The following is a 56,422-nucleotide window of genomic DNA, read 5'->3' on the forward strand; positions in this document are numbered from 1 at the left end:
AAGGTGAACTCCTATCCGGTTTCGGACGTCTATACCGTCGTGACCAAGGCCTTTGCCGCGAAGGCCGGCATCGCCATGGACTACATGAAGACCCGCAAGTGGGATAACGCCACCGTCGGCAAGGTTCTCGCCTGGATGACCGACAACCAGGGTACCAACGAGGATGGCGCCAAGTACTTCCTCAAGACCTATCCGGACATGTGGACCAAATGGGTTTCCCCGGATGTCGCCACCAAAGTGAAGGCTTCGCTCTAATTCCTGCCGTAGGATCGGCGGCTGGCCAAAGCCTGCCGCCGATTTCCCATTCGCCGGAATCGACAACAACGGCCCTCATTACCGACGGAGTTACGCGGAGCAAGGTCGCAACGAGTGCAGATCAGCGAAGGCGGATGTAGTAAGAATTGAAAGGCAGCCTGAAGAACCGGTCGCAGCGCTGCAATACCATCCGCGCGTGAAAGCCACACGCCGGACCAGGACAGAACCGGACCAAGAAGGGGAAATACATGGCTATCCAGTGTACGATCCTGCCGAATGTGCTCTGCAACTTTCCGGCAATAGATGAAACGCTCATACGTCTTGCGCGCAAGAACATCGATGACGGGTTTCGCGCATCCGTCCGCGCGTACGGCAATCTCATCGATGCCGTCGTGCAGCCTCTGCAATGGTTTCTGAATTATCTGGAATGGGCGTTCACCAATACGCCCTGGTTCATCGTGCTCATCGTCATGATGCTCGTCGTCTATGCCGCCAGCCGCAATCTGAAGATTGTCGCCGGCACCGCGATCTCGATGATCCTCATTGGCGTCTTCGGTCTTTGGACCGACACGATGGTCACGCTTGCCATGGTGACGGTCTGTACGCTCATCGCCATCGTCATCGGCCTGCCGATCGGCATTTTGATGGCGCGCTCCGACCGGCTCCAGTCGATCGTCAACCCGACCCTCGACGTGATGCAGACGATGCCGAGCTTCGTCTATCTCATCCCGGTCGTCGTCATCTTCGGCATCGGCAAGGTTCCGGGTCTTATCGCCGTCGTCATCTATGCCGTCCCGCCGATGATCCGCCTGACCAATCTGGGCATCCGGCTCGTGGACAAGGAGGTTCTGGAAGCCGCCGATGCCTTCGGGTCGTCGCATCGCCAGAAGCTGGTCAACGTGCAGATCCCGCTCGCGCTGCCCACCATCATGGCCGGCATCAACCAGACCATCATGATGTCGCTCGCAATGGTCGTCGTCGCCTCCATGGTCGGCGTCGGCGGACTCGGCAAGAATACGCTGCAGGCGATCAACAACCAGTTCTTCACCGTCGGCTTCCTCAACGGTTTCGCCCTGGTCGCCATCGCCATCATTTTCGACCGGACGAGCCAGGCCTATGGCAGACGGCTCCAGAAGCACTCGGAGGTCATCCATGGCTAGTCACGCGATCCAGATAAAAAGCCTCTACAAGATTTTCGGCCCGCGCGGGCGCGACTATGTAGACCGTGTCAAGAACGGCTTGGGCAAGGCCGAGCTCAACGAGACGCATGGTCACGTGCTCGGCCTGCAGGATATCAGCATCGACATGCCGGCCGGCGCCATCACCGTCGTCATGGGCCTCTCCGGCTCGGGCAAATCGACGCTGATCCGTCATATCAACCGGCTGATCGAGCCGACCGTCGGCGAAGTGCTCTATGACGGCGTCGACGTCTGCAAGATGAACGAAAACGACCTGCGCGAATTCCGTCGCCACAGGACGGCGATGGTGTTCCAGAAATTCGCCCTGTTGCCGCACCGCACGGTGATTGAAAATACCATCTACGGTCTGGACATCCAGGGCGTGCCTCGTTCCGAAAGCGTGAAGAAGGGCCAATACTGGATCGAGCGCGTAGGGCTCAAAGGCTTCGAGAGGCATTATCCGAACCAGCTTTCCGGCGGCATGCAGCAGCGTGTCGGGCTCGCCCGGGCGCTGACGAACGATGCCGATATCCTGCTGATGGACGAAGCCTATTCGGCGCTCGATCCGTTGATCCGCGTGGATATGCAGAGCGTTCTGCTCGATCTGCAGAAGGAACTGAAGAAGACCGTCGTCTTCATTACCCACGATCTCGACGAGGCGCTGCGCCTCGGCGACCAGATCGCGATCCTGCGCGACGGCAAGGTCGTGCAGCAGGGAACCGGTCAGCAGATCGTGCTGCATCCTGCGGACGATTACATCTCCGCCTTCGTCAAGGAGGTGAACCGCGGTCGCGTCATCCAGGCCCAGACGATCATGAAGCCGCTTGGAGGCGAGCCGCTCACCACACGCGTGCCCGGCGACGTGACGCTGGAAATCGCCGCCAAGCAGATAACCGAAGCAGGCCAGACCGGAGCGCTCGTCACCGACGCCGGCGGAAAACCTATCGGTATGATAGACCTGCAAAGCATCATCGCCGCCATGGTCACGCCCACGACCCATGAGACGGCCGAGATGGCGGCGGCCTAAACGCAGAGCACAGCAGCGAAAGCGCCCTTTCCAGGGCGCTTTTTTTCTTGTCTGATTGTCACATCGAGACAAGCGGACGATCTAGTCATTGTGTTCACATAAAGAAATGTTTATATCTGCATCTGACATCCAGGTATTCGACACATCCGAGGACAAACCATGACCGTCGCCATCAATCCCTTGACCAATCTTCTTGCTGAAAAGGGCGTGCTGCTTGCCGATGGCGCGACGGGCACCAATCTTTTCGCCATGGGCCTCGAGGCCGGTGAAGCGCCCGAACTCTGGAACGAACAGCATCCGGAGCGGATCACAAAACTGCACCAGGATTTCGTCGATGCCGGCGCCGACATTATCCTGACCAACACCTTCGGCGGCACCCGTCACCGGCTGAAGCTGCATCACGCTCAGGATCGCGTGCATAGCCTCAACAAGACGGCCGCCGCGATTGCCCGCTCCGTTGCGGACAAGGCCGATCGCAAGGTCATCGTCGCCGGTTCGATAGGCCCGACGGGAGAGCTGCTGATGCCGCTCGGCGCGTTGACCTATGAGGACGCCGTCGCTGCCTTCATCGAACAGATCGAAGGCCTTCAGGCCGGAGGCGCCGATGTCGCCTGGATCGAAACCATGTCCTCGCCGGAGGAAATCCGCGCCGCGGCCGAAGCCGCCGCCAAGGTCGGCCTGCCCTACACCTATACCGGCTCTTTCGATACGGCCGGCAAGACCATGATGGGCCTGCATCCGAAGGACATTCACGCTGTCGCCACGGATATCGGCGAAGGCCCGCTCGCCGTCGGCGCGAATTGCGGCGTCGGCGCCTCGGATATCCTGTCGAGCCTTCTCGACATGACCGAAGCGGATTCCGCCGCTATCGTTATCGTCAAGGGTAATTGCGGCATTCCGGAATATCGCGGCGCCGAGATCCATTATTCGGGCACGCCGCCGCTGATGGCCGATTATGCGCGCCTCGCGCGTGACGCAGGCGCCAAGATCATAGGCGGCTGCTGCGGCACCTCCTGCGGGCATCTCGCTGCCATGCGGCAGGCGCTGGACAGCTACGTCCCCGGCCCTCGCCCGACATTGGAGACGATCGTTGAAAAGATCGGCCCCTTGCGCAACAAGACTGCCAATGAAAGCGGCGCGGCGCCCGCTCGCGAACGCCGCAGACGCTCCTAAGAAATTAGAGGAAAGCCCAGCAACCGGACTTTTCTCTGCAAATCCGACATTTTTGCTATGAAACTTATTCGGCTCGCCCACAGATGCGTGCCGAATATCCACGCGTACCTGGCGATCGCCTATTTTTCGCCGCCGATAGCGCGTCCTTCGGTGAAATGCGGAACAATACGGCTGTCGAAGGCCTTCAAGGCAGCGCCGATAGCCTGATGCATGTCGAGGTATCGATAGGTGCCAAGCCGCCCGCCGAAATGGACATTCGTTTCTGCCTCGGCGCGCTCGCGATATCGCAGGAAGACGTCCTTGTCCTGCCGCGTGTCGATTGGATAATAGGGTTCATCGACGCGCTTCGCCGAGCGTGAATATTCCCGCACCACGACCGTCTTTTCTGTCTGGTAGCTGCGCTCCGGATTGAAATGGCGAAACTCGAGGATACGCGTGTAGGGAATTGTTTCATCGGCATAATTCATGACCGCCATCCCCTGGAAGTCGCCGGTATTCAGGGTTTCCTTTTCGAAGTCGATGGTGCGCCAGCCCAACTCACCCTCGGAATAATCGAAATAGCGGTCGATCGGGCCGGTATAGACGATCGGCAGACCGGCCGGCAGCGTTGATTTCAGCGAGAAGAAATCGACGCCCAGGGCAATCTGGATCCTCGGATGCTTCAGCATCCTCTCGAAGATCGCCGTATAGCCGTCAACAGGCAGGCCTTCGTATCTGTCGTTGAAGTAGCGATTGTCGAAGGTGTAGCGGACCGGCAGACGCGTGATGATGTGCTCGGGCAGGTCACGCGGGTCCGTCTGCCACTGCTTGGCCGTATAGCCGCGGATGAAAGCCTCATACAATGGGCGGCCGATCAGCGAAATCGCCTTCTCTTCCAGGTTTTGCGGATGGCGCCCGGCCATTTCCGCCGCATGGTCCGCAATCAGTGCTCTCGCCTGATCAGGCGAAAGGCGTCGATTGAAGAATTGCGAGATGGTACCGAGGTTGATCGGCATCGAATAGACCTGATCGCGATAGGTCGAATAGACACGATGCCTGTAGTCGGTGAATGCGGTGAACCTGTTGAGATAGGTCCAGACCAGCTCGTTCGGCGTGTGAAAGAGATGCGCGCCGTAACGGTGAACCTCGATGCCGGTCTCGCTGTCGAACTCGCTATAGGCATTGCCGCCGATATGGTCCCGGCGGTCGATCAGAAGCACGTTCTTCTGCAGCTCGTTGGCCAGCCGCTCCGCAATCGTCGCGCCGTAGAACCCCGCACCGACCACGAGCAAGTCAACATCAGCGAAATTGATCATGATCGCGAGACCAATCCTCTTGCCGCCGACCTTCGATCAGACCTGCCCGAATACACTGAAGACCTCCAATTCGAACTTTGTTTCTTCGATGGCAATAGAGCGCCGATAGACGCCGAAATCCTCGAACCTCTCCGAGAAATTCTGGATCACGTCATCGATCGCCCTTGAAATCTCGTGCATTCGCTGGGGATGATTGCCAAACTTGTATTTGGCAGGGATGGGCAAATCCTCAAAATTGTTGGCCGAGCCGTTCCGGCCGGTGATGACGCAGCATCCAAGCAGTGCTGCTTCGCGCGGCATACGGTCCTTGCCGGCATGCGGGCCGAAGTCGACATAGACCTTGGCTTGCGCCATGTTTTGATGGACTTCCGCCGGCGACATGTTGCTCAGGATTTTGAATTCATATTGCGGACACATGGTCGCCAGCTGGCGCCCGAAAGCCTCGGCCTTGTTGTTGAACAGAACCAGATCGCGCCGTTGCTGAATCGGCTGCGGCGCCACGTTGTTTGCCAGCGTGGTGAAATCCGAGATCCGCAAGACGTCGCTAAAGCCCAAAGCGCTGAGCTGTGCCGTGGCATAAGAGGATTGCGACAACATCTCGCAGTCGTTCGCCATAAGGAATGGCACCCCGCCCAACGGTATCAGATGCCGCATGCCGTAATCGAAACTCAGCCACCAATAGGCCTTCGCCGCCCTCTTGAAGAGTGGAATCAGGTGCGGCCATATTTCAGGAAACACCACGATCGCGTTTTCGTTGTCGATGATATAGTCCGAGCTTTCGGTCGCGTAGGCCCGATATTGCGGATGGACGGCGTTCTCGTATTCCCGAAACACCATCGTGGTTTCCCCCGCAGGGGACGACATCAGGGAGTGATCGGAGCCATTGGTATAGACCATTCTGGCGCTGCGCTCGATTTTGGTCAGCCGCGCGCAAAGCTGGTGAAGGGCTTCCGGGCCGCCCGTCATATGATTGGGTGGGCAGAGGATATAGATCGTTTCATTTCCAGTCATAGTCGCAATCCGCCTTCACATGTCGTTTGTCGATCCAGCCGCCGCAGGCAGCCAGTTCGCCGCCAAAATGCTTTGAAAAACCTAGCCGCCTCTCGCCATCAAAGCGGAAAGGATGGCCGCTTGCTGGCGCTCGCACATCAGGCCGAGGCCGCGGCTTGCAATTGCCAACCGCCTCTCGTCGTCGCGGACGAGTTCGATGCAGGCTTCGACAAGCCGATCGTAATCGCAAAACGCCATGCCTTCGGCGAAAGCGGCCACTTCCGGGTCATGGATATTGCCTTCGCTGACGACGCAGGCGCCATTGGCAAGCAGGAAGGAAACGCGGCAAATCTCGAAGATCGCGGCGTCGAAATGATGCACGTTGAGGACGATCTTGGACCGCCCGATGAAGGCGTCGCGCTCGGTGCCGTATACACCGAACAGGTGAACGAGGTTCAGCCCGCTTGCTTGCAGCGCCACCAGCACATTCTTGCGGCGCTCGTTGACCGAGCCGTAAAAGAGAACGTCGATATCCTTCACCGGCGCTTGGGGCACACGCGTCAGATGCCTGTTGTATCCCACATCAAGAATTTCAGCGGGAACGCCGAGCTTGGCTAGTCCCTGGCGATTGCGCTCGCTGTAATCGAGCACGGCGAATTTCTTGAGCAGTCCGAGATACCGACGATTGATCCAGCTGCTTTCAGCCGAGACCTGCTCCATATTCACGATGATGCTCTCCGGCGGCAGCCATTGCGCCGCGACCGACGGCAGCAAATTTGCGCCGTAAACGATCGGCACCCGTCCGTTCCAGTCTCGCGGATCGGTAACCAGGGGCGCACTGCCGCCGAGTTCGGCAAAGGCATAGTGAAGACCGAGGGCAACATCCTCGAAAGCACGGCTGTGAATGTAGCCCTCCGGGCTGACGATCCAAATGCAGTGCCGATCCTTGTGATGCTCCCAACCGAAAGGAAAGGCTGGCAAGGCATGTTCCGCGCCATGCGATGCGACAATCTGTTTCTCCGCCTGCGCGTGCATGTTGATCCTTCTCAAAGACTCGCTGGAACCCCTCGCTTGAAAACTGCGCGATGGGGCTTGCTCAAACCTTGCGAGGCCGAGAGCCGGTGGAGAGCTTCGGGAAAGCGACCCTGCCTGTATATGGAAGCTGCCCTAGCCCGGGAGCATTAGCGTCACCGCAATGATGGGGCCGAGCGGAAACAGGCTGTCGCGCCTTTGCCATTCCGGAATGTCGAGGCTGGAAATGCTGCCGTCGAGAAACAGCGCGTTCTCGCACTTGAGTTCGTCGCGGAAAAGGGTCGCAAAATCGTGAAAGCGGACAGGGCCATCGGAAATCGCGAACACGACGAGCCCATCGACGGTGACGCCGACACCGTTTCGTATCTTCAAGCTGGTGCTGTCGGCCAGAAACGACGGATGAAGCTTGCCGCCGATGACCAGCATCGGGCCGGACTGGGTCGCGTAGAACGGCTTGATGCCGGAAGCGGCAAAGGCCTTGCTTTCCATGATGCCGGCTTTGCCAAAGCCGACATAGAACACCCCGTTCGGCAATAGATGGAAATTGCCCCAGCCCTTGTTGGTGTTGATCGCCTTCACTTCTCGTCCGTTTTCGATGAAGAGACCGACGGGAGATTGGTCGTCGAGATACATGCCGCCGTTCATGGCAAAGCGCACATAGATCCGGTCCTGGCGCAGATCCATTTCCAGCGCCCGGAACGAGCCGTAAGGCTTGCCGCTGCGGTCATTCTGGAAAATCTGGATGTCCTCGCGGGCTGGATCGAAGGTACAGATCGTGTAGCCATCGCCGAGATGCTGGACCTTGCGGCAGGATTCTCCGGCCGATGCCGTGGCGGCACAGGCAAGAACGGCAAGGATAACAATCAATCGAATCAAGCGCATGGCTCCGCATGAATAGCACAAGCTCCAGAACGCATCGCAATGCGGCGAAACAAGGAATGCGTCGAGCCTAAAGCTGGAGCGCCGCCATATGGAATGCAAGCTGCTCGGCCGGATAACGATAGGCAGCCCCGACCGGACAGGCATTGCGGGCAAGACAGCCGCCGGGCATGCAGCCAACCTGCCCTCTCTGCGTGCGCAAATGCGAGCGACAGGCTTGAACATTGAAGCCTGCTGCCGTGACGGCCTCGACTGGACAGGCCGTCAGACAGGGCTTCTCCACGCATAGATCGCATGGATGCGGCGAACATGCTGGCGTCTCGACGTCCTTCAAATCGTCGGCAAACCCCAAGGCACCGCGATATCCGTGCCATGGGCCGTATTCCGGATGGATCAAAATGCCGAGCGGCGATGCCTGCAATCCCTCGGCTTGCATGGCCCATCGCTGGAACGGCTGCCAGGGCGGATCCGAAGGGAAATAGGCCGTCGCCGCCAAGACATCGGCAACCGGTCGGATGATCGCTTTCGACCAATCGTCGAGAGGATCCGGACGTGTCCCGTTGCCGGGCATATTTCGCCACTTCGAAAACGCCGGCCAGATCGAGCCGCCGATATTGCCCAGCAGCACGACGCTGCGCGCATGCGTGCCATCCATCAGAAGCGGTCCATCGCGTTCACCGAAGTGCAAGCTGCCGCGAACGAAAACTCCGTGGACGCCGAGCGCCGCACGGAGCTGTTCGAAGATGGCGGGGCCGCGGTTCACCGCGGTCCCTTATATTGATAGTGCGGCCGCCAGACTTCCTTCTGGACCAGGTCGGCAACGCGTGTCGCACCGCCTTGCTCCCTGGCGGCCTCGGGCTCTCTTCAGGTGAACGCGTCCGGCATGGAGTCCTTGCGCGTCTGGATATAGGCGAGCAAGGCTTCGTCGATCGCCGGATCGAGCGGCGGCGCTTCGTAGTGATCGAGCCAGGAGCGGCAAAGCGCGTTGGCGCGCTCCTCGATGCGCTTCTGGCCTTCGATTTCCCACTGCTCGAAGGAGTTGTTGTCGGCAAGCGCCGAGCGATAGAAGGCGGACTGGAAGTTGGCCTGCGTATGGCCGCAGCCGAGGTAATGGCTTCCGGGTCCAACTTCGCGGATGGCATCCAGCGCCTGGCCGTTGTCGGAGAGATCGATACCTTCCGCCATCTTCTGCATCATGCCGAGCTGGTCCTGGTCGATCATGAACTTCTCGTAGGAGGAGACGAGACCGCCCTCGAGCCAGCCGGCCGCATGAAGCACGAAATTCGTGCCCGCCAGCAGCGTCATGTTCAAGGTGCTGGCGGATTCATGCGCAGCCTGCGCATCCGGCACCTTCGAAGCACAGAGCGAACCGCCGGTACGGAACGGCAGACCGAGACGGCGGGCAAGCTGTGCCGCGCCATAGGAGACGAGCGACGGCTCCGGCGTGCCGAAGGTCGGCGCGCCGGACTGCATCGAAATGGATGCGGCGAAGGTGCCGAACAGGACCGGCGAACCCTTGCGGATCAGCTGCGTGAAGGAAGCGCCGGCCAGCACTTCGGCCAGGATCTGCGTCAGCGTGCCCGCCACCGTCACCGGGCTCATCGCACCCGAAAGGATGAACGGAGAAACGACCGAGGCCTGATTGTGTCGCGCATAAACCTTCAAGGCACCGAGCATGGTCTCGTCGAACACCATCGGCGAATTGGCATTGATGAGGTTCAGCGTCACGCAATTATTCTCGACGAAATCGTCGCCGAAGACGATCTTCGCCATCGCGATGGTGTCTTCGGCACGCTCCGGCGCCGTGACCGACCCCATGAACGGCTTGTCGGAATATTTGATATGGCTGTAGATCATATCGAGATGGCGCTTGTTGACCGGGACATCGACCGGTTCGCAAACCGTGCCGCCGGACGAATGTATCGACGGCGCCATATAGGCAAGCTTCACGAAATTGCGGAAATCCTCGATCGTCGCGTAACGGCGGTTGCCGTCGAGGTCGCGCACGAAGGGCGGACCGTAGACCGGCGCGAAGATCGTCGCCTTGCCGCCGACATGGGCGTTGCGGGCGCTGTTGCGCGCATGCCAGGTGAATTCCTTCGGCGCCGTCTTCAGAAGCTCGCGGCAAAGCCCTTTCGGGAAATGCACGCGTTGGCCGCGCACGTCGGCGCCGGCTTCCTTCCAGAGCGCCAGAGCCTCCGCATCGTCACGAAACTCAATGCCGATTTCCTCCAGAATCTTGTCGGCATTGCGCTCGATGAGCTGAAGACCCTCTTCATCGAGCACTTCGTAAACGCCGATCTTCCTGGTGATATAGGGCAGCGAAGGACCCGGCCCGCCGCCGCTGCGCGAGGCGCGTCGTGCTGCGGCACCCCTGCCCTCACCGCGCGAACGCCGTCCGCCACCATCACCGCCTGCAACGGGCTGCTCGATCAAATCGTCCATGATGTTTCCTCACTCCTGCGCATGAATGCGTCTATCCTGACCTATGCTATCCGATTCCGCCGGCCGGACGTTCCTTAATGCGCCAGCAATTAGCATAGGACAGACATGGATGCGTCAATATCATCGCTTTATATTCGTCGCGAATGATCCGCACGACGTCGCATTCGAAAAGAGTTTTGGCGGGCTTCGGGTCTATCGATAATAGTGGCAGTGTTTTATACAAGTCTCTGATGCATTGCACGAAAACGGGATGGAGCGCATGTCTGACGACGAAATCATTCTCTCGGAACTTTCTGACGAAGAACTCGTGCAGCAGATGCACGATGATCTTTACGATGGGTTGAAGGAGGAGATCGAGGAAGCCACTCAGATCCTTCTCGATCGCGGCTGGACGCCCTATGACGTCCTGACACAGGCGCTCGTCGAAGGGATGCGCATCGTCGGGATAGATTTCCGCGATGGCATTCTTTTCGTGCCGGAAGTGCTGCTTTCCGCCAATGCGATGAAGGCCGGCATGTTTATCCTGCGGCCGCTTCTCGCGCAGACCGGCGCGCCCAAGCTCGGCAAGATGGTGATCGGTACCGTCAAGGGCGACATTCACGATATCGGCAAGAACCTGGTCGGCATGATGATGGAAGGTGCCGGTTTCGACGTCATCGACCTTGGGATCAATAATCCCGTCGAAAACTATCTCGACGCCATCGAACGCGAACAGCCTGACATTCTCGGCATGTCGGCGCTGCTGACGACCACAATGCCCTACATGAAGGTCGTTATCGACACGCTGAAGGAAAAGGGCCTGCGCGACGACTACGTCGTCCTGGTCGGCGGCGCGCCGCTGAACGAGGAATTTGGCAAGGCCGTCGGTGCGGACGCCTATTGCCGCGACGCTGCCGTGGCGGTCGAAACCGCCAAGGAATTCATGAAGCGCAAGCATAACAGCCTGGCTGCGGGCGCCTGATTGCTCTCAGCTTGCTGCCGGCGGCAACCAAAGGGTTGTCGCCGGCCTATCGGCATCCCAAATCAGTTATTGAGCAGCTTTTTTGACGGTATGACCGGCGTCCTCGGTAGCGTTCACTGCATTTGCAGTATCCTTGCCTACGCCGCGAATTGTATTCGCGCATGAAGCAAGGACCATGAGGACTGCGCAGGCCGTGGCAATTTTGCTTATTGTCGATGCGGTCATGATCAGGAGCCCCTTTTTGAATGGATGTTGATCGGCAAAATACGGAGAAAAATCCTCCGTTCGACAAACGCACAACAACCCAAAAAGTTCATGTGATCGCGTGCGGCGCAATCGCGCGCGAAATACTGGCGATCACCAGAATAAACGGGCTCGACCACATCGATCTTCACTGTCTTCCCGCAATCTACCATTCCTATCCGCAGAAGATCGCGCCGGCGCTGGAACAGGCAATTGCGGATGCGCGCTCGCGCGGGTTCGACAAGATCTTCATCGGCTATGCCGATTGCGGCACCGGGGGGGATATCGACAGGATTTGCGAGCGCGAGGGAATAGAGCGCCTATCCGGGCCGCACTGTTACTCCTTCTTTACGGGCAACGAGGCTTTCGCGGCCCGCGACGATGATATCACGTCGTTTTTCCTGACCGACTTCCTGGCCCGTCAGTTCGAATCCTTCGTCATCGTCCCGCTGGGCCTGGATCGTCATCCGGAACTGCGCGACATGTATTTCGGTAACTACCGCAAGGTGGTTTACCTCTCGCAGGAGGAGGATCCCGTGCTGCAGGCGAAGGCGAAGGAAGCCGCCGCCTATCTCGGCCTGGACTACGAATATCGCTTCACCGGCTATGGCGACCTTGCCCGCGAACTGTCGGTCGTCTGATTGCGACGCCCTGTCGGTTTGCTGCTGGCTGCTACTTTGCCGCCACCGACATGCTGGACGAGTGGGGCACATTCAATCACAGTTCGAACCCGGTAATTTCAAAGGATAATGCCCGTTGGGGACGCTCGCGGACAAGCTTTTCATGCGGCGTCGCTTTTCGGCATGTGCCGCGTCGTGGCGAGCGCAGTCCGATGGTCGCCCGGCGTGCATTCTTATGTGAAGAGGAGATTTGTGCATGGCAGATCGCATTGTCGTCTACTGGCGGGACATCCCGGCCCAGGTGATTATCAAGAAGGGCAGGCAGACGGCAAAACGTGAGCTTTCGCTACGCTTTACCGAAGCAATAGACATGTGCGCGATGCGCACGGGTGCTGCCGAAACGGACGACTATCTCGCCGAATGGCGCAAGGCGGATCCCGTGGCCGTATCCGACGAACTCGAAGCCGAGGCGGACAAGGCGGCGAGCGAGCTCGAGGCCACCTATGATCGCGAGCGGCTGGTGGCGCTGGTGAAGGCTGGAGGCCGCGACAATGGCTGATGCCGTCCAGAAGCCCGGCAATGCCGCGGCGGGAGCAAAGGCGGCAAGCGGCGCCTACACGCCTTCAGGCGTCTCGCCCAATCGCCGCGCGCGGCGCAAATATACCGTCCGCCTCTGGGCCGTGCGTCACTCGCGTTTCTTGGAATGGTTCTACCGTCGCTTCGCCGACGCTTTCCTCCTGCTTCATCCGCTGTGGAAAGCATTCGGCTACGACCGCGTGGAGCGCCCGATCACCTTCATCGAACGCAATGTGAAGGGCTTCCTGTTCGATTGCCGCATGTGCGGCCAATGCGCGCTGTCGTCGACGGGCATGTCCTGTCCGATGAACTGTCCCAAGCAGCTGCGCAACGGCCCCTGCGGCGGCGTTCGCGCCAACGGCAATTGCGAGGTAGAGCCAGACATGCCCTGCGTCTGGGTGCAGGCCTGGAACGGCTCGAGGAACATGACCCACGGGGACGCGATCCTCAACGTGCAGAAGCCCGTGAACCAGTCGTTGCGCGAAACGTCTTCGTGGCTTCGCGTCACGGCGGAGGCCGCTGCAGCCCGCGAAGCGGCGAAAAAGGAAGCCTGAGCGATGTCGCATATCGATGAAAACCCGCTTGGCGTCCATCTGCCGCTCGATCCCCTGCCCGGCCATTATTCGCTGGGGCGGCTGGAGCGCGTGCTTCGCCGCGGCGAGTTCGCCGTGACAGCCGAGCTGAACCCGCCCGACAGCGCCAATGCCGAAGATGTTTATGAACGCGCCGCCATCTTCGAGGGCTGGGTCGATGGCATCAACGCCGTCGATGCCTCCGGCGCCAACTGCCATATGTCTTCGGTCGGGATTTGCGCGCTTCTGACGCGCATGGGCCATGCGCCGATCATGCAGATAGCCTGCCGCGACAAGAACCGCATCGCCATTCAGGGCGACGTGCTGGGCGCGGCTGCCATGGGCGTGTGCAACATCATGTGCCTGACCGGCGACGGCGTGCAGGCGGGCGATCAGCCGGGCGCCAAGCCGGTCTTCGACCTCGATTGTATGTCGCTGCTCGAAACCGTGCGTATCATGCGCGACAACGCGAAATTCCTGTCGGGCCGCAAACTGTCATCACCGCCGAAGGTCTTTCTCGGCGCCGCCATCAATCCCTTCGCGCCGCCTTACGACTTCCGCCCCTATCGGCTGGCGAAGAAGATCGAGGCCGGAGCACAGTTCGTCCAGAGCCAGTATTGCTACGACGTGCCGATGTTCCGGGACTATATGAAGAAGGTGCGCGATCTCGGCCTGACCGAAAAATGCTTCATTCTCGTCGGCGTCGGTCCGCTCGCATCGGCAAAGACCGCCCGCTGGATGCGCTCCAACGTGCCGGGCGTCCATATTCCCGATGCCGTCATCAAGCGCATCGAAGGCGCCCAGGATCAGAAGAAGGAAGGCAAGCAGCTCTGCATCGACATCATCAACGAGGTGAAGGAGATCGAGGGCGTTTCCGGCATTCACGTGATGGCCTACCGCCAGGAGGAATATGTCGCCGAGATGGTGCATGATTCCGGCGTGCTGAAGGGCCGCCAGCCGTGGAAGCGCGAGGCAAGCCGCACCGACGCTCTGGTTGCCGAGCGGCTGCATCAGATCAGCGAAGGCCGGGAAGAAAACCAGCAGGCGATGGCGGAAATTGCCGCCCACCATACGCCGCCGCAGGCGCATTGAGTTCGATACGATAGAGGCAGGCCAGGAAGAGGAACCGGCCGGCTTGTAACCCAAATCACCGCGCGATAGACCTGCTATCGAGCCAACTGACCAGAGGATCAGATATGACGCGTACCATCGTTGCCTCCGCCACCCGCGAGATCATCATAGGCTTCGACCAGCCCTTCTGCGTGATCGGCGAGCGCATCAACCCGACGGGGCGCAAGAAGCTCGCCGCCGAGATGATCGAAGGCAATTTCGACACCGTCATCAAGGATGCGCTGGAACAGGTCGCTGCCGGCGCGACCATGCTCGACGTCAACGCAGGCGTCACCTCGGTCAACCCGAACGAGACCGAACCGGGCCTGCTGGTGCAGACACTGGAGATCGTGCAAGGGTTGGTCGACGTGCCGCTCTCGATCGACAGCTCGGTCACCGCAGCCATCGAGGCGGCTCTCAAAGTCGCCAAGGGCCGGCCGCTGGTCAATTCGGTAACGGGCGAAGAGGAAAAGCTCGAAGCCATCCTGCCCCTGATCAAGAAATACGATGTTCCCGTCGTCGCCATCTCGAATGACGAGACCGGCATTTCCATGGACCCGGACGTTCGCTTCGCCGTCGCCAAGAAGATCGTCGAGCGCGCCATGGATCACGGCATCAAGCCGCATGACATCGTCGTCGACCCACTCGTCATGCCGATCGGCGCATTGGGCGACGCCGGCCGCCAGGTTTTCGCGCTGCTGCATCGCCTGCGCAACGAACTCAAGGTCAACACCACCTGCGGCCTTTCCAATATCTCCTTCGGCCTGCCGCACCGCCACGGCATCAATGCCGGCTTCATTCCCATGGTCATCGGCGCCGGCATGACCTCGGCCATCATGAACCCCTGCCGGCCGCAGGAAATGGAGGCCGTGCGCGCCGCCAACGTGCTGAACGGCACGGATGCCAATTGCACCAACTGGATCATGACATACCGTGACTACAAGCCCGCGGAAGGCGGCGCTGCAGCCGTCTCGACAGCGGCGCCCGCCGCCGCCGGCGGACGACGTGGCGGCCGTGCGGCACGCACCGGCGCCGGCGCTGCGAGGGAATAGCATGGCGTCCGGTCGCGGCTTCTCAAACGATCTTGCCACCCTGTGGCTGCAGTCGCCCGTCGTGATGGCGATACGGCTGCAGCAGATGTGGATGGATGCTTTGGCCGGCAATGTGAATGCGGCCGAGATCAATCGGATGGTCTCTGAAAAAATGATGGCGGCGGCCGAAAGCGCCGTTGCCGTCAACGCCGCGATGATGCAACAAGGCATCGCGGTGCTGACGGCAGCGAGCCCCACCACAAGCCAATCGCAGCGCCGCATCGCCGACGCGGTCGCCCACGCCGCGATAAAACCCTATAGCAAGCGCGTTCGCTCGAACGCGCGCCGCCTTACAAAATAGAAAGGCTGACCCGTGGCCGAAGCCGGTGACAGCGCGAATCCCCTCGTCCTCTTCATGCCCTCCGGCAAGCGCGGCCGTTTCCCCGCGGGAACCCCGGTGCTGGAGGCGGCACGCCAGCTCGGCGTCTATGTCGAGAGCGTCTGTGGCGGTCGCGCCACCTGCGGGCGCTGCCAGGTTTCGGTGCAGGAAGGCAACTTCGCCAAGCACAAGATCGTTTCGGCCAACGACCACCTTTCGCCGATCGGGCCGAAGGAGCGGCGCTATGCCGAGGTGCGCGATCTGCCCCAAGGCCGCCGCCTCTCCTGCTCCGCGCTGATCCAGGGCGATCTCGTTATCGACGTGCCGCAAGATACCGTCATCAATGCGCAGGTGGTGCGAAAGGCGGCCGACGAGCGCGTCATCGCCCGCGATGCGGCCGTGCACATGTGCTACGTCGAGGTCGAGGAGCCCGACATGCACAAGCCGCTCGGCGACCTGGATCGCCTGAAAGCGGCAATCGCGGCGGACTGGAAATACGACAACCTCGAAGTGGATTTCGACCTCATTCCGCAGGTGCAGTCGATCCTGCGCAAGGGCGAGTGGAAGGTGACGGCTGCCATTCATCGCGATCAGGAGAGCGAACGCCCCCGCCTGATCGCACTCTATCCCGGCCTGAAGAACGAGGCCTATGGCATCGCCTGCGATATCGGTTCGACGACGATCGCCATGCATCTGTCGTCGCTGCTGTCAGGCAGAACCGTTGCATCGGCGGGCGCCTCCAACCCGCAGATCCGCTTCGGCGAGGATCTGATGAGCCGCGTCTCCTATGTGATGATGAACCCGGACGGCCGCGGGGCCATGACCAACGCCGTCCGCGAAGCCTTGAACGGCTTGATCGATAAGGTCTGCGCCGATGGCGGCATATCGCGCCAGGATATTCTCAACGCCGTCTTCGTCGGCAATCCGATCATGCACCATCTTTTCCTCGGCATCGATCCGACCGAGCTTGGCGGCGCTCCTTTTGCGCTTGCCGTATCGGGGGCTGTGCATCTGAAATCGGCTGAGATCGGCCTGCCGATGAATGCCGGCACGCGCATCTACATGCTGCCCTGCATCGCCGGCCATGTTGGTGCTGATGCCGCTGCCGCGACGCTTGCCGAGGGTCCGCATCGCCAGGACGACATGATGCTGCTGGTCGATATCGGTACTAATGCCGAAATCGTGCTCGGCAATCGTCATCGCGTCGTCGCCGCCTCCTCGCCGACCGGCCCCGCTTTCGAGGGTGCTGAGATTTCCAGCGGCCAGCGGGCGGCGCCTGGCGCCATCGAACGCGTCCGCATCGACCCCATCACGCTGGAGCCGCGCTATCGCGTTATCGGCATCGAGCCATGGTCGGACGAGCCGGGCTTCGAAGAAGCGGCAGCCAAGGTCGGCGTCACCGGCATCTGCGGCTCAGCGATCATCGAGGTCGTGGCCGAAATGTTCCTGACAGGCATCATCTCCGAGGACGGCGTCGTCGATGGCGCGATGGCGGCGCGCTCGCCGCGTATCCTGCAGAACGGCCGCACCTACTCCTATCTGCTGCGCGATGGCGAACCGCGCATCACGGTGACGCAGAACGATATCCGCGCCATCCAGCTTGCCAAGGCGGCGCTTTATGCCGGCGTCAAGCTGCTGATGGACAAGCAGGGCATTGATCATGTCGACCGGATCGGCCTTGCCGGCGCTTTCGGCACCTTCATCGACCCCAAATATGCGATGGTGCTCGGGCTCATTCCTGACTGCGCGCTGGACAACGTGAAGGCCGTCGGCAACGCCGCCGGCACCGGCGCGCGCATGGCGCTGCTCAATCGCGGCCATCGCCGCGAGATCGAGGAAACCGTCAGGAAAATCGAGAAGATAGAGACGGCGCTTGAATCAAAGTTTCAGGAGCATTTCGTCTACGCCATGGCCCTGCCGAACAAGGTCGACGCCTTTCCGGAATTGTCCAAGGTCGTGACCCTGCCCGAGCGCAGGCAGACCTCCGATGATGGCGGAGAAGCCGGCGGCCGCAGGCGTCGCCGCAGCCGCGAATAAAAGGCAATTGGCCGCGGTTCACGCGGCCATTTTGCGCCCGATCTCGACGAAAGCCTGGCGGATGCTGTCGGCCACCGCCTTCATCGGCCCCGTCATTTGCGATGCCGTCAGCAGACGAATGTCGAAGGACGTCAGTTCCGGCAGCCCCTCGTTCGGTCCGAGAATTTCCATATCATCGGTGATGTAGGAGCGCGGGAACGGCGCGACCGCAAGGTCGGAGACGATAGCGGCGCGTTGCGCCATCGTGTGAGCGCTGAGATAGGAGACGCGATAGGCGCGCTTCTGTCGCTCCAGCTGCGCCATGGCTTCGGATCGCCAGATGCATCCCTCTTCCCATATGGAAATCGGCAGCGGATCGCGGCGATAGGCCGTGCCGCACTTGGCACCGGCCCAGACGAGGCGTTCGGTATAGATCACCTCTCCCTCCGTCGGAAAAGGCCGCGTTGCGCAATTGATCAACGCCAGATCCAGCCGCTGCTCCTCGATGCGCTTCTTGAGCTGGAGGCTCATGTCGACGACGACATCCACCATGATGCCTGGATAGCTCTCTGAAAAACTTCTCAGGATAGTCGGCAGCAGACGCTCGCCGATATCGTCGGGAGCGCCAAGCCGCACGACACCACTCAGCTCGGGCATGATGAAGCGCGAGACGGCCTCGTTGGAGAGTGCCAGGATGTTGCGGGCATAGGAAAGCAGCATCTCGCCGTGCTGCGTCATGCTCACCGAGCGCGCGTCGCGCAGGAACAGCGTCACGCCGAGCTGCTCCTCAAGCTTCTTGATCTGCATCGAAACGGCAGACGGCGTACGAAAGACGGCATCGGCAGCCGTGGAGAAATTCCCCGTTTCGGCAATCGCGACGAAGGTGCGCAGAACTTCATTGTCAAGCAACGGTATGGGCCGGCGGAACGGAACGGTCATATCGGTCAACTTTCAATTTTTCTGATTTTAAGCACCATATCATTTCATTTGTCTGAATGTCAACGAAGCACCACATTAGATGTAATGGAAATTCATCCAGACAGCCGCAAGGAGTAAAAGTCATGGCTGACACGGCACTGAGCGAAGCTTCCCGCCTCTTCACGCTCTTGCGCGTCCGGAAAATTCAGCGGATGGCGCAACATACGCTCGATGAGATCGCAACCCGCTTTCCGGCTCATCTGATCGACGATGTCAACGCGCGCGGCCTGCCGCCGGATCGGACGCTGGCAATTCTCGAGCGGAAGCCCGGCAAGGCACGATCGTTCAAGAATACTGATGGCAACCATAAGATCTATTCGCTTGATTGATTGATTTGCCAGATCCATAGTTGCGTTCGATAGGCGTGACATTTTGAGCGGTTGACACTGAAAGGAACCCGGAAATGACAACCATCACCTATAGACAATCCGGCGGGATGCGGAACTCGGTTCCGTCCGGTAACAGTTACATGCCCTTCATCTCACGCATTGCCCATCGCTGGCAGCAATGGCGTTCGCTTCGCGAGCTCGAGTCCATGTCCGACGATCTGCGCAAGGACCTAGGCTGGCCGGCCGCAAGCGAAACGAAGAATCCGAAAGCCATGCGATGATTGCAAGAGTTCGAAAGCATTAAAGGCGACGCTCAACCCAAGAGAGTGTCGCCTTTTGAACATTTAATCATCTGAATGCGCATTCCCGAATAATTCCCCGGATTACGTTCATATACATTCCTTTGCTCCAGGCAGATTGCCTGCCTCCCATTCAATCCCCTCCCTAGAGCGACATTTTTCCCAACAAGCGCAAATATCCCTTTGCAGCCGCGATTATCCATGCCAGTGTCGCTAATAGACCATCGGACCGACGTATTTGACGCAAGGAATACGCAATGGTCCTTGAGCATGGATTTTCACGATATGAGCAAGACTCCGATTAAGACGCGTTCCCTGGTTTTCTTCCTCGTCCCGCATTTCACCATGCTGCCGTTTTCCGCCGCGATCGAGACGCTGCGGATTGCCAACCGCATGCTCGGCTATCCCGCCTATACGTGGCGGCTCGCCTCCGCGGACGGCCAGAAAGTCTATTCCTCCAGCGGCATCGGATTGGAGGTCAACTCCTCCCTCACGGATGAACGCCGCTATCTCGGCGGCGAGAACCGGCCGAACATGGTGCTGGTCTGTTCCGGCATCTATGTCGAGGAATTCCACAACAAGTCGGTCAACGCCTGGCTGCGCGAGACCTATAATCGCGGCGTCGCCGTCGGCAGCCTCTGTACGGGCGCGCATGTGCTTGCCCAGGCAGGATTGCTGAACGGCAAGCGCTGTGCAATCCACTGGGAGAACCTGCCCGGCTTCTCCGAAACCTTCCCGCAGGCGGAAGTCTATGCCGATCTCTACGAGGTCGACAGCAACATCTATACCTGCGCCGGCGGCACGGCTTCGCTCGACATGATGCTGAACCTCATCGGCCAGGACTTTGGCGAAAACCTCGTCAACCGTGTCTGCGAACAGCAGCTGACCGACCGCGTCCGCAGCCCGCACGACCGCCAGCGCCTGCCGCTCCGCGCGCGCCTGGGCGTTCAGAACGCCAAGGTGCTGTCGATCATCGAGCTGATGGAAAGCAATCTCGCCGAGCCGTTGTCGCTCCTGGAAATCGCCGACGATGCCGGCCTGTCGCGCCGCCAGATCGAGCGCCTGTTCCGGCAGGAAATGGGCCGCTCGCCGGCCCGCTACTACCTTGAAATTCGCCTTGATCGCGCCCGGCACCTGCTCGTGCAATCCTCGATGCCGGTCGTCGAAGTGGCTGTTGCCTGCGGTTTCGTCTCCGCCTCGCACTTCTCCAAGTGTTATCGTGAACTCTACAACCGCTCACCGCAGCAGGAGCGCGCCGAGCGCAAGTTGACCATGTCGACGAACCGCACGGGGATCGTCATGTAAAAGGCCTGAGCAATCACGAATATGGGGCGCGGCCTATAGGGCCGCCTCCTGGGCCATCTTGAAGTCCGAGTAGACCTGATTGCGGCCATTGTGTTTCGCCATATAGAGAAACTGGTCGGCGGCATTGAGATAATTGTCGAAGGCTTCGTATCCGGCGATCTCCGCAACACCGATGGAAACGGTCACCGACAATTCCTCGTCATCGGCATGAACCTTCAGATCCGCAAGGCTGAGGCGCACCTCGTCGCAAACCGCCGTCGCCGCGCGTGAATTCATTTCGGTAAAGAGAATGGCGAACTCCTCGCCGCCGAGGCGGGAGAGCAGCTTGTCGGTGCCTTCAAAAAGCGCACCGAGCCGGCCGGCAACAGCCTTCAAGACCTGATCGCCGATCTCGTGACCATAGGTGTCGTTCAGATGCTTGAAATGATCGATATCGAGAATGGCGACCGAGCTCGGACGCTGGCGGCGCAGGCACTCGTTTACGAGACGCGGACCGTGGTCGTAGAAATAACGCCTGTTATAAAGACCCGTCAGATAGTCGCTCGCCGCCGCCGCGCGCAATTGCTTCAATTGCGCCAATGTCTCGACGTTCAACGCGATACGGCATTGCAGTTCCTCGGGAACGAAGGGGCGATAGATGAAGTCGCTCGCGCCGGCCTTCAAGAAGGTCGCGGACAGCAACCGGTCATTCGACGACGAAATGCCGATGATCCGCATCCGGTCTGAACCAAAACGGTGGCGGATGCGGCGGGTCAGTTCATGGCCATTCATATCGGGCATGTTGTAGTCGGTGACGACCACTTCGATATCGTCGAATTCCTCGAGCGCCGCCAGAGCTTCGATACCGGTGCCGGCTTCGGTGACCTTGAATTGCTGGGCATGCAGCAGATCCGTCAGCATCTTTCGGGCCGACGGCAGATCATCCACAACCAAAACGCGTGTCGACCGATTGGCGATGGCACGCCTGACGGACGAGACCAGATTGTCGAGTGCAAACTCGCCGTCCTTGAGCACGTAATCGACGACGCTGCGCTCCATGATGCGGTTGCGCGTCGCCATATCGAAAGACCCGGTGAAGACGATGGTGGGGATATTGTGAGCGACGGCGACGTCCAAAGCTTCGCCATGGGCGGCGTCGGGCAGATTGAGGTCGATCACGGCCATGGTAAAGTCATGGCCCGCATTCGCCAGCGCTTCGTTCAGCATCTTCAACGAAGGGCAATGCGTGACCGCGAGGCCGAGTTCGGTCTCGAACCGGTGCGAAAGCACGGCGGAAAACATGCGGGAATCCTCCACCAGAAGTATCTTCTGGTGGCCGTTGCGATGGCGGCCGCCATCGCCGAGGGATCCCACATCCAGTACCATTTCCCTTCAATTCCTCCCACGCCACCGGCGCATGAATCTCAGTCAATCGCAAGATCTGCCAAACTGTCTTTCACATCATCCTGAACAGGATTCGTGAAAAAATTGGAACCATAGATTGCGGAGATTTATACAAAAATGATTTTTCCTCACATTTTTTTGGAGCGGACTTGCCTGCTTCCCAATGCTTAAACGGTTTCTTCGACTTTACGCGCCGTCTGGATTTGCAACAGCGTGTCGAGGTTCTGATTCACGCGGCAGTAGAATTCCTCGTCGATGAACGGCCGCAGGATGAAGTCGTTGCCGCCGGCCTTGAGGAAACGCGCAGAGAGCAGCCGGTTGTTGGACGACGAAACGCCGATGATGCGCAGCTCGTGCGAGCCGGTGGTGGCGCGGATGCGCCGCGTCAGTTCGAAGCCATCCATGTCGGGCATGTTGTAGTCGGTAACCATAAGGCCGATATCCGGACTGGCCTTCAGGATTTGGAGTGCCTTGGCGCCGCTCTCGGCAATGCTGACACGGAAGTTATAGCGCTTCAGGCGGCTGGACAGCAAAGCGCGCGCCGTCGCACTGTCGTCGACGATGAGCACGTGATGACGGTGGTTGGTGAGAAAACGGCAGATGGATTCCGCCAGCATGTCGACCGCGAACACATTGTCCTTGAGAATGTAATCCACGACATCCCTGGCGATCAGCTCGTCACGCATACCTTCCAGAAAGGTGCCGGTGAAGGCGATGGTGGGAATGCTGAGATCGACCAGATAAGCCAGGGCTTCGCCTTTCTCGGCCCCCGGCAGATTCATATTCGAGATTGCCAGCTTGATCGGTTCCGACGACTTCTCATAGGCAAGCTGCAGCTCCTCGAAATTGCGGCAAATCTCGACATCGATGTCCAGAAGCTCCTTGAGCCTGGCACGGATCATCGCGGTAAAAAGATTGGAATCCTCGACGAGAAGAATGCGCGAGCCTGCAAGAGACCCGCCGGAGTACTGCATCCCCGAAACACCCAGAAATGGCATAATGAAAACCTGTTTTTGAAAATGATCCCCTCTGTGCTTTTTTAGAACAAAGCCTTTGCGGATTTATTAAACCGACTGGTTTCCCGAAGATGAAGAAAGGTGGCATCCGCTGCGGCGGAGGCGCGCGAATGTTCCGGCTCTTGGAACCGGTCGATGATCATCAAGCATGGAGCGTCGAGTGCCGTTAACGCCGGCTACAATTCCGGCCTTGCCCGTTGACATGCGGTTGAACCTTGCCGGAACCCATTTGTCCGGCTCACTCCGCCGCCGTTCTACCCCGGCGACGGCCGGCACCCTTTACCTCGGAAGCGTTCTCCTCGGACGGCGAAGCAAGATCTTCCGCCGCATCTGCCTCCGGCCCATCGGCCGAATCCGTCAATATACTGGCCGCAACGTCCCCCGGCCTGCCTCTCCTGCCATCGCGAACGATATGCAGCTCCTGATGTGGAAAGGGAATGGCAATCCCCTCTTCCTTGAACCGCTTGAGGATTTCGATGCGCAGGTTGTTGCGGATGTCCATGCCGTCGGAAAGATCCGAAAGATAGAAACGCATCTCGAAATCCAGGGATGACGGACCGAAGCGCAGGAATTCCACGTGCGGCTCAGGATTTCTGAGAACCTTCGGAATCGAACGCACCAGTTCCAGCAGAATATCCATGACCTTGCGCGGATCGGCATCATAGCTGACGGATACCGGGATTTCCGAGCGGCCGAGCCTGTTGCGATGCGTCCAGTTGCCGACCGAAGCGTTGATGAGCTCGGAATTCGGCACGATGATCGACTGCTTGCGGAAGGTCTCGATCTCGGTCGCGCGCACCGAGATGCGCTTGACGATACCCTCCGACGTGCCAGACACGATCCAGTCGCCGACCTTGAAAGGCCGTTCGACCAGGAGGATCAGGCCGGACACGAAATTCGACACGATATTCTGCAGGCCGAAACCGATACCGACCGAAAGGGCGCTGGCAACGAGCGCGAGGCTGGACAAATCGATACCGGCAGCGGAAATGGCAAAGATAGCCGCCAAGGCTATGCCGAGATAGCCGATACCGGTCCTCACGGAGTTGCGGACGCCGAGGTCCACCTGCCCGCGCGCCATGACATTACTGTCGAGCCAACGCTGGAACCAGCGTGTGACCAGATAGCCGCCGGCAAACAGCAGAATACCGACGAAGATGCCGAGCAAGGAGATCGACATGTTACCGATCTTGATCTCGGTAAACAGACGATAGGCGAAGACTTCCAGATCCTGGATATGGAAGCCCCAGGACAGCAGAATCAGCGGAAAACCCGTCAGCAGCGCGACGGCATAGGTCGCAAGCCCGGCGGCGAGACCCGCCTGATCGAGCGCCACTTCGCGAAGCTTCAGGCGGTTTTCCAGAAAGCGGCCGATGATCGTTTCGGCAAAAACGCCCTGCTTCGACACGGCCTTGCCGAGCTGGAAACCGAGATACATGGTCGCGATGACGGCGCTCGTCACGATCATCTGCGTTGCCATGAAGCGGGCGAGACCCACATAGCCGATGAACGAGATGAAGATCACCAATATGCCGAGAACGCGAAGGATGATGGCCATGCCATGCGGCCAGCGTCGCCCTGGCGCATCCGGATCGCCATTCTTGGCCAGCATCGGCGAGCCGAACGAGGCGGCAATCAGAATGAGGCCGATCAGCAGCGCCGCCAGGAAGCTCTTCGCCACGGTGACGACGACGGGCGAGCCCATGGACTCGCTGATGCGATCGAAGACGTAATCCAATCCATTGACCACGGCCATCGCCTGCAGGCACCAGGTCAGCGAATGCGCGCCTTTGTTCGACAGCTTGACAAGGCGCCAGTGCGGCCGGAACGGCGCGAAGACGGCATTGCTCAGGCGGCCGACGAAATAGACGAGCCCGATGAAACCGAAGACCGCCGCCAATATCGGCGCGATATCCGGCCGCAGCACGTTGAAATTCGAAAGAAAGAAGAAGGATGTGACGAGAAATGCCGCCAGCGACAGCGTGCGGATCATGGTCGACCAGAAGGCGACGGAGAGCCGGCTGATATAGGGCGGATTCTCGATGGCCTCGTCCTGCACGTAATAACGGCGGAACAGCCTGTAGCCACCGGCGAGAAATAGCAGAGCCGCGCCGATCGACAGACAAACGGCGCCCAGGAACGAGGCGAGCTTGGCTTTCAGCACGAAGCCGATCCAGCTCGTCACGGCGCCGCCGAACTTGATACCCTCATCGACGAGAGCCGCGCCCGCATCGTCGAATGTCGTGCCGGAAATCTCCGTCCGCTTGAACAATGTCTCGGCGAACAGCTTTCGGCGCATCTCCATGAACCGCATGGAAAGCCGATTGCTCTCCGCGGTCAGATTGTCAGCATCGAGGATCACGGCGCTGATCTGGGCGCGCTCGGCATTGAGCCGATCACGCTCCTGCGCGACGATCGGTGCTTCCGGCGGCTGGCCCTCCTTGGGAGCGGCGCCCAGCTGGGTCAGGCGCGTATCGATCTCGGCGGTACGGGGCTTCAGGCGTGCCGGAATTGCGACGACGGCGCGATTGAGTTCGTCGACACGGCCCGACAGCGCCACCAGCGTCTCGTCGTCGGCCCCCGACTGCTTTGCGCTGTCCCGGAGGGTGTCGTATGTCTTCTTTGCCTTGTTGAGATCGGTAACGGCCGCATCCAGCAATCCGTTTGCAAGCTGTGCGGACTGTTGCTGGTCCGTTTGTTGCGGCTGCTGGGCCGGCTGTTGATCCTGCGCAAGGGCATACCCGCCAGCCAGCGGGAGGCTGGCAGTAATGGCGGCCAATCCCAGCAGCAAAAGGGGCAGCAAAAAAAGACGGAATTTCAGCGGGCGCAAGCAAAGCTCCTCGTCGCACATAACTCGCAGGCAGCGGATGACCGAAATCGCCGAAGAAAATCGAGAACCGAGTCGTCCTATAGTGTGATTGCGAATTTCATAGTCTTTACGCGTACGCCTTGTAAGACAAAGAAAGGCGACACAAAGGCATTCCGCACCTTTATCCGGTTCTGAATCGTGCCCGAAGCCGGATATCGCCCGCCTCATCTTGAAGACGACGTATCGGACTGCTCATGCCTGCCCGAAAATAGGCCAGAGGGAAGCCTTGGCAATGGGTGGTCCATGGCCGTCTGCTTCCCGATATCGGGATGAAGGCCGCGCCTTCGGTGGGCCGGGGTCGGCGCACCGAATTGTTTAAGGATAGGCCTGAGAAACCTTAACCAGCCTTGCACTGCGGATGAAAACGCTCAGCCACGTTTTCGGCTGTGGCATAAGCCTGGGTCACGATCTCCGGCACCAGATCGATATCGGGGAGACTTCCGAGCCCCAAGGGACCGATGGCAAAGAGCCCCTCCGTCGTGCGGCCATTGACCTCGAGCGCACCGCTCGCCTCGACGGCCAGACCGAGGCCGAGTTCGTCGGGCACCGCAAGGCCGGTGTCGATCAGGCTGCGCAGCAATGGCGCATTCAGATCGGGCGCCTGGCATCGACAGTCGATCACGTCATCGGCGTAGAGCTGTTCCGGTTCCGATCGGCCCGCAGGCCTCAAAATCATCCCGGTCGGCGTCCGCCGGATGAAATGGCCGCGCAGCAACAAGCTATTCCCCTCGGCTAGTTCCTGCTCCAGGCGGACATGCAGGGCTTCGGGCAGCCGGTTGCGATGGCTGTCGTAGAGCGCCCGCAGATGACGGTTGAACTGTTGTTTCTGACCGGCGGGCAAGGATCGCCAGAGCGACCGCGCATGCTTGCGCAAGCCGTTCATGACAGACTGCCAGCTTTGGCCGCTGGTCTCCGCCTCCTCGCAGGCCTGACGGATAAAGCGAACGATCTCGCTGAGATTGCCGGGCATTTTATCAGCGGGGAATACCGGATCGGCATTGTTGCGCGTGTGGCTTTGCGGCAGGAAGCCCCGCCTTGAAACGATGGTGATCTGCCCGGTATAGCCATTGTCGCGCATCTGCAGCAGCCGGTCGACGACACGCAGGCCGCTGCCGAGCAGGATCGTATGCGGGCGCGACACCAGGCGCCGCGCCCGCACCGTCGTCGGGACATTCACGAGATCGCTGGCCTGCGATTCCTGATCGGTGATGCCGTAGCCGGTCGCCACCACCACCATGTCGAACGGCGCATTGACGGCACCGTCGCTTTCCACGACGAAGCGGCCGCCGCGAACGCGGCGAAGCCCGAAGACCGTCTCGCTGCTGACCTGCACCGTAACATCGCGACGCGACGAGAAGGCCTCGGAAAAGCGCTGATAGACGTAATCGCTGAAAATGCTCTTCGGTACGAAGATCTGCAAAAAGCCGGGTATGGCTGCCGGAACGGCACTGCGGAACGGCGCATTGCCACAAAGCCATTGATTGAAATCATCGGGATCGCCGGCGGAGACCGAAAGATCGCGAACGCGGCTGTTGAGAATTTCGCTGCTATGCCCCGAGGCCAGCGCCTGACCGCCGCTGACGCTGGAATTGGGGTCGAAAAGCTGCAGATGGAACGGAAAGCGCACTGTCTTCATCAGGGCGATCGCCATCATCATGCCGGAAAAGCCGCGCCCGATAACGGCAATGCGCGGCATCTCATAAGACTGTGCCGCCGCGTTCGTCCTGGCGGAAAAAAATCCCTGAACCGTCATATTAACTCCTGGGGCGAGAGGTGGTCGATCATGCCTTTCTTGGGGCTTGCTCACTTTACGGGCCCAGAAACTCAAGCTCCGATATCTGGTACTCGACAGCTGAAGAACAGTGGCTGACAAAACGCACGGAAGCCGCTTCGGTTCTCAAAACTCGTCGCATTCTTTCAATCCGGATTTCTCTTCCGCAAAGAAAGATGCGGTAGCAGGTCCAACTCTGATTTGACACCAGATGCCTGCAATCGGCTGCCATGTATTGCTTCTCGGAAGCCTTCAGGCAGCAGGATTATTGTCATTGTCTACTTATTTAGTCGTATATGAAAGCGCGAAAACGCGCCGCTAGCAAGTGCTTTCTTGCCCGGACAGAATCCGGCTGGCTATGCCGCAACGCAAAAACGCCTTGTGGTCGGGGTGTCGCTTGGTGGTTGACGGTCATTTCCATCGGCGGAAAAGAGAGCATTTCATAGCGCTGGCGGCAGCGCTTTCGATATTGACGGGCGGGACGATGAGAAGCCGCAAGCCCGCTGCCGCAGCAACCACATATCGGCCGGCTCGTTTACAATTTCTGCATTTGCCGCCTATCATGTCGAAGGACGTGGCGCGAACGACGGAAGAAAATCCGTTGTAGGCTACCTCCATGGAAATTGAGATCCTGGTGATTTGCCGCGCCTGAAAGACTGACCTGGCGCTAGCCGAGGAGTGGTGAATGGGAACTGTTTCGCAGTTGCACGAACGCGTCAAACCACCCGCGCATCGCATTCAAAGCGAAGAGGAAGCGCTCGACATCGCACGCTCGCTCGCGGCTGGTTTCGCGCAGCAAGCAAGCGATCGAGATATCAACCGCATCCTGCCCTATGACGAGATCGAAGCCCTGTCCCAGTCGGGCCTGCTTGGCATTTCAGTGCCTTCGGAGCATGGCGGCATCGATATTTCAAACTGCGTTCTTGCCGAGGTCATTGCCATCCTGGCGGAGGCCGATCCTTCCATCGCGCAGATACTGCAGACGCATTTTCATGTGCTGGAGGCGGTCAGAATCGCCGGCGGCGAGGAACAACGGGCATCCCACTTCGACCGGGCCATGATCGGCGATCGCTTCGGCGGCGTCTTTTCCCGACCCGAGACCGGCGGGACGGATCAGGATGCCCTGCATCTGGCACAGGATGGGCTCGGCTTTCGCCTCAACGGCCGGAGCTTGCCTTCCGCCAGCATTCTGTTTTCAGACTGGATCGCCCTATTCGTCCCGGACAACCGAAAGGGTCTGGTGGCGGCGATCGTGCCGAGAAATACCGAGGGTATTCAGATCATCGACGACTGGGACGGTTTTGGTCAGCGGACCTCCGGAAACGGCACGACCATACTGCATAATGTCTATCTCAGCGCCGAGGCCGTGCTCCTGGAGCATGAGAAGCTGACTGAGCCCACGGTGATCGATTGCGTGAACCAGCTCACCCATGCCGGCATCAATCTCGGCATCGCTCGATCCGCTCTGGCGGCGACCATAGAGTTCGTGCGGACCAATCCTCAGCCGTCGGCGGATAACGGCTCCAGGCGCGCCGTGGACGATCCGTTGCTGGTGACGAGGATCGGCGAAATTGCCATTCGGATCGAAGCAGCGACGGCGATCGTGGAGCGAGCCGGCAGCAAGATCGACGCCGCCCAGATCAATCTCACCGAGGATCACGTCATCGATGCCGCGCTCTCCGTTGCGGCGGCCCAGGCGATTACGGCTGATATCGCCATGGAAGCATCCAACACGTTGTTCGATCTTGCCGGCACGACGTCGGCGCGCATCGGGCTCAATCTCGATCGCCACTGGCGCAATGCCCGCATCCACACGCTGTATGATCCAGCGCGCCGAACCCATAATATCGTCGGCAACTATCATCTCAACGGCATAAAGCCATCCAGAAACTCGCTGCTCTGAAAAACGCAGGGAGCGCCGAAGAGGTCAGCCGATCTGCGAGGCGCGGTGGTCTTCCCGTTCCGGGAGCTCAACATCCGCGCCGCCGGCAACGAACTGTTCCAGCGACATGTTGTCGAGAATCTCGGCAATGGCGTCACGCACCTCCGTCATGGAGCGCCGCACCTGACAGCGCTCCGGATCGGAACAGTCGTCGCAGGCTTCGTAGGCCGTACGGCTGGCGCAGCGGATCGGCGCCAACGGGCCGTCCAGGGTGCGGATGACATGACCGATGCGGATTTCCGACGCCGGACGCGACAGAGAATAGCCGCCACCCGGCCCCTTCTTCGAGCGCAATACGCCGGCATTGCGCAATTCGAGCAGGATGGTATCGAGAAACTTCTTCGGGATATTGTTGCGCAACGCGATATCGTTGATGAATGCGGTTTCGCCTGGACCGAGGCGTGCGAGATCCACCAACGCCTTCAGTCCGTATTTTCCTTTTTTCGTAAGCATCGCCGTCCGCTTTACTGCAAGGTCGATTGTTGAAACCCGGCTTGGCCGCCCAAAAGAGACTCACCCGGTCCATCCTGTCATCACGGATTGCGGAAGTAACCCCGCACGTCCTGACGAGCAAGATAGTAACTCACAAATTGTATAGTTTATATGAGTAAATTTAGGCAATTGTATCGCCTAAGCAACGAATTTGCGGCTTTTCTTGGATTTAGGCGGCGCTACTGTCCAAATACGCCTTCCTTTTCCCATGCCTGTGGTCGTTGATCGCGCCAGCGACCTGTTCGGCGACAAGCACGGCATGCTCGACCACTTCGGGCAATCCCATGAGTTCGCCGAAAGTACCGCGCGCGAGCGGCCCGGAAATAAACAGGGACGGCACCACCGTTCCATCGGCGGTAAGCGCCCGCGATTGCGTATCGCAGGCAAATCCCAGCCGTGCGGGATCCATTGCCAGATACCCGGCTTTCGACAGTTCCTCGATCCAGCCTTGTGATTGCAGAATGCCGCGATGCCCCGGACCGGTGGTGACAACGACTGCATCGAATTGCCTCTCGACATGCCGCTCGGACCGACGGAGCCGCAGTCTGCAGGCGATGACACCATTGGCAACGTCAACAGCCGCGACCGAAGCCGCCAGCACCTCGAGCCTGCCGCTTTCGATCGCCCGATCGCTGGCCGCCTCCACCTGCGGCGCGACGCGAAAACGATGCACATCCCAGAACGGCCTCAAATGCCTGACGAGACGGCGCCGCTCCGCGATCGGCAGCGCTTGCCATACATGCCGGCCCTGCCCCCTCACCTGATCGATGACGGCATGCCAGCTGCGCCCTTCGCTCTCCGCCTTGCGGATGGCGGCCCGCAGGCGGCGCAGGAGATCAAGCGCGGTCTTCGACGGCGCACTGGCGAAATCGCCGAATGGCTCCTGCTTCACCGCCGCATGGCCACGCGAGCGCAGGCCACGTCGCGATATGGCGGTGACCGGTCCCGTATGACCTCTGAGTTCGAGTGAAGCGATGACATCGGCCGAGGTCAAGCCGTTGCCGACGACCAGGACGCGATCCCCGGCGCGGATAGCCGCAAGCGCATGCGGCTGCGTCGGATCCGGAACGAAGCGCGGGTGTTCGGCAAGCGCATCCTGTAGCACCTGCGGCGGCAAAGGCGACGGATGGCTGGTGGCGATGACAAGAATATCCGCATCCACGCGCTGTCCCGCCGCACCGGTGACCGTCCAGCGGAGGCCTGCCCTCTCGATGCGCTCCACGCTTTGCCTGACATGGATAACCCGCCCATCCTCGATGAAGGGATGGATCATGCTATTGATATAATTGCCGAAGACAGAGCGCCGTGGAAAGAGATTGCCATTGGCGGCAACCGCCGCCTCGTCGTCGGCAAGCGCATCCTTCTCCTGCAGCCAGCCTTGAAAATGCTCGATATCGTCGGGCAGCAGACTCATCTTGGCGGCCGGCACATTGATGCGGTGGGCGGCATCTTGCGTATCGTAGGCGAGCCCTGCTCCTAAACGTTCCCGCGGCTCGAAGATGAAGAGCCGGCCGGGCTGCAACGACTGTCGCTGCAGCAGATGGAAGGCAACCGCCGTTCCCGAAACGCCGCCGCCGACAATGACGATAACAGGCAGATCACGCGCCTGGTGGTCAGAGCCAAGGGTCAATAGCCAACTCCCTCAAGATCGCTCAGCATGCGGGTTCTTTCGCGCGTCGAGCAATCGCAATTTCATTCGGGACAATGGTATACTCTATAAAATTTGTTGACAATACGATTGCGGCGGGAACCCACTTCCCCTCTGCAGCCAAACGCAGTCAACAGCGTGCTGATATGCCTTTGCAAACAAGCGGTTATTTGTGCCTCGCACAACATTGTTTTTGCATCGCAGGATGTAAAAAACTTGGCATGCGGCGCTCGGCAGAACATACTAGCGGTTGTTCTGGTTCGTATTCTCTGTGGGAGGAGAAACATCATGGAACTGCTCCGTCTGTTCACTGCCTTCGACTATACGCTTGTGCTGATTCTGGCCGTCATCTTTGTGTTCAGCGTCATGGAAGGCGGGCACAAAAAGCATTGAATGCAGGCTGTTGAAGGCGATAGCCATTGCCGTCAGGCACCGTGCCCGACATGGTCGATGTGATGCGCGTGAGCCGGCACGCCCAAAGCCCGCCACAGCGGCGCTAGACCAACTGGCGCGCGACGATTGGCCATAGCAGCGATATCACTTTTGATGCAGACGAGCCGCCGCCTGGCGGGCTTCTTTCCGCCGAATTGTCCAATCATCACGGCCGAGATCGCGCGCGCCTGGCCGGTATCTCTGATGCTGCTGCCCGCATACAAAGTCCTTCCGATCCCGAAATAAAGTTGCGTCACTGTACTCGCAAATCCAACAGTAGATATGCAGCACTGGATTGTATAATTCGACGCTCTTCGCTCGTTGAAACGAGAGAATTATTCCACAAGCTTCGCGCAAACAATTCCTGGGATATTTCCTTGCATCGATAAGACATCGAGCAACGAGGATATACTTATGGGCTATGATTGGGACGGCATCAAAACGCGCCGGATGCGAAGGCTGAAATACGGGCTTTCCCTATTCCTCTTCACGATGTCCATAACCGCGCCAACGATGTTCCTGCTGCATCTCCGCTGAACCCTTGGCAAGACCTGCTCCGATTGGCCGACGGGGCGCTTTGCCACAGGGCGATGCTTGAAGTTTCCAAGACCAATCCACGGCGACGGGAACCAAAGCGAGCTGCGGGTCGTTCCTAAAGGCTTGCGCTATTCAGGAGAACACCATGGCCGACGTCTCGCTGGACAAGGATATCAACGCTCAGATCGATGAACTCCGCAAACAGATCAACAAGCTCTCGACCGTCCTGATAAAGAGGATCGATGCAGCTTCGGATCGCGCGGACGAGGCCCTTTATTCATCGAAAGCGAAGGTTGCAAGCATCGCGGATCATGCTCGGTCAGAAGGCCGAAACGTGGCGCAGGCTGCAAGGGAAAATCCGACGGCTACAAGCTCCATCTTGATCGCGACGGCGCTTCTGGGCGTCTTTGCCGGCCTTCTGCTAGGCAAGCTCTCGAACTGATCCGACAACCCCATCAAACAAAGGCTGGCCGATCACAGTGGCAACGATGCGGCGTCGCGTTTGAAGCTTTGCCTCGCGTCATGCGTTACGTTTGCGCAGTTTGGCGGAGGGCGCGACGAGGCTGATGGAAGGGCGTTGGAGCAGCGATCGAGCCGGTCGCGTTTGAAATGCGAGACCAAAAATGAATTGGAAACAGTTCCAATTCATTGTCGTCAATCAGCGTAAATCTTGGCTAAGTTTCTCTCCTTGCGATTACTGAAGATCGCAGGAGATGGTGGACGATTAGGAGGCGTTTTGCATACCTAGCCTAGGTGCTGTTGTTCCGCTCAAGATATTTGTGGGCATAGTCGTCCATCAAGATTCAGCCGTGTCTATTAGACGCGTCATCAGCTATGCTGTGACGTCAATATGGTTGAGCAAATGGATCGCGCCAGGATATTAAATCTGCTTGATTCAATGGAGCTGCGAGTCGAGCGCATGGAAAAAGCGCTCGCGCCGAATGCTTCTCCTACGGTTCACGACATCCTTCAGCTTCTGCGGGAGCTAAGAATCAAGGCACGCCATTGTCGGTCCAAAGTCGACGTTCTGGAGCCGACTGCTATTAGTGATTTGCGGGAAACTATAGATAAAATTAGAAATTCTGCAGCTGCTCCTGACTTGAATTTTCGTCTTCTAAACCCGCAATATCAGAACAGATTGGCGCGCGAAGGCTTACTTGAGGATACGGATTTTCTGGCGCGTTTGACGAGTGGCATTCTGATCGGTTTGAAGCTCACTGCGGACGATGTGCGAGATCTTCTGCCTGCTCAAAAGCCGGCAGCGTTTCGTTTCGCCTTCGACAACGACAACCAAAGAATAGTAGTCGCCGACGAGCCATTTCAAACGGGCGCGAAACAAGCAGAAATTGCGTTGGCCGCCCTTGAGGAGATCATAAGCCAAGGGGCGGAGGTCAACGAAGACTTGCAACAATCAAATGCAGCACCTCGCTTAAAGAACGCGTTCGCTCGTATTCAGGCACGATTGATCTCGCACTCCAATATCGTTCAAGCAGGCCTTTCTAACCAGACTGCTGCTCGCGTACTGAGGGGCTATGTAGATGAACTTTCTCAAGGTCAATTCGAGCAGTTGAGAGCTTATGTAGAGGGAGTTTCCCATGTACTGGCGCAGTTTCCTGAATGGCGCGAATTCTCCGACAATGCTACTGCCGCAAACCTAGACAGAACTGCAATCGCAGAGTTGATGACCGACGCGCTTCTGCTCGCGCAGCAGTTGGAACGAAGCGGCCACGCATCCGATGAGGTGCCGCAAGCGTTGGTCCAAGCAGTTGATTGGGTGCAGGAAGAGAGTGAGCCCGATAGACGTGATGTTCTCTCGCTTGTTCGAACGTTGGAAAATATCTGGTCTTTGCTAACTAGAAACGCATTGGCCAAAACCGCTGTCGACGAAGGGCGAAAAATGATTGCGAGAAGTATTGTTTGGGTTGCCGTTGGCGCCATTGGACTTGGCTTCGCATCTATTGTTGCCAAGGTTCCGGGGGCAGATTGGATCGAGCCGACATTCGCATACTTGAAAGCGAATATCCAAAGCTTCGCGCCGAAATGAGCACCAGTCGTCGAGTAGCGCTCTTGTTGGCAGAGTCGGGAAGTTGAAACCAAAATCAAAGCGCCGCGCGAGCAGCTAAAACTACCATTCCAAGCCAACAGGCGCATTGTCGGATCCGCTGATCAACAAGGGAGGGCGAGATGATCGAACAATATATCGAATGGCTGAACAAGGAGCGTGCTGCTCTTAGGGAAAGCGTCACGATGATGAAACGCGGCAATGAAAAAATATGGGCTCAAAGGAGCGGCGCGCCGATGGAGGAGATCACCGACCGCATTATAGAGCGCGATATGAAGAAGCTTATTGAGTTAGAGACACTGCTGGGCGGCCAGCATGGCGGCGGATTTCCGACTCAGGTTGGAGAGCCGAAACGGAAGTAGCATGATGGGAACGCAACCATCGAAGACCGCATCACGGTTCGCGATCCGGCAAACTCGTGACCGTGAAGGATGCCGGCTAGCGACAATGGTATGGTATGCTTAGGGTTGAGAGCTCGACGCAGATATCCCATTCCAGGGATGACAGCATTTCTCAACGGCCTTCTTGCACCCGCTTTGAACGACTTCGCATCTGCATTTGAAAGACCAGAAATGTTCCGATCAAACTGGCAATAGAAATAAATGCATGCATCCAAATAAGGATAAATGGTGGGTGATGTAGGGCTCGAACCTACGACCCGCTGATTAAGAGTCAGCTGCTCTACCAACTGAGCTAATCACCCGCACCGCTTGCTGGCGGCGTGATCGGGCATATAAATAGGATCGGTTTGATTGTCCAGCGGCCAGACGAATTTTCTTTGATTATTTGTCAAAAAAATTTCAGAAGCCGCGAAAAACCCCGCAAAATCAAAGCTCAAGGATTCCGGACGCAACGCGCACAGCCTGGCCGCCGATGCGGGCATTGGCGATCAGGCCACCGTCGACGTCGACATGGAGGTGAATCAGAGACGGCCGCCCCATCTCTATGCCCTGCTCGATGATGAAAGGATGATGCCCGTCCGGGAGGGCATCGAACTGATTGATGGCGCCGGACATCGCCGCGACCGCCGACCCCGTTGCCGGGTCCTCCACAATGCCCATGCCGATTGGAAAGACGCGTGCGTGAAACTTCGCCACATGGTTGACCCCGCCGCGGCAATAGATGAAGGCCGAGGCCAGCGCGCCATCGACGAAGGGGACCGTCTTTTCCCAAAGCTGCGAATCGAATTCCATCCGCTCGGCGACACCGACGTCGTGCACCGGCACCAGGAGAAACGGCACTCCGGCGCTCCAGATGGAAGGAACATGGTTCTCGAAACCAACCTCAGTGATGTTCAGGCTGAGCGCGTTGGCGATGTCGGCCTTGTCGAGCGGCAACAGGATCTGTTGCGATTTCTTCGGCAGGTCGAACTCGGCAAAGCTCGCCTTGTTCTGCCGCAGCTTGATGGCGCAGCGCACCGGCCCGACGCGTTCGTCGAGAACGCAAACGAGATCGAGATCGCCGCCATGGCTGGCATGGGCCTTCTCCGCCAGAGCGATCGCAGTGCCGACGGTCGGGTGCCCGGCAAAAGGCAGTTCCCGGCCTGGCGTGAATATGCGCAAGCTTGCCGTATGGGCCGGATTTTGCGGCGGCAGCACGAACACCGTCTCGGAAAGGTTCAGCTCCCTGGCAATCGCCTGCATCGCCTCGTCGCTCAGGTCCTCGGCATCGAAGATGATTGCGAGCGGATTGCCCGCCAGCTTGCTGTCGGTGAACACATCATAGACACTATAGCTGCGCGTCAATCCGGCCTCCATCCGTACTTCCGATTCAATTATTCATACCGGCAAGCGACCCCAGCGCAAGCCCAAGCTATTTGCCGCTGCCGAAGTACCAGGCGAGAATGGGCAGCATCGCAATATTGTAGGGATGCGCCGCCGGGTCGGCCGATCGAATAGCGACCACACCATCGACTTCATCCTCTTCGGAAACGAGCATATGCGCCTCGATCCGCCGAAGCATGTCCTCGGCCGTCCAGGGAAAACGGAAGACGCGGAGAAGCGTGACCGAACGCTTTATATGCATTGCGTAATATCCTGGGTCGGCGGTGGCATCGTTCAGGTCGAGGCCAGTCTCCTCCAACACCTCGCGCCGCATATTGCCTTCGACATCGCCGCGCCCGTCGACAACGTCATTTTCATCCATCGACCCGGCGGCGCAATAGACCTGGCCGGGATTGGAGGTGTGCGGCGCCATGCGGATCGCGATGATCGCTCCGTCGGATGATACGGTGACCGCAAAGGCAAAAAGATGAAAGCCTCCCGGCTGCCTCTGCTTTCGCCACCAGAGAAACGTCGAGAACGGTACAATATAGGCTTCGCCCTTCACCGCGCCGCCGATGATCGACAGCCGATGCTGGAAGACCATGCGACCGTCATAGAGCGATGGATTGGCGGCAATTTCCCTTGCCCAGTTTTCCCGCGCCGCCTCCTGCTCGCGCAGGTGAAACGGATGTTCGCCGGGAAACACGGCAAGGTCGATGCTGGAGATCGGGAATATGGTGCCTTCCGGCGGCCAGCCGGCCATGTCGTTCTGTTCTGAAAGGGTCATATCAAATCCAATGTCATGACGACGGGGCAATGATCGGAGGCCTTCGGCCTGTCCCAGCCGACGCGCGGATAGCGCTCCACCTCCTGCCCCGGTGGAAATATGGTGCGGAAAGGCTGGCCCGAGCGTACGACATCCGGGGCCTGCGTTGCATTGACCCGCGCCAGAGCTGGAGAAAGCCAGATATAGTCGAGCTGGCAAAGCCGCTGCTCTTGCGGCCCGCGCGCGTGGTAGAGCGTCCAGCGGTCGAGCTCGTCCCGCCGCTGCATGACGTTTTCGACGAAGCCGTCCTGGCTGAAGACATCGAGCGCGCTGCCCTTCTCTTCATTGCGCGGCTCGAAGCGATAGCCCGTGTGGCGCGTGCCGATGACATCGACCCACTCCTGATAGTCGTTCATGTCGCCGCAGATGGCGAAATTCTTCGTCGCCGTATGACCGGCGCCGAACCGGTTCTCGATGATGCGGCGAACCGCCAAGGTTTCGGCCCGGCGGATCGGCATGGTCGCATGACGCCCGTCCACCCCTTCACGCGCCGGCCCCATCGATTTGAGATGCACCACATAGAGGGAAAACGGCACGCCGCCGATATGGAGATGCAGCTCCAGACAGTCGCGCTTGAAGATCTTGTCTTCCGAATGAAGGCCGAGTTCCGCCAGCTCGTCGTTGAAAAGGCCGAATTCGCCATAAGTCACCATGGCGTGACTTTTGATGTCGTTGAGGACGATCGGCTGGCCGTCGCGCGTTTCCTCACGCATCATGACGGCGACATCGATGCCGCGGCTGTCATTGCCCTCGATCAGGAACTTCTGGCGATAGCCGTTGCCGACCATGCGGTAGAGGTAGCCATATTCGAATGCCTGCAGCGCAGCCATGTTGTCGACCTCCTGCAGACAGATGATGTCTGCATCGGCGTCTGCGATCGCAAGCGCCGTCATCTGCCTGGTGTCGTCGGTCGCGGCGATCACGCGCGCGGCTTCGAGTTGTTGGTAGACCTCCTCGTTGCGGACATCGAAGAGCTGCAGCACGCGATCCTGGCGCAGCTGATTGCGAAAGCCGGTGTAATCGAAGCGGGTCAGAAGGTTTTCGACATTGAATGTCGCAAGGCGCAGGGACATGAAGCATTCCAATTGATGAAGAAGTGGGTGAGCCGGTTCATGAAACCGATATCACCCGGCCTTCGCGGTCACGGTCGATTTGAATTTGCCCATCAGATACGGGCCGGACAGAACAGGAGCGTATTTCGGCTCTTCGCCTGTTTTCAGGCACGAAGGCAGGCAGGCGATCTCGGCAAACCAGTTCGGCTGATGGAAAAAGGCCAGGGATTGCCGGCGCTGCATGCCACCTTCTTCCGGCGGCGGATTGACGACGCGATGCACGGTGGAAACCCAGCGATCATTGGTCCAGAGCGCCATCAGGTCGCCGATGTTGATGACGAAAGCACCCTTAACTGGCGGCACCGGCGTCCAGTGGCCGTCCGGAGCGACAATCTCAAGCCCCTTCGAGCCCGGCTGCGGCAAGAGGATCGTCAGGCTGCCGTAATCGGTATGCGCGCCGGCACGAAGCTGGCCCGGCTGTGGCGGCACGAGCTGCTCGGGATAATTCAGCGCCCTCAGCGCGCTGACCGGCGCATCCACATAGGGATCGAAGAAGTGCTCGGCGAGACCGAGCGCGGTGGCAAATACGCGCATGATGCGCGCCGCGAGATCCTCCATCGCCCCGTAATAGGCCTTCCACGCCTCCACGAACCCTTCGGGGCCTTCCGGCCAGATGGTGGCGGCATAACAGAAGCCGAGCGCTTCCGGATCGCTCATATCAGCGGGGACGGAAAGCGGACCTCCGTTGAAGCTTTCCTTCAGGTCCGGCGGCGTATCGACATTGCGCGATTTCGCCAGCGCTTCCGTACCAGGCCCGAGATAGCCGTAGGGATAGCCGGCATAGAGCGTCCTGGCGCGCTGCTTCACCTCGGCCGGCAGATCGAAGAAGACCTGCGTCTTCTCCCATATCCCAGCGATAACAGCGTCGGTGACACCGTGATTGGCAATCGCCAGAAAGCCGGTCGAGCGGCATATCCGGTCCACCTCAGCACCTAGCCGCTTTTTCTCGTCGTGACTGGCCGCCTCGAAGGTGCCGAGATCGAAAATCGGAAAGCTATGATCGGACATGCGCGACTCCCATCCGTAACCTCGAGCAAATCAAGCATAGGAGGCGGCGGGGAACAACCATCTTGTCCCCCACACGATCAAAGCTGCCAGGCCGAGCGAATGGCGACGGGATAGAGATCGCCCGCCTTCACCGCCTCGCGGCTATAGGCACGCAGAACCTGCCCATCCGGCATCGACAGCCTCATCGCATAACGCTCGCCCTCATAGAGAACGGAATCGACCCGGCAGGATATGCCCTCCGCGTCGGCAACCACATCCTCGGGTCGGACGAGAATATCCGCACTCGCGAGGCCGCCCGCCCGGCTCTCCCAAAGGCCTTGGAAGGACGACCAGTCGATGCGGCGCGGACCGCTATCGGGAAAAGCCAGCGACAGGATGGCACCCTGCCCGACAAGGCCGCCGACCATCTTGCCTTCGGGGCGTGCATAGATCTCCGCCGGCGGCGCCACCTGCAGGAGCCGCCCCTCGGACATGACGGCAACATCGGTCGCAAGTGCCATGGCCTCGCTCTGGTCATGCGTGACATAGACCATGGTGGCGCCGGAGCGCTGGTGAAATTCGCGAAATGTCTCCTCCATCTCCTTTTTCAGGTGACGGTCGAGATTGGCGAGCGGCTCGTCGAGCAGCACGACATCGGGCGATGTCACCAGGCAGCGAGCAAGCGCCACCCGCTGCCGCTGACCGCCGGAGAGATCGGCGGGCCGGCGTTCCGCATAATCACCGAGGCGCACCGTCGCCAGCGCCTCGCGCACCTTCTCGCGATAACGCTCGCCGGAGATGCCGCGCACCTTCAGCGGATAGCCGACATTGCCGGCGACGTTCATATGCGGCCACAGCGCATAGGATTGGAACACCATCGCCATGTTGCGCCGCTCCGGCGGCAGCATGCTGGCCGCATCCGCGAGCAGCCGCTCGCCGAGATGAATGGAGCCATCCGTCGGCTGTTCGAAGCCGGCTATCATTCGAAGCACGGTCGTCTTGCCGCAGCCGGAGGGGCCGAGCAGCGCCAGGAAACCACCCTCGCGAACATCGAGCGACAAGGCGTTGACGGCAGCGCGCCCGCCCGTGCCGAAATCCTTGCTGAGGTGATTGAGGATCAGCTTCGCCAAGGCACCACTCCCTTCGGCAGGCGCTTGGCCATGATTTCCAGAAGCACCATCATGATGACGACCATGGCAATGACGATGACCGACATGGCCGAGGCAAGATCGGCGCTGCCGCCATCGTCGAGATTGTAGATGACGACGCCGAGCGTCTGCGTGCCGGCCGACCAAAGCAATGCGGAAACGGTCAACTCGTTGCAGGCGATCAGAAAGACCAGGATCACCGAGGCGCCGGCAGCCGGCGCGATCAGCGGCACGATGATATCGGCAAGGCGGCGGAAGAATCCCGCACCGGAAAGCCGCGCCGCCTCTTCCAGCGCCGGATCGAGCTGCAGGAAGGCGCTCATGACCGGCTTCAGGCTGACGGCGAAATAGGCGGAGAAATAGGCGAGCAGGATGATCCAGATCGTCCCGTAAAGCGTGACGTTGAGGATCGGCAGCGGCGCCGCGAACACCAGAATGAAGCAGACGGCGATGATGATGCCCGGAAGCGAATAAGGGATCTCGATCATGCCGCCGACGATGCGGCTCAGCATGTCCTTGCGCCGCGTCAGCGCATAGGCCGCAAGCACTGTCACCAGCAGGAGACCGAGCGCCGTCATGCTGGCGAGGAAAAGCGAATTGGAAAAGGCGATGCGCGTTATGCTTTGCCGAAACAGGATTTCCGTGAAGGCGTTCAGCGATGCCGTCTTGAAAGTGAGCGGCACGCCATAGGCCGGCACCAGCGCGCCGGCGACCAGCGCCAGGAAGGGCGCGACGAGCATGACGAACAGGATGGTACAGAGCACCGGGAGCGCAAGATAGCGCCAGCGGCCAAGCGAAAAGGCAGCCGTCGCGCCGGAAATGCCGATCACGCGATAATCACGCCCCTTCAAGGCCCTGCCCTGCACGGCAAGCCCCGCAACCGCAATGACGGCGATCATCGTCGACAGCACGGCGATATCGCCGAAGGTGCGTGGGCCGAAGCTGGAGAACTTCGTGAAGATCAGGGTCGAGAGCGTATAGATCGAGGCAGGAATGCCGAGGATCGCGGGAATACCGAAATTGCCGATGGACGAGACGAAGGCGATCGCCGCTCCGGCGATGATGCCGGGTAGAGATAAGGGCAGGATGATATCGCGGAAGACGCGCAGGCCGGAGGCACCGGAGAGCCTCGCGGCTTCCACGCCATCGCGCGGCAGCGCCATCAGGCCGGCGCGCAGGGCGAGATAGACCAGCGGCGCATGCTGGACGCCATAAAGCAGCGCAATGCCGCCGACCGAATAGAGCGGCTGTGGCGAGCCGAGCGGCGGCGCGATGTGCAGCGCCTTGAGCAAGGGGCTCGATGGCCCGGACATCTGCACCCAGGCAAGCGCCGTCACCTGCGGCGGGATCATCATCGGCAATACGAAAAGGAAGCCGAGCAGCCCCCTGCCCGAAAGATCCGTCAATGTCAGCAGGAATGCGAAGAGGCAGCCGAGGACCACGGAAACGATGGTGCCGAGCACGGCCGTCTCGATCGTGTACCAGGCCGAGCGCCAGAGCGCCGGATCGGTGATGAGTTCATAGGTGCCGCCCCTCAGCAGCGCCTCGATGCCGGCAAGCGCCAGCCGCGCCAGCGGCAGGACGCTGAGCAAAAGCACGACGGCAACAACAAAAGGAAACAGCCAGGCCGGCTGGCTGTTTCCTCTACGCACATATCCGTACATTCCAAATCCGGGTCGGATTACTTCGACTTGAAGTAGGTGGAGAAGATCTTCAGGTCCTGATCCGTATTCTTGAGAGCATCGGCTGCATTCAACGGCAAAACCTTGATGCTGTCACGCGCCGGGAAACCTTCCGGCAGCGGCGTGCCGTTGCGGGCCGGGATGTAGCCGAGCTTCAGGAAGCCTTCCTGGCCCTTTTCGGAGAGGACGTAATCGACGAACTTCCTGGCGGCATCGGCGTGTTGAGTGCCTGCGAGAATGCCGACCGGCTCGGTGACTGCAGAAACGCCTTCCTTCGGGAAGACGAATTCCAGCGGAGCGCCCTTCGCCTTTTCGCGGATCGGCATGTAGTCGACGATCATGCCATAGGCCTTCTCGCCGGAGGCGACGGACTTGAGCACGGCGCCGTTGCCGCCGGAAGCGATCGCGCCATTTTCGGCGAGGTTCTTGTAGTAGTCCCAGCCGAGGCTGCTGACGCCGGCGAGCGTCTGCGCGTGGATGAGAGCAGCACCTGAAGCAAGCGGGCTCGGCATGGCAACGAGGCCCTTGGCTTCCGGCTCCACCAGATCCTGCCAGCTCGCCGGCTTCATCGCGGCGGCCGTGTTGTAGACGATGCCGGTCGTGATCAGCTTGGTGGAGTAATAATAACCGCCGGCGTCATAAAGCGACGGATCGTAATTTGCGGCTTCCGGCGACTTGTAGGCCAGCAGCTTGCCGGCTTCCTTCAACCGCTCCAGCGTCACCATATCGGCGATCAGCAGAACGTCGGCGACGGGAGCGCGGGCCTGCATCTCAGCCTGCAGCTTGGCGATGATCTGCGGCGTGCCGTCGCGAACCCAATCGACCTTGATGCCGGGATTGGCAGCCATGAAGCCATCGACGGTCGCCTGCGCATCGGCATTCGGCTGGCTGGTGTAGAGGACGAGGTCGGCAGCATTTGCGGTACCGGAGAAAAGAGCGATGGCCAACAGGCCGGCAAAGGCGGAAACAAAGGTCTTCATGAAACGTCCTCGGCTAGGTTGTAAGAGCGTTGTCTAGACGTAGGGCTTAACATGATTGTGACAGTTGAATTTGAACAAGATGCCTTTGGTATGATGATTAGACCTTGACCGTCTGCCTCCCGCGCTATTTCCTGACGCACGAATTTCAGATGGGATTTAGGAGGACGTATTTATGGAATATCGCCTGCTTGGCCGCTCCGGCCTCAAAGTTTCCGCCATCACCATGGGCACCATGACGTTCGGCGGAGTCGGCTGGGCAAAAACCGTTGGCGATCTCGGCATCAAGGATGCGAAGAAGCTTGTCGACATGTGCATCGATGCCGGCGTCAACCTGCTCGATACGGCCGACGTCTACTCGCAAGGCGCATCGGAGGAAATTCTCGGCGAGATCATCGGCGGCCCGCGCAAGAACGGCGTGCTCATCGCCACGAAAGCGCGCTTCCCGATGGGTTCCGGCGTCAACGATGCTGGCTCATCCCGCCAACATCTCATCGAGGCCTGCGAGGCAAGCCTGAAGCGCATGAAGACCGACGTGATCGATCTCTATCAGCTGCATCAATGGGACGGACAAACGCCGCTGGAAGAGACGATGGAAGCGCTCGACACCTTGGTTCGCCAGGGCAAGGTCCGCTACATCGGCTGCTCGAACTTTTCCGGCTGGCACATCATGAAGGCACTCGGCGTCAGCGAGCGCGACAGGCGCGAACGTTTCGTCAGCCAGCAGATCCACTACACGCTGGAAGCCCGCGATGCGGAAAACGAGCTGGTTCCGATCAGCATCGATCAGGGCCTCGGCATCCTCGTCTGGAGCCCGATTGCCGGCGGCCTGCTGTCAGGCAAGCATCGCCGCAACCAGGCGACGCCGGAGGGCACGCGCCAGTTCGCCGGCTGGACCGAGCCGCCGATCCGCGATGAAAACCGCCTGTGGAATATCGTCGATACGCTGGTGGAAATCGCAGACGGCCGCGGTATTTCGGCCGCTCAAGTGGCGCTTGCGTGGCTCATCGGCCGCAAGGGCGTGACCTCGGTCATCATCGGCGGCCGCACCAAGGCCCAGTTCAAGGACAATCTCGCCAGCGCCGAGCTGAAGCTGACGGACGAGGAGCGCAAGCGCCTCGATGACGTCAGCCTGCAGCCGCTGATGTATCCCTATTGGCACCAGCGCAATACCGCCAACGACCGCTTAAGCGAGGCCGATCTGGCGCTGATCAGCCCGCATTTGGAGAAATGAAAGGGAACAAACGCCTTCTCTCCCCGGAGAGAAGGTGGACTGGAGCGATTGAGTGAAACGAAATCGCGAGAGGCCGGATGACGGGGTGCCAAGAGTACGAAAATCCCCGCATTCAAATCGGGCAGCCCCCTCATCCGACCCTTCGGGCCACCTTCTCCCCGAGGGGAGAAGGAAAAAACTAAGCAGCCATCGCCCCGATCTCGCCTGATATCAACTTGCCAAGCCGCGAGATGCCTTCCTCGATCATCTCGGCATTGGCGCAGGAGAAGCTGACGCGGAAGGTATTCGCTCCGCTGCCATCGGCGAAGAAGGCCTGGCCCGGCACGAAGGCAACCTTCGCCGTTTCCAGCGACCGTGCAAGCAGCTTGGCGCCATCCATGCCCTTCGGCAGGGTGACCCAGACGAACATGCCGCCTTGCGGCTTCGTCCAGCTCGTCCCGTCAGGCATATATTTCGCAAGCGCCGCCAGCATGCAGTCGCGGCGGTGGCTGTAGGTCTTGCGGACCTTGGCGACCTGCGCATCGAAACCGCGCTCGGCGACCTGGTGGATGGCGATCTGGTTGATGGTCGAGGAATGCAGGTCGGCCGCCTGCTTCATAAGCACGAGCTTGCGGATGACGGGCGCATTGGCGACGACGAAGCCGACACGAAGGCCAGGCGCCAGCGTCTTGGAAAAGCTGCCGCAATAGATCGTCCGCGTATCGTTGATATCGCCCTTGCGGGCGATTTCCAGTGCGAGAATCGGCGCGACCGGCTCGCCATCGTAACGCAGCGACTGATAGGCGGCGTCCTCGATGACGGCGATATCGAGTTCTTCGGCAAGATCGAGCAGCTTCTCGCGGCCGGCCAGATCGACCGTCTCACCCGTCGGATTGGCGAAATCGGCCGAGAGATAGGCAAACTTCACCCTGCCGCCAGCCTGCGCAGCCGCGGCGCGATAGGAATCCGGCGTGCGGTTGCCGTTCGGCGTCAGCTGGTCATAGGTCGGCTCATAGGCGTTGAAGGCCTGCAGCGCACCGAGATAGGTCGGCGCAGTGACGAGTGCCGTATCCTTCGGCGATAGGAAGAGCTTGCCGAGATAATCGAGACCCTGCTGCGAACCGGAGACGATGAAGACGTTTTCGAGCTCGCAGGGAATGCCGAGCGCGCCCATCTGGCCGACAAGCCATTCGCGCAGCGGCTTGTAGCCCTCGCTGACCGAATATTGCAGCGCTGCATTCACCGTCGGGCCGGAAAAAATGTCGGCATAGGCTTGCTTGAATTCGGCATCCGGGAACAATGCGGGATCGGGAATACCGCCGGCGAAAGAGATGATATCCGGCCGCTCCAGCAGCTTCAGCAGCTCGCGGATTTCGGAGGCGCGCATACGGCTCGAACGCGTCGCAAAGATATTTTCCCAATTCAACATGGGGCTTCCTCGTAATTTTTGGTCTTTATGCCACAAGATCACGCAACAAAAGATAAGTCAATAATACTGACCTATTTTGTTTGTGACGGTGACATTCTCAAGCCGATTTGTAGTCGAAGGGGTTGAGAACAATGACGGGAAAGACCGAAAAATCGACGATATCGCGCGTAACGATCGTTAGATTATGGACAGATGCGGTCGCCGCTATCATCGCATCAGCAATCAGCGTCGGCGATTTGCGATGCATGAATTGCGCCCATCGAATCATGCAGTCAGCATCCAGGGGAATGACTCGAATCCCGCGCTGCAAATCATCCAACCAGCGTGCGAGTTCCTTTGCCTTTTGCGGATCGGTTTCTCCAGTCAACTCGATACCGCGCTGGATCTCGCCGATCGTGATGGCCGAAATCGCAAGGTCGTCACTCCTGACACTATTTATCCAGGCCAGTACCGCACCATGGGGCTTTACCCTGCGCAATTCCGATACCACATTCGTATCAAGCAAATACAAGTATCAATCCTCACTCAGATTGACGTCCCGCCAGACCCATTCCTTGCGAGACGGGATATCGAGTTCGAATCTTGGCTCCGGCGCGAGAAGCACGTCCTTGGCGGACGGCTTGGCCCGCTTGTTCAGCGCTTCCCACTCGGACACGGAAACAAGCACAGCTTTAGGTTCGCCCCTCTTTGAAACGAGCTGCGGTCCTTCCTCCAATGAGGCATCAAGCATTTCGCTGAATTTCGCTTTGGCATCCTGAACAGGCCATTGGCGCATGGCATCCTCCATCTGACTAGTTTAAAGACTAGTTATCCTTTGCAGGCAATTCAAGATCAAACTTGCGAGACAGCGATCCCGATCCGATACTTATGTTGATGATCGAATTGGAACACCTATGGCAAAAGACGACCCCACTTCCTCCTTCTACGATCACAGCGCAGCCGTCTATGCCGTGCGCGATCGCAGCCTGCCGCAACGTCGGCTCGATGCCTTCCTGAATACCCTCCCCGCCGGCGCATCGATTCTCGAACTGGGCTGTGGCGGTGGTCAGGACGCAGCCTACATGATTTCGCAGGGCTTCAACGTCACGCCCACGGATGGTTCACCGGAAATGGCCAAGCAGGCCGAAAAGTTGATCGGCAAGCCGGTGATCGTTCGCAGGTTCGAAGAGTTGGAGGACGACCAGCTCTACGACGGTATTTGGGCCGAAGCATCCTTGCTGCATGTGCTGCGACCAGATCTTCCAGGGATTTTCAACCGCATCCACAAAGCCCTAAAGGACGACGGCCTATTTCACGCCAGTTTCAAAGCAGGGGAAACCGAGGGGTACGACAGCTTCGGCCGATATTACAACTACCTCTCGGCCGACTGGCTTAGCGATCTGCTCATCTCGACCGGCTGGAAGGACATTTCGCTCAACGAAACCGATGGCGGCGGCTACGATGGCAAACCGACAAGATGGCTGCGGATGAGAGCCAGGAAAGGCATTCGATCGGCCACATGAGCCGTAAACATGTCCTGAAACGTTCAGGGCCGGGGAAGTCTCCCTCCCCGGCCCTTTTCATTGTGGTATAGACCCAAAGACGCTTAGTTGACGCTCTTGTCGACCAGCTTGTTCTTGCCGATCCAGGGCATCATGCCGCGCAGCTTGGCGCCGACTTCTTCAATCTGGTGGCTGTCGTTCAGGCGGCGGATACCCTTGAAGCGGGCAGCGCCCGAACGGTATTCCTGCATCCAGTCCGAGGTGAACTTGCCGGTCTGGATGTCCTTCAGGACGCGCTTCATCTCAGCTTTGGTTTCAGCCGTGATGATGCGCGGGCCGGAGACATATTCGCCCCATTCAGCGGTGTTGGAGATCGAATAGTTCATGTTGGCGATGCCGCCTTCATAGATCAGGTCGACGATCAGCTTCACTTCGTGCAGGCACTCGAAATAAGCCATTTCCGGCGCGTAGCCAGCTTCGACCAGCGTTTCGAAGCCGGCGCGGATGAGTTCGACGAGACCGCCGCAAAGAACGACCTGTTCGCCGAAGAGGTCAGTTTCGCACTCTTCGCGGAAGTTGGTTTCGATGATGCCGGAACGGCCGCCGCCGACGCCGCAGGCGTAGGAGAGAGCGAGTTCAAGCGCATTGCCCGAGGCGTTCTGATGAACGGCAACGAGGCAGGGAACGCCGCCGCCCTTCTGGTATTCGCCGCGAACCGTGTGGCCCGGGCCCTTCGGAGCGATCATGACGACGTCGACCGAAGCCTTCGGCTCGATGAGGCCGAAGTGAACGTTGAGGCCATGTGCGAAGGCAATCGCAGCGCCGTCACGGATGTTCGGAGCGATGTCGGCCTTGTAGATGTCGGCCTGCAGTTCGTCCGGGGTCGCCATCATCATCAGGTCGGCCCAGCCGGCGGCTTCGGCAACGGTCATGACCTTGAAGCCGTCGGCTTCGGCCTTCTTGATCGTGGGCGAGCCGGCCTTGAGCGCGATCGCAACGTTCTGTGCGCCGCTGTCCTTCAGGTTGAGCGCATGGGCGCGGCCCTGGGAACCGTAGCCGATGACGGCGACCTTCTTCGACTTGATGAGGTTGAGATCGGCATCACGATCGTAATAGACGCGCATTGTTTGTCCTTCCCTTTGCTTGTCTGGGTACAGATTTTAAATTGTCAGACGGTCGCTGCTGCTTCCGCTAATACCTTTTCCGTGCCGTAAAGCCGGAGAAAAGCGGTGACCGCCTTCTCCGCCTGACGGCTCGTATCCTTCAAACCGGGCTCGCCGAGCAGCATGCGCACATGCAGATCGGAGACTATGAGCCCGTAAAGCGTGTGATATGCCTCGTCGGCATCGACAAAGCGCAGCAACCCCACGCGCTTGCCGGCCTCGATGAGACCGATAGCGCGGCGGTCGATCTGCCGGCGCCCGCGCTCCAGCAGCAGCTTGCCGAGCTTGGAGCCGTCGCGGTTCGACTGGCCGACCGCTAGGCGGTTCAAGGCAAGGGAAACGTCGCCGGCCAGCACTTCCAGCAGATCGCGGGCGAAGATCACGAGATGATCATGCAGGCTCGCCGCATTCAGCCGCTCGCCGTTACGCTCGAAGGTGCGCACCTTGCTCGCCTGATAGGTGATCATCGCCGAGAGCAGGCCGTCGCGGTCGCCGAACCACTTGTAAAGACTTTCCTTGGAGCAATTGGCAGCGCGCGCGACGCCCGAGGTCGTCAGCGCCTTCTCGCCGCCGTCGACGAGCAGACGCAGCGCCTGTTCCAGAACGGCGTTCTGGCGCGGCGAAAACTCGCTCGACTGTCCTGCTTCGCTCAGCACGATGGCCACTCCCAAATGCGTACCGTACGGTACGGTTCGTGGCGCTTTATGCAGGACGACAAGGCGCCCGTCAAGCGGAATTCGTTGCTGCACCGCGCCAAAAAGAGAGTGCTTGTCAGAGCGAACTCGCGATAGATAGATCTTGCCGGCCGACCTGCCTCTTGGTCAGCATCGCCTGAATGAGAACCGCATCCATGTATCTTCCCGAAACGCTGCTCTTCTGGACCGCAATTAGGCGTCGCTCCGTCAAAGGCAGGCGGCGGATGCTTGCCGGTACCGTTGGGGTCTGTCTGGCAATCGGCCTGCTTCCCGTGTCGGCATCAAGTCTCTCGGAAGCAAAGCCGCTCGCCGGACCGGCCGGACACTATTGCGGCAAACTTCTTTCAAACGGATCATTGGTGGACGTCGAGACATCGCTGCAGGTCGACATGGAAGGACACATCTCGGGGACGTACCGTTTCGACGACGATGGAACGACGACGATCGGTGCTTTGTCGGAAATCGGAGCGGCCCCCGGTACAAAACGGGTGTTGATATGGTTCGACAAATATGGAACCGGAGCGCTGTCGATCCGGTTCGATCCCAGCTACACGCGCTTCGAGGGTCTTTGGGGACCGCATGGTTCCCTTCCCAGCTACACTTGGAACGGCGGCAACTGCAACGCCCCGATCAGTTGATCGAGTGAGCTGAACGCGAACGACGGATCGGAAACATCGCTTATTCGGCCGCCACCGCATTGTTGCGCATGGCCTCGACATCCTTCAGCGGCGGCAGGCCATAGAGACGACTATATTCGCGGCTGAACTGCGAAGGGCTCTGATAGCCGACGCGGTGGCCGGCCGAGCCGACGTCGAGTTGTTCGACGATCATCAGCCGCCGCGCTTCATGGAGCCGGAGCTGTTTCTGATATTGCATGGGCGACATCGCCGTTACCGCCTTGAAATGATGGTGCAGCGAGGAGACGCTCATGCCGATGCGTTCGGCCAGATCCTCGATGCGCAGCGGTTGGGTAAAGTTGCCGCGTATCCAAGCAACGGCGCGTGCCACCCTGTTGCTCTGGCTCTCCGCCATCGCGACCTGCAGCAGCCGAGGGCCGTTCGGACTGGTCAGCAGGCGATAAAGGATCTCCTGCTCGATCAATGGCGCCATGGCAGGAATATCCTCGGGCCTATCCAGCAATCTGAGCAGCCGTAACGAAGCATCGAGCAATTCGGGCGATGCCGCATTGATCGCAAGCCCGCGCATGGGCTCCGCCGTCATCGCCTCGCGCGGAATATTGACGCGCGACAGCAACTCATTCAGCCGTTCGCTGTCGAGCGCCATGGAGAAGCAAAGATAGGGCGTTTCATTGCGGACGTTGGTGACCTGTGTCGACACAGGCAGGTCGAGGGCGGTCAGAATATATTCGCCGACACCGTAATGGTACGTATCGGCGCCGACCGTCAGGCTCTTCCGCCCCTGAACGACGACAGCATAGGAGGGTCGAAATGCCCCATGCTGCCACACGGTCACGGCCGATTGGCGATACAGGTTGAGACCCTCTATCGGCGTGCGATGTTCTCCATCCCCCGTGGCGAAACGGGCAACGATGGAGGCGATCTCCTGATTGGGGTTGAAAGGCAGTGTCATGCGCAACCGATTGTTTTTGAGAGCGTGTCGACGCTTATCTAGGTGACATCTTCCGCTCGCAAAAGAGCCGCCGGAAAAATTAGATTCGCAGGATCGTACATAAAGCTTGCAGGATCGCTCTAACGCTGCTGTCCGATCCCGATGCATAGTCCAGCGTCTCAATTCAACTCCCAACCCGTCCCAAGATCAAGGAACCTCCCATGCCTATCGCAAAGGGTTATGCAGCCACCGACGCGTCCAAACCGCTCGTTCCCTTCACCTTCGAACGCCGCGAACCGAATGACGACGATGTCGCCATCTCCGTGAAATATTGCGGCGTCTGCCATTCCGATATCCATCAGGCCCGCAATGAATGGGGCTTCTCCAAGTACCCGATGGTACCGGGCCACGAAGTTGCCGGCATCGTCACTGCGGTCGGCTCCAAGGTAACGAAGTTTAAGGTCGGCGACCGCGTCGGCGTCGGCTGCTTCGTCAATTCCTGCACGACCTGCGCCACGCGCGACCTGGATTACGAGCACTACATGCCGGGTCTGGTCCAGACCTACAACGACGTCGAAGCCGATGGCGAGACGCCGACTTTCGGCGGCTATTCCGACTCGATCGTCGTCAAGGAAGGCTACGTCCTCTCCTTCCCCGACAATATTCCGCTGGATTCGGGCGCGCCGCTGCTTTGCGCCGGCATCACGCTTTATTCGCCGCTGCGTCATTGGAAGGCCGGCCCCGGCAAGAAGGTCGCGATCGTCGGCATGGGCGGCCTCGGCCATATGGGCGTCAAGCTGGCCCATGCGATGGGCGCCGATGTGACGGTTCTCAGCCAGACGCTGTCGAAGAAGGAAGACGGCTTCAAGCTCGGCGCTGACCACTACTATGCCACCAGCGATGCCGAGACCTTCACCAAGCTCGCCGGCAGCTTCGATCTTATCCTCAATACGGTCGGCACCGCCATCGACTGGAATGCCTACCTGAACCTCCTGAAATACGATGGCAGCATGGTGTTGCTCGGCGTTCCCGAACATGCCGTTCCGGTCCATGCCTTCTCGCTGATCCCGGGCCGTCGCAGCCTCTCCGGCTCCATGATCGGCTCGATCAAGGAAACCCAGGAAATGCTCGACTTCTGCGGCGAGCACAACATCGTCTCCGAGATCGAGAAGATCAGCATTCAGGACATCAACGAAGCCTATGAGCGCGTTCTGAAGAGCGACGTCCGCTACCGCTTCGTCATCGACATCGCCTCGCTGGCATAAGTCAAAAAAGGGCGGCGTCCGATATGGGCGCCGCCTTCCTTCATTCCTCGCGCATGGTTTCCTTCTGCGTGATCAGCCGGGCGCTGTGCTGCCGGCTGATATAGATCCATAGCCAGCTCCAGGCGACCGCGATGCGCCAGCGCACGCCAATCAGGAAATAGATGTGGGCGAGGCCCCAGACCCACCAGGCGAGCCATCCCCTGAGCTTGATCCAGCCGAAATCGATGATCGCCGCACTTTTACCGATGGTCGCCAGGCTGCCTTGATGGCGATAATGGAACGGCCCCGGCGCCGGCCGGCCGGCCAGTTTCGCCTTGATCACCTTGGCAACGTAAGCACCCTGCTGCTTGGCAGCCGGAGCGATCCCCGGCACCGGGCTGCCGTCGTCGCGCAGGACCGATGCCGTATCGCCGATGACGAAGATATCCTCTTTGCCCGGCGCCCGCAGCTCCTTGTCGACGACGGCCCTGCCAGCGCGGTCGGCAGGGATATCCAGCCATTTCGCCGCCGGCGATGCCTCGACGCCCGCCGCCCAGACGATGGTGCGGCATGGCACGAAGGCATCTCCGATCGTCACCCCTTCGGCCGAGCAGAAAGTGACCGGCCTGCCGAAGCGGATTTCGACGCCAAGCTCTTCCAGCTCCTTGCGCGCATAGTCGGACAGGTCCTCGGCGAAAGCCGGGAGCACGCGCGGCCCGGCCTCCACGAGAATGATCTTCGCCTTTCGGGTATCGATATTGCGGAATTCCCTCGGCAAGGTCGTCCTTGCCAGCTCCGAGATGATGCCGGCAAGCTCCACGCCCGTCGGCCCCGCGCCGACGATGACGAAGGTCAGAAGCGTTTCGCGGACGGCAGGGTCTGTTTCCAGTTCCGCCTGTTCGAAGGCGAGCAGTACGCGGCGGCGGATGGTCGTCGCATCCTCCAGCGTCTTCAATCCCGGCGCCACCGGCTCCCACTCGTCATGGCCGAAATAGGCATGGGTGGCACCCGTCGCCAGCACCAGCGTATCGTAACCAATCTTCTGGCCATTCTTCAAAAAGACCTGGCGCGCTTCGCTGTCGACGCCGACGACCTCGGCAAGCAGCGTCGTCACCTCGGGCCGGTCCCTGAAGAAATTGCGGATCGGCCAGGCAATCTCGGAGGTCGCGAGCAAAGTGGTCGCGACCTGATAGAGAAGCGGCTGAAACAGATGGTGATTGCGCCGGTCGATCATCGTAACGCGGACGGGAGCGCCTTTCAGGTCGTTGGCGCACTGCACCCCGCCGAAACCGCCCCCGACAACGACAACGTGATGATCCTGCATGGCGACACCTCATGGCTACGTTTCGCCGAAAACGTAGGGTTGAGAAGAGTAAGCAGCAACCATCTTTTATGCATGGCACCTCTGCGGCTGTCACGCGTCATTGTGCTTATCGTGCGTATCCGACCGGAATGGACGTCCCACTTTTCAGCTCCTCCATCGAGATCGACGCGGAAACATCGAACAGTTCGACCTTGCGCACGAGCATCTTGTAGATGACGTCGTAGTGTTCGACGCGGGGCAGCACGATCTTGAGTATATAGTCGTAGTTCCCGGTAAGCCGATGCGCTTCGACGATCTCCGGGATGTCGCCGATGACCTTGCGGAAGGATTCGATCCACTCGTCGGCATGATGCGCCGTCTTGATCAGGGCATAGACCGTGGTCGGCACGCCCATCTTCTCGCGATCGAGCACGACGATGCGCCGGGCGATGTGGCCGCTTTCCTCGAGCCTCTGGATGCGGCGCGAGCAGGCGGAGACCGAAAGGGCGACGCGATCGGCGAGCTCCGTTACCGAAATGCCGGCGTCAGCCTGCAAAAATTCAAGAATCTTTCGGTCGCGTTCGTCCAGCATGTGCGGCAATCCTCATCTGTGCGCCTCTATTTTGCACAAAAGTCGAAAAATGCGCAAACTATTGCGGGTAAATTTTGATAGGCTTCGAAAAATGCAAACACGCGGCGGCTGAATCGCAGCAATATTCCTCCATTCACAATTTAGGAGCGGAGAACAGCATTATGCGCACCATCGGCCTGATCGGCGGTATGAGTTTCGAGAGTTCGGCGGTCTATTATCGCCTGATCAATGAAATGGTCCGCGAGCGGCTGGGCGGCCTCTCCTCCGCCGAACTGGTAATGTACTCCGTCAATTTCGAAGAAATCGTCGCGCTGCAGAAGGCGGGACGCTGGAACGATGCAGCCGACCGGCTCGCCGACGCGGCACAGCGCCTGCAGGCCGCCGGCGCCGAATGCGTGCTCATCTGCACCAATACCATGCACCTGATCGCGCCCGAGGTTGCCGAGCGCGTTTCCGTGCCGCTCATCCATATCATCGATGAAACCGCGACGGCTCTGAAGGCCTCCGGTCGGGTCAAGCCGCTGCTGCTCGCGACCCGCTACACGATGGAACACGGCTTCTATGCCGAGCGTATGGCTGAGAACGGCGTCTCCATCATGGTCCCCGGCCGCGAGGATCGCACCGTGACGCATGACATCATCTTCAACGAACTCTGCGCCGGCATCATCAAGGACGAGTCGCGCCGGAAGCTGAACGGCATCATCGAGCGTGCCAAGGCCGAAGGCGCCGACAGCGTCATTCTCGGCTGCACCGAGATCTGCCTGATCCTCGATCCGAAGGCACTCATCCTGCCCGGTTTCGACACGACGACGATCCATGCCGAAGCGGCCGTCGATTTTGCGCTTGCAAATGAAAAGAGCAGCAAGAGCTGCGCTGCCTGACCCCAATCAATTTACTTGACTGAGTCCAACAAATAGCCGACATCGTCTCCTACGCTTGAGGAGGCGATGTCATGAACCCTGCCGCCGAATTCGCGACCATCGATGCCGTCCGCGACTTCAACCGCTTCTATACGAATTTTCTCGGCGTCCTGAACAAGGCCTATCTCGACAGCCCCTATACGCTCACGGATCTGCGCGTGCTGTTCGAAGTCGGCTCTCGCGGCGGCGTCGCCGCTTCGGCGCTGACACGCGAGCTTCATCTCGACCCCGCGTATCTCAGCCGCATCGTCAAGCGCTTTCGCGAGGATGGGCTGATCGAAACGACGCCGGATCCGACCGACGCGCGCAGCCAGGTCATAAAAGTCACCGAAAAGGGACAGGCGCAGTTCGAGGAATTCGTCCGCCGCGCGCGTGCCCAGATCGCCGGATATTTCGAGAAGCTCGCGATCGGCGAACCCGAACGCGTCGTTGCGGCAATGCGGACGATACAGGACACGCTCGGCACGGACCGAGCCACGGCATCCCCCGCGATCATCCGCAATCACCGGCCCGGCGACATCGGCTGGATCGTGCAAAGCCAGGCGCGTTTCTATACGGAAGAATTCGGCTGGGACGACCGCTTCGAAGGTTTGGTGGCGGAAGTCGCGGGAAAATTCCTCTCCAATTTCAATCCGCAGAAGGATCGCTGCTGGATCGCCGAGCAAGGCGGCCTGAATGTCGGCTCCGCCATGATCGCCGATGGCGGTGACGGTGTGGCGAAGCTCAGGCTGCTCTATGTCGACAAGGCTGCCCGTGGCCTCGGTCTCGGCAAGCTTTTAGTCGACGAATGCATCCGCTTCTCGCGCGACGCCGGTTATCGGAAACTTTCGCTCTGGACCAACGATATCCTCGACACGGCACGGGCGATCTACATCAAGACAGGCTTCAAGCTGACGACAGAAGAAAAGCATCGCATGTTCGGCCCAGAACTGAACGGCCAGACCTGGGTGCTCGATCTCTGAGCTCGGCCGCCTCGATGCGCACGAGTAGCAGAGCTGACACGGACGAATTCCTACCGGCAATTTTGTTGCATCGCAAAAATTCACTTGATTTGGAAACGATCATTTCCTAAAAGAGTGGCATGACGACAAATGCTCTCGACATCGCACCGAAGCTCCGGGGTCGCCCACGCGAATTCGACATGGATTCCGCGCTCGACGAAGCGCTGCGCGTCTTTTCCGAGCGCGGCTATTATGCCGCCTCGATCAGCGAATTGACCGTGGCCATGGGTCTGACGGCAGGCAGCGTCTACAAGGCATTCGGCGACAAGCGCGGCGTGTTCCTCGCCGCTTTCGACCGCTATCGCCAGGTGCGCCAGCAATTGATCGACGAGACCCTTGCCACGGTCCCGAACGCCTATGAAAAGCTACGCGTCTTGGTGACATTCTTCGCCGAGGCATCCTGCGGCGAGATCGGCCGTCGAGGCTGCCTCGTGGTCGGAAGCGCAACGGAGCTTGCGCTTTTTGACGAGGA

Annotated in this window: 56 protein-coding genes and 1 tRNA gene (2 of these 57 cut by a window edge); 26 read left to right on the forward strand and 31 right to left on the reverse strand. The window is 59.6% G+C overall.

The genetic code is table 11. The annotated features are described in order from the left end of the window. The 4 genes from CCGE531_RS11520 to bmt all read left to right on the forward strand — a co-directional run. Nucleotides 1–255 carry the end of an ABC transporter substrate-binding protein gene (locus CCGE531_RS11520; protein WP_120664280.1) on the forward strand. 744 nt of this gene lie to the left of the window's left edge, so 255 of the gene's 999 nt are visible here — the last part of the coding sequence; its start codon lies beyond the left edge, outside the window; it ends in the stop codon at nucleotides 253–255. Nucleotides 256–503: 248 nt separating this feature from the next. Continuing rightward, nucleotides 504–1,415, forward strand: a complete 912-nt coding sequence (locus CCGE531_RS11525) for a proline/glycine betaine ABC transporter permease (protein ID WP_120664281.1) — start codon at nucleotides 504–506, stop codon at nucleotides 1,413–1,415. Beyond that, on the forward strand, nucleotides 1,408–2,460 hold the full coding sequence (locus CCGE531_RS11530) for a glycine betaine/L-proline ABC transporter ATP-binding protein (protein ID WP_120664282.1): 1,053 nt from the start codon (nucleotides 1,408–1,410) through the stop codon (nucleotides 2,458–2,460). The genes CCGE531_RS11525 and CCGE531_RS11530 overlap by 8 nt, the downstream gene beginning before the upstream one ends. Nucleotides 2,461–2,619: 159 nt before the next feature. Next, nucleotides 2,620–3,633, forward strand: coding sequence for a betaine--homocysteine S-methyltransferase (bmt, locus tag CCGE531_RS11535; RefSeq protein WP_120664283.1), 1,014 nt, complete (start codon nucleotides 2,620–2,622; stop codon nucleotides 3,631–3,633). A 119-nt stretch (nucleotides 3,634–3,752) separates the two neighbouring features. Here the strand turns inward: bmt and glf are convergent, their stop codons facing one another. The 6 genes from glf to CCGE531_RS11565 all read right to left on the reverse strand — a co-directional run bounded on the left by glf (nucleotide 3,753) and on the right by CCGE531_RS11565 (nucleotide 10,274). Then, entirely contained in the window at nucleotides 3,753–4,928 is a 1,176-nt protein-coding gene (glf, locus tag CCGE531_RS11540) for a UDP-galactopyranose mutase (RefSeq protein ID WP_205586436.1), read from the reverse strand. Between the two features lie 36 nt (nucleotides 4,929–4,964). Beyond that, nucleotides 4,965–5,939, reverse strand: a complete 975-nt coding sequence (locus tag CCGE531_RS11545) for a hypothetical protein (RefSeq protein ID WP_162943892.1) — start codon at nucleotides 5,937–5,939, stop codon at nucleotides 4,965–4,967. An 81-nt stretch (nucleotides 5,940–6,020) separates the two neighbouring features. Beyond that, nucleotides 6,021–6,953: a hypothetical protein gene (locus CCGE531_RS11550; protein WP_120664285.1), complete on the reverse strand. Its 933-nt coding sequence runs from the start codon at nucleotides 6,951–6,953 to the stop codon at nucleotides 6,021–6,023. A 132-nt stretch (nucleotides 6,954–7,085) separates the two neighbouring features. Then, on the reverse strand, nucleotides 7,086–7,823 hold the full coding sequence (locus CCGE531_RS11555) for a phosphodiester glycosidase family protein (protein WP_245459136.1): 738 nt from the start codon (nucleotides 7,821–7,823) through the stop codon (nucleotides 7,086–7,088). A 76-nt stretch (nucleotides 7,824–7,899) separates the two neighbouring features. Continuing rightward, nucleotides 7,900–8,592, reverse strand: a complete 693-nt coding sequence (locus CCGE531_RS11560) for a 4Fe-4S dicluster domain-containing protein (protein ID WP_120664286.1) — start codon at nucleotides 8,590–8,592, stop codon at nucleotides 7,900–7,902. A 101-nt stretch (nucleotides 8,593–8,693) separates the two neighbouring features. Beyond that, complete coding sequence (locus CCGE531_RS11565) at nucleotides 8,694–10,274, reverse strand: trimethylamine methyltransferase family protein (protein WP_120664287.1); 1,581 nt, start codon at nucleotides 10,272–10,274, stop codon at nucleotides 8,694–8,696. Between the two features lie 259 nt (nucleotides 10,275–10,533). On the opposite strand from CCGE531_RS11565, the gene CCGE531_RS11570 reads away from it, so the two are divergent. After that, nucleotides 10,534–11,235, forward strand: a complete 702-nt coding sequence (locus CCGE531_RS11570; RefSeq protein ID WP_120666742.1) for a B12-binding domain-containing protein — start codon at nucleotides 10,534–10,536, stop codon at nucleotides 11,233–11,235. A 66-nt stretch (nucleotides 11,236–11,301) separates the two neighbouring features. Here the strand turns inward: CCGE531_RS11570 and CCGE531_RS34765 are convergent, their stop codons facing one another. Continuing rightward, nucleotides 11,302–11,460, reverse strand: coding sequence for an entericidin A/B family lipoprotein (locus CCGE531_RS34765; RefSeq protein WP_120664288.1), 159 nt, complete (start codon nucleotides 11,458–11,460; stop codon nucleotides 11,302–11,304). Nucleotides 11,461–11,480: 20 nt separating this feature from the next. Between CCGE531_RS34765 and CCGE531_RS11580 the strand changes: the two genes are divergently transcribed. From CCGE531_RS11580 to CCGE531_RS11610, 7 genes are all read left to right on the forward strand, one after another. Then, entirely contained in the window at nucleotides 11,481–12,119 is a 639-nt protein-coding gene (locus CCGE531_RS11580; protein WP_120664289.1) for a DUF1638 domain-containing protein, read from the forward strand. A gap of 235 nt (nucleotides 12,120–12,354) precedes the next feature. Further along, entirely contained in the window at nucleotides 12,355–12,657 is a 303-nt protein-coding gene (locus CCGE531_RS11585) for a virulence factor (RefSeq protein ID WP_120664290.1), read from the forward strand. Continuing rightward, nucleotides 12,650–13,228, forward strand: coding sequence for a methylenetetrahydrofolate reductase C-terminal domain-containing protein (locus CCGE531_RS11590; protein ID WP_120664291.1), 579 nt, complete (start codon nucleotides 12,650–12,652; stop codon nucleotides 13,226–13,228). Before CCGE531_RS11585 ends, CCGE531_RS11590 begins: the two co-directional genes overlap by 8 nt. Before the next feature lie 3 nt (nucleotides 13,229–13,231). After that, on the forward strand, nucleotides 13,232–14,338 hold the full coding sequence (locus CCGE531_RS11595) for a methylenetetrahydrofolate reductase (protein ID WP_120664292.1): 1,107 nt from the start codon (nucleotides 13,232–13,234) through the stop codon (nucleotides 14,336–14,338). Between the two features lie 104 nt (nucleotides 14,339–14,442). Continuing rightward, nucleotides 14,443–15,408, forward strand: a complete 966-nt coding sequence (locus CCGE531_RS11600) for a methyltetrahydrofolate cobalamin methyltransferase (RefSeq protein ID WP_120664293.1) — start codon at nucleotides 14,443–14,445, stop codon at nucleotides 15,406–15,408. A 91-nt stretch (nucleotides 15,409–15,499) separates the two neighbouring features. Continuing rightward, nucleotides 15,500–15,748, forward strand: coding sequence for a hypothetical protein (locus CCGE531_RS11605; RefSeq protein ID WP_245458836.1), 249 nt, complete (start codon nucleotides 15,500–15,502; stop codon nucleotides 15,746–15,748). 54 nt (nucleotides 15,749–15,802) lie between these two features. Beyond that, nucleotides 15,803–17,803 carry an ASKHA domain-containing protein gene (locus CCGE531_RS11610; protein ID WP_120666744.1) on the forward strand — a complete coding sequence of 667 codons (2,001 nt, stop codon included), beginning with the start codon at nucleotides 15,803–15,805 and terminating at the stop codon, nucleotides 17,801–17,803. 18 nt (nucleotides 17,804–17,821) lie between these two features. Here CCGE531_RS11610 and CCGE531_RS11615 read toward each other — a convergent pair whose 3' ends face one another. Next, a complete protein-coding gene (locus tag CCGE531_RS11615; protein ID WP_120664295.1) occupies nucleotides 17,822–18,721 on the reverse strand; it encodes a LysR family transcriptional regulator in 900 nt (299 codons plus the stop codon). A gap of 122 nt (nucleotides 18,722–18,843) precedes the next feature. Between CCGE531_RS11615 and CCGE531_RS11620 the strand changes: the two genes are divergently transcribed. The 3 genes from CCGE531_RS11620 to CCGE531_RS11635 all read left to right on the forward strand — a co-directional run bounded on the left by CCGE531_RS11620 (nucleotide 18,844) and on the right by CCGE531_RS11635 (nucleotide 20,693). Beyond that, the gene (locus CCGE531_RS11620; protein WP_120664296.1) at nucleotides 18,844–19,089 is read left to right on the forward strand and encodes a hypothetical protein; all 246 of its coding nucleotides are present in this window, start codon (nucleotides 18,844–18,846) and stop codon (nucleotides 19,087–19,089) included. Between the two features lie 74 nt (nucleotides 19,090–19,163). Further along, complete coding sequence (locus CCGE531_RS11625) at nucleotides 19,164–19,370, forward strand: hypothetical protein (RefSeq protein WP_120664297.1); 207 nt, start codon at nucleotides 19,164–19,166, stop codon at nucleotides 19,368–19,370. 303 nt (nucleotides 19,371–19,673) lie between these two features. Then, on the forward strand, nucleotides 19,674–20,693 hold the full coding sequence (locus tag CCGE531_RS11635; protein ID WP_348633010.1) for a GlxA family transcriptional regulator: 1,020 nt from the start codon (nucleotides 19,674–19,676) through the stop codon (nucleotides 20,691–20,693). A gap of 33 nt (nucleotides 20,694–20,726) precedes the next feature. Here CCGE531_RS11635 and CCGE531_RS11640 read toward each other — a convergent pair whose 3' ends face one another. From CCGE531_RS11640 to CCGE531_RS11655, 4 genes are all read right to left on the reverse strand, one after another. Next, a complete protein-coding gene (locus CCGE531_RS11640) occupies nucleotides 20,727–22,058 on the reverse strand; it encodes a diguanylate cyclase (RefSeq protein WP_120664300.1) in 1,332 nt (443 codons plus the stop codon). A gap of 185 nt (nucleotides 22,059–22,243) precedes the next feature. Further along, on the reverse strand, nucleotides 22,244–23,074 hold the full coding sequence (locus CCGE531_RS11645) for a response regulator (RefSeq protein WP_120664301.1): 831 nt from the start codon (nucleotides 23,072–23,074) through the stop codon (nucleotides 22,244–22,246). A 256-nt stretch (nucleotides 23,075–23,330) separates the two neighbouring features. Beyond that, nucleotides 23,331–25,922 carry a mechanosensitive ion channel family protein gene (locus CCGE531_RS11650; protein ID WP_120666746.1) on the reverse strand — a complete coding sequence of 864 codons (2,592 nt, stop codon included), beginning with the start codon at nucleotides 25,920–25,922 and terminating at the stop codon, nucleotides 23,331–23,333. A gap of 376 nt (nucleotides 25,923–26,298) precedes the next feature. After that, nucleotides 26,299–27,714 (reverse strand): FAD/NAD(P)-binding protein, encoded by a 1,416-nt coding sequence (locus CCGE531_RS11655; RefSeq protein WP_120664302.1) that lies wholly within the window; start codon nucleotides 27,712–27,714, stop codon nucleotides 26,299–26,301. Nucleotides 27,715–28,417: 703 nt separating this feature from the next. Between CCGE531_RS11655 and CCGE531_RS11660 the strand changes: the two genes are divergently transcribed. Further along, nucleotides 28,418–29,635 (forward strand): SfnB family sulfur acquisition oxidoreductase, encoded by a 1,218-nt coding sequence (locus tag CCGE531_RS11660; RefSeq protein ID WP_120664303.1) that lies wholly within the window; start codon nucleotides 28,418–28,420, stop codon nucleotides 29,633–29,635. A 24-nt stretch (nucleotides 29,636–29,659) separates the two neighbouring features. On the opposite strand, the gene CCGE531_RS11665 is transcribed toward CCGE531_RS11660, so the two are convergent. The 3 genes from CCGE531_RS11665 to CCGE531_RS34235 all read right to left on the reverse strand — a co-directional run bounded on the left by CCGE531_RS11665 (nucleotide 29,660) and on the right by CCGE531_RS34235 (nucleotide 32,503). Beyond that, complete coding sequence (locus tag CCGE531_RS11665; RefSeq protein ID WP_120664304.1) at nucleotides 29,660–30,127, reverse strand: Rrf2 family transcriptional regulator; 468 nt, start codon at nucleotides 30,125–30,127, stop codon at nucleotides 29,660–29,662. A gap of 208 nt (nucleotides 30,128–30,335) precedes the next feature. Continuing rightward, a complete protein-coding gene (locus tag CCGE531_RS11670; protein ID WP_120664305.1) occupies nucleotides 30,336–31,796 on the reverse strand; it encodes an FAD/NAD(P)-binding protein in 1,461 nt (486 codons plus the stop codon). Nucleotides 31,797–32,239: 443 nt separating this feature from the next. Then, nucleotides 32,240–32,503 carry a hypothetical protein gene (locus tag CCGE531_RS34235; protein ID WP_162943893.1) on the reverse strand — a complete coding sequence of 88 codons (264 nt, stop codon included), beginning with the start codon at nucleotides 32,501–32,503 and terminating at the stop codon, nucleotides 32,240–32,242. A gap of 425 nt (nucleotides 32,504–32,928) precedes the next feature. On the opposite strand from CCGE531_RS34235, the gene CCGE531_RS11675 reads away from it, so the two are divergent. From CCGE531_RS11675 to CCGE531_RS11685, 3 genes are all read left to right on the forward strand, one after another. Further along, the gene (locus CCGE531_RS11675) at nucleotides 32,929–33,225 is read left to right on the forward strand and encodes a hypothetical protein (RefSeq protein ID WP_120664306.1); all 297 of its coding nucleotides are present in this window, start codon (nucleotides 32,929–32,931) and stop codon (nucleotides 33,223–33,225) included. Between the two features lie 408 nt (nucleotides 33,226–33,633). Next, nucleotides 33,634–34,827 (forward strand): hypothetical protein, encoded by a 1,194-nt coding sequence (locus tag CCGE531_RS11680; protein ID WP_162943894.1) that lies wholly within the window; start codon nucleotides 33,634–33,636, stop codon nucleotides 34,825–34,827. A gap of 140 nt (nucleotides 34,828–34,967) precedes the next feature. Next, nucleotides 34,968–35,207: a hypothetical protein gene (locus CCGE531_RS11685; RefSeq protein WP_120664308.1), complete on the forward strand. Its 240-nt coding sequence runs from the start codon at nucleotides 34,968–34,970 to the stop codon at nucleotides 35,205–35,207. Nucleotides 35,208–35,472: 265 nt separating this feature from the next. Here the strand turns inward: CCGE531_RS11685 and CCGE531_RS11690 are convergent. The 8 genes from CCGE531_RS11690 to CCGE531_RS11725 all read right to left on the reverse strand — a co-directional run bounded on the left by CCGE531_RS11690 (nucleotide 35,473) and on the right by CCGE531_RS11725 (nucleotide 43,343). Further along, nucleotides 35,473–35,548: transfer RNA gene (locus CCGE531_RS11690), tRNA-Lys, on the reverse strand. 124 nt (nucleotides 35,549–35,672) lie between these two features. Then, nucleotides 35,673–36,590, reverse strand: a complete 918-nt coding sequence (locus CCGE531_RS11695) for a PhzF family phenazine biosynthesis protein (RefSeq protein WP_162943895.1) — start codon at nucleotides 36,588–36,590, stop codon at nucleotides 35,673–35,675. Nucleotides 36,591–36,657: 67 nt separating this feature from the next. Then, nucleotides 36,658–37,395 (reverse strand): NUDIX hydrolase, encoded by a 738-nt coding sequence (locus CCGE531_RS11700; RefSeq protein ID WP_120664310.1) that lies wholly within the window; start codon nucleotides 37,393–37,395, stop codon nucleotides 36,658–36,660. Beyond that, nucleotides 37,392–38,507, reverse strand: coding sequence for an endonuclease/exonuclease/phosphatase family protein (locus tag CCGE531_RS11705; RefSeq protein WP_120664311.1), 1,116 nt, complete (start codon nucleotides 38,505–38,507; stop codon nucleotides 37,392–37,394). The genes CCGE531_RS11700 and CCGE531_RS11705 overlap by 4 nt, the downstream gene beginning before the upstream one ends. Before the next feature lie 51 nt (nucleotides 38,508–38,558). Further along, a complete protein-coding gene (locus CCGE531_RS11710) occupies nucleotides 38,559–39,554 on the reverse strand; it encodes a 2OG-Fe(II) oxygenase family protein (RefSeq protein ID WP_120664312.1) in 996 nt (331 codons plus the stop codon). A 77-nt stretch (nucleotides 39,555–39,631) separates the two neighbouring features. Next, nucleotides 39,632–40,663 (reverse strand): ABC transporter ATP-binding protein, encoded by a 1,032-nt coding sequence (locus tag CCGE531_RS11715; protein ID WP_120664313.1) that lies wholly within the window; start codon nucleotides 40,661–40,663, stop codon nucleotides 39,632–39,634. After that, nucleotides 40,651–42,345, reverse strand: coding sequence for an iron ABC transporter permease (locus CCGE531_RS11720; RefSeq protein WP_120664314.1), 1,695 nt, complete (start codon nucleotides 42,343–42,345; stop codon nucleotides 40,651–40,653). Before CCGE531_RS11720 ends, CCGE531_RS11715 begins: the two co-directional genes overlap by 13 nt. Before the next feature lie 17 nt (nucleotides 42,346–42,362). Next, nucleotides 42,363–43,343: an ABC transporter substrate-binding protein gene (locus CCGE531_RS11725; RefSeq protein WP_120664315.1), complete on the reverse strand. Its 981-nt coding sequence runs from the start codon at nucleotides 43,341–43,343 to the stop codon at nucleotides 42,363–42,365. Nucleotides 43,344–43,515: 172 nt separating this feature from the next. Between CCGE531_RS11725 and CCGE531_RS11730 the strand changes: the two genes are divergently transcribed. Then, a complete protein-coding gene (locus CCGE531_RS11730) occupies nucleotides 43,516–44,574 on the forward strand; it encodes an aldo/keto reductase (RefSeq protein ID WP_120664316.1) in 1,059 nt (352 codons plus the stop codon). 178 nt (nucleotides 44,575–44,752) lie between these two features. Here CCGE531_RS11730 and CCGE531_RS11735 read toward each other — a convergent pair whose 3' ends face one another. From CCGE531_RS11735 to CCGE531_RS11745, 3 genes are all read right to left on the reverse strand, one after another. After that, on the reverse strand, nucleotides 44,753–45,982 hold the full coding sequence (locus tag CCGE531_RS11735) for a PLP-dependent aminotransferase family protein (RefSeq protein ID WP_120664317.1): 1,230 nt from the start codon (nucleotides 45,980–45,982) through the stop codon (nucleotides 44,753–44,755). A 97-nt stretch (nucleotides 45,983–46,079) separates the two neighbouring features. After that, nucleotides 46,080–46,493, reverse strand: a complete 414-nt coding sequence (locus tag CCGE531_RS11740; protein ID WP_120664318.1) for a type II toxin-antitoxin system VapC family toxin — start codon at nucleotides 46,491–46,493, stop codon at nucleotides 46,080–46,082. Between the two features lie 3 nt (nucleotides 46,494–46,496). Beyond that, nucleotides 46,497–46,757, reverse strand: coding sequence for a type II toxin-antitoxin system Phd/YefM family antitoxin (locus CCGE531_RS11745; protein WP_120666748.1), 261 nt, complete (start codon nucleotides 46,755–46,757; stop codon nucleotides 46,497–46,499). A 118-nt stretch (nucleotides 46,758–46,875) separates the two neighbouring features. On the opposite strand from CCGE531_RS11745, the gene CCGE531_RS11750 reads away from it, so the two are divergent. Beyond that, entirely contained in the window at nucleotides 46,876–47,484 is a 609-nt protein-coding gene (locus CCGE531_RS11750; protein WP_120664319.1) for a class I SAM-dependent methyltransferase, read from the forward strand. 83 nt (nucleotides 47,485–47,567) lie between these two features. Here CCGE531_RS11750 and ilvC read toward each other — a convergent pair whose 3' ends face one another. Then, nucleotides 47,568–48,587, reverse strand: a complete 1,020-nt coding sequence (ilvC, locus tag CCGE531_RS11755) for a ketol-acid reductoisomerase (RefSeq protein WP_120664320.1) — start codon at nucleotides 48,585–48,587, stop codon at nucleotides 47,568–47,570. Nucleotides 48,588–48,631: 44 nt separating this feature from the next. Further along, on the reverse strand, nucleotides 48,632–49,282 hold the full coding sequence (locus CCGE531_RS11760) for a TetR/AcrR family transcriptional regulator (protein ID WP_120666750.1): 651 nt from the start codon (nucleotides 49,280–49,282) through the stop codon (nucleotides 48,632–48,634). Between the two features lie 194 nt (nucleotides 49,283–49,476). Between CCGE531_RS11760 and CCGE531_RS11765 the strand changes: the two genes are divergently transcribed. Beyond that, nucleotides 49,477–49,959: a hypothetical protein gene (locus CCGE531_RS11765; protein WP_205586437.1), complete on the forward strand. Its 483-nt coding sequence runs from the start codon at nucleotides 49,477–49,479 to the stop codon at nucleotides 49,957–49,959. 40 nt (nucleotides 49,960–49,999) lie between these two features. On the opposite strand, the gene CCGE531_RS11770 is transcribed toward CCGE531_RS11765, so the two are convergent. Next, complete coding sequence (locus CCGE531_RS11770) at nucleotides 50,000–50,911, reverse strand: AraC family transcriptional regulator (RefSeq protein WP_120664321.1); 912 nt, start codon at nucleotides 50,909–50,911, stop codon at nucleotides 50,000–50,002. Between the two features lie 200 nt (nucleotides 50,912–51,111). Between CCGE531_RS11770 and CCGE531_RS11775 the strand changes: the two genes are divergently transcribed. Continuing rightward, entirely contained in the window at nucleotides 51,112–52,155 is a 1,044-nt protein-coding gene (locus CCGE531_RS11775) for an NAD(P)-dependent alcohol dehydrogenase (protein WP_120664322.1), read from the forward strand. 40 nt (nucleotides 52,156–52,195) lie between these two features. Here the strand turns inward: CCGE531_RS11775 and CCGE531_RS11780 are convergent, their stop codons facing one another. Both CCGE531_RS11780 and CCGE531_RS11785 read right to left on the reverse strand, forming a co-directional pair. Then, nucleotides 52,196–53,458: an NAD(P)/FAD-dependent oxidoreductase gene (locus CCGE531_RS11780; RefSeq protein ID WP_120664323.1), complete on the reverse strand. Its 1,263-nt coding sequence runs from the start codon at nucleotides 53,456–53,458 to the stop codon at nucleotides 52,196–52,198. A gap of 106 nt (nucleotides 53,459–53,564) precedes the next feature. After that, entirely contained in the window at nucleotides 53,565–54,029 is a 465-nt protein-coding gene (locus tag CCGE531_RS11785; RefSeq protein WP_120664324.1) for an Lrp/AsnC family transcriptional regulator, read from the reverse strand. 161 nt (nucleotides 54,030–54,190) lie between these two features. Here CCGE531_RS11785 and CCGE531_RS11790 point away from each other — a divergent pair, with 161 nt between their 5' ends. The 3 genes from CCGE531_RS11790 to CCGE531_RS11800 all read left to right on the forward strand — a co-directional run. After that, complete coding sequence (locus CCGE531_RS11790) at nucleotides 54,191–54,910, forward strand: aspartate/glutamate racemase family protein (RefSeq protein ID WP_120664325.1); 720 nt, start codon at nucleotides 54,191–54,193, stop codon at nucleotides 54,908–54,910. Nucleotides 54,911–54,981: 71 nt separating this feature from the next. Beyond that, a complete protein-coding gene (locus CCGE531_RS11795) occupies nucleotides 54,982–55,911 on the forward strand; it encodes a helix-turn-helix domain-containing GNAT family N-acetyltransferase (protein WP_120664326.1) in 930 nt (309 codons plus the stop codon). Between the two features lie 119 nt (nucleotides 55,912–56,030). After that, on the forward strand, nucleotides 56,031–56,422 hold the 5' portion of the coding sequence (locus tag CCGE531_RS11800) for a TetR/AcrR family transcriptional regulator (RefSeq protein ID WP_120664327.1). It continues 226 nt past the right edge of the window; 392 of the gene's 618 nt are visible here — the first part of the coding sequence; its start codon is at nucleotides 56,031–56,033; the stop codon falls past the right edge of the window.

It is taken from the genome of Rhizobium sp. CCGE531 (assembly GCF_003627795.1).
Classification (GTDB): Bacteria; Pseudomonadota; Alphaproteobacteria; order Rhizobiales; family Rhizobiaceae; genus Rhizobium.

Coding starts and splice junctions, on each gene's coding strand:
- CCGE531_RS11530 (WP_120664282.1), top strand. CDS start 1,408: ATGGCTAGTCACGCGATCCAGATAAAAAGCCTCTACAAGATTTTCGGC.
- CCGE531_RS11585 (WP_120664290.1), top strand. CDS start 12,355: ATGGCAGATCGCATTGTCGTCTACTGGCGGGACATCCCGGCCCAGGTG.
- CCGE531_RS34765 (WP_120664288.1), bottom strand. CDS start 11,460: ATGACCGCATCGACAATAAGCAAAATTGCCACGGCCTGCGCAGTCCTC.
- CCGE531_RS11595 (WP_120664292.1), top strand. CDS start 13,232: ATGTCGCATATCGATGAAAACCCGCTTGGCGTCCATCTGCCGCTCGAT.
- CCGE531_RS11660 (WP_120664303.1), top strand. CDS start 28,418: ATGGGAACTGTTTCGCAGTTGCACGAACGCGTCAAACCACCCGCGCAT.
- CCGE531_RS11545 (WP_162943892.1), bottom strand. CDS start 5,939: ATGACTGGAAATGAAACGATCTATATCCTCTGCCCACCCAATCATATG.
- CCGE531_RS11570 (WP_120666742.1), top strand. CDS start 10,534: ATGTCTGACGACGAAATCATTCTCTCGGAACTTTCTGACGAAGAACTC.
- CCGE531_RS11550 (WP_120664285.1), bottom strand. CDS start 6,953: ATGCACGCGCAGGCGGAGAAACAGATTGTCGCATCGCATGGCGCGGAA.
- CCGE531_RS11745 (WP_120666748.1), bottom strand. CDS start 46,757: ATGCGCCAATGGCCTGTTCAGGATGCCAAAGCGAAATTCAGCGAAATG.
- CCGE531_RS11685 (WP_120664308.1), top strand. CDS start 34,968: ATGATCGAACAATATATCGAATGGCTGAACAAGGAGCGTGCTGCTCTT.
- CCGE531_RS11765 (WP_205586437.1), top strand. CDS start 49,477: ATGTATCTTCCCGAAACGCTGCTCTTCTGGACCGCAATTAGGCGTCGC.
- CCGE531_RS11625 (WP_120664297.1), top strand. CDS start 19,164: ATGACAACCATCACCTATAGACAATCCGGCGGGATGCGGAACTCGGTT.
- CCGE531_RS11780 (WP_120664323.1), bottom strand. CDS start 53,458: ATGCAGGATCATCACGTTGTCGTTGTCGGGGGCGGTTTCGGCGGGGTG.
- CCGE531_RS11785 (WP_120664324.1), bottom strand. CDS start 54,029: ATGCTGGACGAACGCGACCGAAAGATTCTTGAATTTTTGCAGGCTGAC.
- CCGE531_RS11750 (WP_120664319.1), top strand. CDS start 46,876: ATGGCAAAAGACGACCCCACTTCCTCCTTCTACGATCACAGCGCAGCC.
- CCGE531_RS11725 (WP_120664315.1), bottom strand. CDS start 43,343: ATGAAGACCTTTGTTTCCGCCTTTGCCGGCCTGTTGGCCATCGCTCTT.
- glf (WP_205586436.1), bottom strand. CDS start 4,928: ATGATCAATTTCGCTGATGTTGACTTGCTCGTGGTCGGTGCGGGGTTC.
- CCGE531_RS11525 (WP_120664281.1), top strand. CDS start 504: ATGGCTATCCAGTGTACGATCCTGCCGAATGTGCTCTGCAACTTTCCG.
- bmt (WP_120664283.1), top strand. CDS start 2,620: ATGACCGTCGCCATCAATCCCTTGACCAATCTTCTTGCTGAAAAGGGC.
- CCGE531_RS11580 (WP_120664289.1), top strand. CDS start 11,481: ATGGATGTTGATCGGCAAAATACGGAGAAAAATCCTCCGTTCGACAAA.
- CCGE531_RS11635 (WP_348633010.1), top strand. CDS start 19,674: ATGAGCAAGACTCCGATTAAGACGCGTTCCCTGGTTTTCTTCCTCGTC.
- CCGE531_RS11640 (WP_120664300.1), bottom strand. CDS start 22,058: ATGGTACTGGATGTGGGATCCCTCGGCGATGGCGGCCGCCATCGCAAC.
- CCGE531_RS11710 (WP_120664312.1), bottom strand. CDS start 39,554: ATGTCCGATCATAGCTTTCCGATTTTCGATCTCGGCACCTTCGAGGCG.
- CCGE531_RS11620 (WP_120664296.1), top strand. CDS start 18,844: ATGGCTGACACGGCACTGAGCGAAGCTTCCCGCCTCTTCACGCTCTTG.
- CCGE531_RS11610 (WP_120666744.1), top strand. CDS start 15,803: ATGCCCTCCGGCAAGCGCGGCCGTTTCCCCGCGGGAACCCCGGTGCTG.
- CCGE531_RS11600 (WP_120664293.1), top strand. CDS start 14,443: ATGACGCGTACCATCGTTGCCTCCGCCACCCGCGAGATCATCATAGGC.
- CCGE531_RS11645 (WP_120664301.1), bottom strand. CDS start 23,074: ATGCCATTTCTGGGTGTTTCGGGGATGCAGTACTCCGGCGGGTCTCTT.
- CCGE531_RS11730 (WP_120664316.1), top strand. CDS start 43,516: ATGGAATATCGCCTGCTTGGCCGCTCCGGCCTCAAAGTTTCCGCCATC.
- CCGE531_RS11675 (WP_120664306.1), top strand. CDS start 32,929: ATGGCCGACGTCTCGCTGGACAAGGATATCAACGCTCAGATCGATGAA.
- CCGE531_RS11770 (WP_120664321.1), bottom strand. CDS start 50,911: ATGACACTGCCTTTCAACCCCAATCAGGAGATCGCCTCCATCGTTGCC.
- CCGE531_RS11795 (WP_120664326.1), top strand. CDS start 54,982: ATGAACCCTGCCGCCGAATTCGCGACCATCGATGCCGTCCGCGACTTC.
- ilvC (WP_120664320.1), bottom strand. CDS start 48,587: ATGCGCGTCTATTACGATCGTGATGCCGATCTCAACCTCATCAAGTCG.
- CCGE531_RS11735 (WP_120664317.1), bottom strand. CDS start 45,982: ATGTTGAATTGGGAAAATATCTTTGCGACGCGTTCGAGCCGTATGCGC.
- CCGE531_RS11605 (WP_245458836.1), top strand. CDS start 15,500: ATGGATGCTTTGGCCGGCAATGTGAATGCGGCCGAGATCAATCGGATG.
- CCGE531_RS11615 (WP_120664295.1), bottom strand. CDS start 18,721: ATGACCGTTCCGTTCCGCCGGCCCATACCGTTGCTTGACAATGAAGTT.
- CCGE531_RS11705 (WP_120664311.1), bottom strand. CDS start 38,507: ATGTCCCTGCGCCTTGCGACATTCAATGTCGAAAACCTTCTGACCCGC.
- CCGE531_RS11665 (WP_120664304.1), bottom strand. CDS start 30,127: ATGCTTACGAAAAAAGGAAAATACGGACTGAAGGCGTTGGTGGATCTC.
- CCGE531_RS11700 (WP_120664310.1), bottom strand. CDS start 37,395: ATGACCCTTTCAGAACAGAACGACATGGCCGGCTGGCCGCCGGAAGGC.
- CCGE531_RS11775 (WP_120664322.1), top strand. CDS start 51,112: ATGCCTATCGCAAAGGGTTATGCAGCCACCGACGCGTCCAAACCGCTC.
- CCGE531_RS11655 (WP_120664302.1), bottom strand. CDS start 27,714: ATGACGGTTCAGGGATTTTTTTCCGCCAGGACGAACGCGGCGGCACAG.
- CCGE531_RS11590 (WP_120664291.1), top strand. CDS start 12,650: ATGGCTGATGCCGTCCAGAAGCCCGGCAATGCCGCGGCGGGAGCAAAG.
- CCGE531_RS11565 (WP_120664287.1), bottom strand. CDS start 10,274: ATGGACGATTTGATCGAGCAGCCCGTTGCAGGCGGTGATGGTGGCGGA.
- CCGE531_RS11720 (WP_120664314.1), bottom strand. CDS start 42,345: ATGTACGGATATGTGCGTAGAGGAAACAGCCAGCCGGCCTGGCTGTTT.
- CCGE531_RS11680 (WP_162943894.1), top strand. CDS start 33,634: ATGGTTGAGCAAATGGATCGCGCCAGGATATTAAATCTGCTTGATTCA.
- CCGE531_RS11790 (WP_120664325.1), top strand. CDS start 54,191: ATGCGCACCATCGGCCTGATCGGCGGTATGAGTTTCGAGAGTTCGGCG.